This window comes from Rhizobium sp. A37_96 (assembly GCF_053521765.1).
Genome location: NZ_JBNWDS010000008.1, coordinates 1 through 49,567, shown reverse-complemented (window position 1 = coordinate 49,567; position 49,567 = coordinate 1). Strand labels below are relative to the sequence as shown.

The following is a 49,567-nucleotide window of genomic DNA, read 5'->3' as shown; positions in this document are numbered from 1 at the left end:
CGTAGCAAGCTCCTTTTCGAGTTGGTCGTGCTTGGCCTTTGCCTCTTTGAGAGCGGTGTCTCGCTCGGTGGCCGCTTTTGTCAATTCGGTGATACGAACTTCCAACGTGGGAAGGCGACGTGCGTTGAAATCAGCCACGAATGCCAGTTGTGGCCAATCTGCATCCGCGTCGTTGCGGTCCACAAGCTGAAAAAAACGCTCATTCAACCAATCGGTGATTTGGAGTTCGTTAGCGGCATTTTCAAAGAATATTTCTGTACCGCAACGAAGGTAAATTGTATTGATACGATCCAGTAGCCCTGTCTCTTCCAAATATTTAAGAAACAATATTTCCGCGCCGGGAGCTTCCAAGACGAGAGAGAATAGTTCTTTTTGCCGACCTAGGATGGATGACAAGGTTTCCGTGGAAATATGCTCTGCTGGCAAAGTTCTCTTGACGCGAAGCCCGGGAAAGAGTGTTCGCAATGATGAAGTCGGCCGTTGAAGGCTAAAAAGACCGGGATGTGTATAGGAAAGGATCTCCGATCCGCCGTTTCGCTTCGAGGGAATGGCTGCGATGTGGGTTATACTGATATCATTCGGAGACAGCGAAGAACGGGCGACATCTTCGTTCCCGACCGGATCAAGTAGGAGGAGTGTCCGAGGGCGGACCCTGAAATTCCTTTCGAACCCCCACTTCAACGTATCGTATCCCCCCCACACGATGGCAAGTACGGCATTCTCGAACGCTTTATCGCTGGGCCTACTATTCATGAGACACTCCTAACATTCGATCGGCGTCCGGCTTATAGATCTGCCCCGGTGGCGCCACCGAAGGATCTTGACTTATAGAATTAATCATGCGGGAGCCAAATTCTAATGTGAGTGGCGACGACATCCCGTACGGTATTGCCAATGAGGATGATACTTTCTGATCGACCGTTTCTAACGAAACGCCGCGAGGCACAACCCTGAAGGCACTTAAATCCTCTATAAAAGCAAGGGATAAAGTTAAAATACGTTTACTCAGCCACTTCGTTTCCCTGCCTCATAGACGCTGTTTGCAGGCGTTCGATGGCGCCAGCCAGATTAAAAAAGGGCGCATGAATTCCCGTATCCGGTGCACATAAAGCATCGGTTAGCTGATCCACTGCGCGCAGATAAGCATGGAATTTGTCGGCCGCCTCGGTAGAGATCGGTATAGCGCCAAGGGCGGCAATGATTCCGCTCATCTTGCCCACTATGTCGAGCGTACGCTTCCCGGCATGCAGATCGAGGAACGCCGGGCCGTTTTCTTCGGTTCGTTGCTGCCAAACCGCTAGGTCGTGCAAATCGGCAATCAGCTCTGCCTCGGAATGGCTGATGGGGTAGACCCCCATGGGATCGAAAGTAAATTTGTCCACTTTTTCATTGTGGACGTTAAAATAGAAAACCGGCTTGTTGTAGGCGATGGCTTCGAGTACGCCGCTTGCAAACCGCTGAACTGATCCGCAGCAAGTTTGCAGCGTTTCATAAAAACTGTCGGTCGAGATCAGTTCGGGAAACAGGTGGCCCTTATCGGCGGGATGCCGGCTGATAACTGGTTCGTAACCTGCTGTTCGCACGGCTCTGACGGCTGCTGTTAGCCAGTCGTCGCGATGCTGAGTTAGCACTCCATAAGAAAAGTTCGAATTTATCAGCACCCGACTTCGCATCGCTGGAGAAAGGAGCTGCGCGCGTTGAGCTCGCATGATCTGGATACGTGGAACACCGGCCACGAACACGCGTTGATGAGAGCATGTAGCAAAATATTTATAATCGAAAACTCCGGGCAGGATTACATTTTCAACCAGCCGATAAGCCTTCCGTTCCGCGGCAGTATCAACATCGTCATAGTCTTGGATACCCTCCACGATGCCGAGCGTTGGTAGACCAGCAGCTCGAGCAGCAAGTATCAGGGGTCGGGAAATATAGTCCCAGTCGTTGAAGGTCACCATAAGTCGGGGAGTAAAACGCCCGAGCACGAATTCGCCTAACCCCAATAGTTCTACATCGTGGTTGTCTGCGCCGACGTGCACGCCGGCCTCTCCCCATTGAGGGGTCAGGTCAAGCGTCAGGAAGTCGATGCCCAATGCCCGCAATCGTGGCGCAAGCAAGCCTATGGTCCACAGATGGTAGTCTTTGTGGGGGACGAACAATACAGGTAAGTCCTTCCGCGAATCGCATCGGTAGCGATCGAACCTGAGATGCGAAAATGCTGTGTCAGAGAAGGGCGAGCGAATTGATGTGGGGCCTATGGAGACACCCGGTTGTCTATCCGATGACGCCAGAACGTCAGGACGTAAGGCAGTTCGATAGCATGCTAGAGTGTAGCCTGCATCCAATAGCCGTTGGAAAAATTGTGTCTCGCCGTCAAAGTCGTCTGTCTCAATGAATCCTCCGACAGCGCGCGCCGCACTAAGCCGCAAAATTGCACGGCCGAGTCGCAATCCTGCGAGATCACTGGAAGTATAAAACTCCGAATGCTCATGCCTGGCATGTTTACTGGCGTGAAGGCCTGCATATTGGGAGATATCAAGTTTGGAAAGCTGCCGTTGCAAATCAGCCGGAATATACTGATCCTGAACGAGAGTGACATAGCGTCCACGGGCGAGCCGGAGACCGGTATTGCGTGCCGCGCCTATCGATCCAGGCCCTTGGAAGCGAACCAGACGAAAGCGAGGGTCGCCATCGGTCGCGCTGGTTACAGCTTCTGCTGAAATGCCGGACCCGAAGTAGGCTATAACGATGCACTCGAAGTCACGAAACGCTTGAGCCCGTAGAGATGCGATAGCGCACTCCGTCTCTTCTCGAGGGCCCGGTTCGCACAGTATGAATGAGATTTCGGGAGACCAAGAGGCTGCTAATGCCGGCGGTGTACAGCGAGTTTCTTCTGTAGCTATCATGCAAGTGCGAAGCCTATGATAGCATTTCCGCAGCCAAGTGGCATAGCTTCGCTGCAAAATGCGGTACAAACGAACCGATAGAGCTGCGGTTCAGCTCAGGCGAATGCCACTACTCCTAAGAGCGTGTCATCCGATATGCATCGGTATTCTGGCAAGGCTACTTAACTTTAAAATTTGCTGCAAGCGGTGAGCACGGCTGGCATCGGTCGTGTCGGCGCGCTCTATCATAAACGATGACGATCTGCTGGAGTGCTCCTAGGCTGACTGGCTGAGAAGCTGGGAGAATGCCAGAGTCCATGTTGGGATTGACGCTGCGGGTTGGATCGTTTAGCCATCTTTTGCACATATCAAGTCGTACGATTTCAGGTTGAAATTGTGTGAAAATGACATAACGTAGTATCCTTGCAAATTGAAGAATAGCAGGGTTGCTATATTGCCGAATTCGTAAAATTTTGACGAATTTCAGGTATTGCTCATCACAGCTGAACTGTTACAGCGCTGGGTGTGGGTTATGAGTGACGTGACGCTTCAAAAGTTGGGGATGATTTACTGTGATAACTAAATATGACGCGGTTATCGATAAACTTATTGTGATCCTCAAAGATAGCGGTATTCAAGTCATTTCTACGGTTTCAGCCACAAGAGATCGGGAAGGCATGCTCTCTTGGCCGACCAAAGGGGCAACGCCGTTTCTAGTCCTTTATGAAACGGCAGAGGATGCTGTCGCGCGTGGCATATGGGAAGGGGAGCTACCCAGCCACATATTGGCAAAATGGATATTGAGCGCTGAAGTTCTACTATCAAAGCATCGCGAGCGTCGGCGACAGTTTACTCTGGTATCGATAGGTGCAGTTCTCACGGAGCCGGAGAACTTTCTGGTCGAGCTTTCTCGCCGTTTTGATAGGCGCGATTTTCCGTGTGATCAGTTGGTGCCAATAGGGCCGGCGTGGTCCGGCTGGCAAGGACTATTGGCGCGTCAGATCGTTTCCGGCGAGCCCATCGCAATGCGTTTGAGCGACGAACTTGAGGCTGCAGCGTTGCCTCTTTCTGCGCGTTATTACGATCCCGATGCTGCTGTTTCTGAGCTTAATGCCATTAAGTTGGATCGCGAACAGCTTTCGGCAAGGATTGAGAAGCTTCGAAGGCAAGCCACTGTTGACCAAACCGAAAACGAGAGGGTGGAGTCCGAGCTTTTGCGCGCTGCGAAAGCTGAAGCGGAGGCTCGTCAATCCGATCTCGAAATAGAACATAAGCTACTGCGCGACCAGATCATGCATCTGCAGCGCGCAGTTCAAGATGGTGTGAGTGAGTTGACCGATCAGCAGCGTGAGTTTTCGGCAACGAGGCTGACGCTTGTTGCAGCTCAGGACCGTGTGGACGGTTTGGAGGCGACGTTGAAAGGATTAACCACTCAAGCTGCCAGATACAGGGCTGAGCTTGATGAGTTGGCTGGAAGGAAGCAACGGCTTGTTACGGAATTCAGCAAGCTCATGGACAGAATACTTAACGGCAAGCAATTAACGAGGTGGCCGCGGAGGTGGCGTAGGGCGCAGCAGATCGGTATTGTCCGCGATTGTGGTATTGTCGATCCAAAGTGGTATTTGCATCATCATCAGGATGTCGCTCAAGCGGGAGCGGAGCCTTTCAGGCATTATATTGACTATGGTGCCAAGGAGGGTAGGCCGCCAAATGAAGGATTTATATAAATTTGCCTCATCACAGGCTGAAGAGAAGGGCATTACTCTGTAATGCTTGTCCGGCGAGCTTTCGTAGTTCGAGCTAATCGCTGCCATAGTATTTCTACTAATGCCTGCGTTGTTTCTTGTGATGGCTGAGATGATGTGCGAAATTATTTCTGGTGTGTTCAATGCTTTTGTGGCGAATATACTTGAGTATTTTCGAATTTAGTGCGAAAAATACATAAAATGCGGAGTTGTTTTATTTTTCTCTGTATGTTTTTGTATTTTTTACTTTGAAACTACTATTTGGTTGGTTGCTTCGATATTGCACATGCGCGCTAGTATCATTATTAGGACGTTGAATGAGTCACGTTATCTCGGTGATTTGCTCGCGATGGTTTCTCGGCAGCGCGCAGAAGGGCTGGACGTCGAAGCCGTATTGATCGATTCCGGCTCCACTGACGGAACGGTAGAAATAGCCGCAGGTTTTGGCGCTCGAATTACCACGATTGCTAAATCTGAGTTTTCATTCGGGCGCTCCCTCAATCGTGCATGCGAGTTTGCTACCGGTGATATTCTTGTTTTTGTTTCGGGGCATTGTGTTCCAGTAGATGAATTCTGGCTACAAACACTATGCCAGCCACTCATCGACGGCAAAGTTGTGTACAGCTATGGTCGCCAAATTGGCGATGACAACAGCAATTACAGCGAACGTAGAATTTTCGCCAAGTATTTTATCGGGGAATCCTGTATTCCGCAGAAAGGCTTCTTCTGTAACAATGCGAATTCCGCGATCTTAGGCTCCATGTGGAAAAAATACCGTTTCGACGAGGAACTGACCGGCCTCGAAGATATGGAGTTGGCCAAACGACTGGTAGCGGCAGGGCACTCCATCGGTTACGTCGCGGAAGCTCCGGTATTTCATCACCATCAGGAAAGTTGGGCGCAGGTTCGACGACGCTTTGAACGCGAGGCCATCGCGCTCAGGGCTATCATGCCGGAGGTTCATCTTTCTCGGCTCGACGTGCTGCGCTTTGTTGCCGCCAGCGCCATAGGCGACTGGCGTTCAGCTCGTAGGAACGGAATTCGTTCCACGTCGGTCCTGAATATGTTGCGTTATCGTTGGAACCAATATTGTGGCTCCTACAAGGGTAATCATGAGCATAAACTCCTTTCGCGTGAGGCGAAGGAGCAATTTTTCTATCCCGAAGTTTCACGAAAGGCAGATCAAGATGAGTGGCTCAGGCCGTTGCGTCGCCCTTCTCCCCATGAAAGCCAACAGCCAGAGGGTTAAGGGTAAGAATTTTCGCCTACTTCATGGCAAGCCTCTATTTGCTTGGATTCTCGATAGCTTGCTTGCACTCGAAGAAATCGAGGAAGTTGTGATCAACACCGATGCTCGCTCTATCTTGGCCGATAATGGGCTTGTCGATGGCGGTAGGGTGCGCATTCGCGACCGAAAACCCGAGCTTTGTGGTGATACGGTTTCGATGAACCTTATTTTGGCGGATGATATAGAGGCCGTGGCGGCCGACACATATCTCATGACTCATACGACAAACCCTTTGCTAAGTTCGGCGACGATCCGTGCCGCCTTCGATCGCTACAAGGATGGCCTTGCTACAGGGACGGCGGATTCGCTCTTTACGGTTAATAAGATTCAAACGCGCTTTTATCGGGAGGATGGCAGTGCGGTTAATCACGATCCGCAGAAGCTCATCCAAACCCAGGATCTGGAACCATGGTTCGAGGAAAATTCCAACCTTTACATTTTTTCCGGTGAAAGTTTTGCGGCGACCAACGCACGTATCGGCCAAAGGCCGCTGCTGCAGATAATGGATAAATTGGAAGCCATTGACATAGATACGCCAGAAGATTGGGCGTTGGCCGAAGCTGTGGCCTCCTTGCGTCGTCTGATAACCGAATAGGAAATGAAAATGAAGGATGTGCTTGTGACTTGCCCGCCAATGCTTGGGCAGATCGATTTGTTCATGGATTACGCCGCCGAGCGCGGCCTGAAACTGCACCCGGCCAAGGTTACACAGATTTTAAGCGAAGACGAACTCAAGGCCGTGCTTCCTGCTTATGACGGCTGGATCATCGGCGATGACCCGGCCACTCGATCAGTTTTCGAGACTGCGAAGGCAGGTAGGCTCCGGGCTGCAGTCAAATGGGGAATTGGAGTCGACAACGTCGATTTCCTCGCATGCAAGGATCTAGATATACCAATCGTCAACACGCCACAAATGTTCGGGACCGAGGTGGCAGACTTGGCTACCGCTTTCGTAATCGGTTTGGCTCGGCAACTCTTTCTAATAGATCGCGGCGTACGCGCCGGAGAATGGCTGAAGCCAGCAGGAATCAGCATTGCCGGGCGGCGAGTGGGCGTAGTTGGCCTGGGCGACATCGGTCGCAATACAGTCACACGACTTCAGGCGCTGGGGTTAACAGCCGTAGTCTATGATCCGGGCGTTGAGGGCGACGCGGGCATTGCTGGGCTTGAGCGCGCAGTTTGGCCCGAAGGAGTTGAGAATCTCGACTTCCTTGTGTTCACTTGCGCACTTAACAAGCACAACTTCCATATGCTGGATGCGGGCATTCTAGCGCGTTGCAAGCCCGGTATCCGTATCGTTAATGTGGCACGGGGGCCGCTGATTGACGAGGCCGCGCTGATCGCTGCGCTGCAGTCAGGCCATGTTCATTCGGCCGCTCTTGACGTATTCGAAATTGAACCTTTGCCCACTAACAGTCCTCTGCGCGAGATGGAGCGCGTCATTCTAGGCACCCACAACGGTTCGAATACCATTGATGGTGTGATCCGGGCCAGCCATACAGCGATTAATCGATTGGCCGACTTTTTGCAGCGGCTTTCTTGATACGAGAATTATTAGTCGCTGATATAGACTATTTTCCCAGTGATATCGGGCCTTGATCTTGCGGCGTTTGAACACAAGGCTCGATCGGTCCTTAACGATGCCGATCAGGGTTCGATGTACTTACCCTGATCGTGCTGTTTTCGGGATGACGGTTCCCTACCGCGAAGGGGTTCTGAGAATCAAATGTTGCCGATAAAGCGAACGTAGAAAGCTTGAATTGCTGTCAAGCTAAGAAGTATTGGCTAGAAGATGGTGTCGTGAATGTTCTGGTCGATCTCGGCATTTCCAGTTTCTATGGCCGTATTGTTGCAAGAAGCACTTCATGGCGTAACGGAGCGCCTAACCGACCTCCAAACACCTCGCATTTGAGCGCGGCAGCAATGGAGGAGAAGCGGATAGCATGGTGCGGCATCATTCCTTCGGCAATGGCGAGAGCGAAGCCGCCGTGGAAAATGTCGCCGGCCGCGAGGGTATCGGCGGCTTTGATGGCCAAGGTTGGGCAATGCGTAACCTGGTTGTTTTGCTCATCAAACCAGTAGCTGCCGGCCGCACCTGCGGTCACGCAGACGAAGGCTTGGGCGAACTTTTGCTTAAGATCGCGGACCATTTCTGAAGGTCGATGGATGCCGGTCAGGCGTTGTGCGGCCGGTTCGGAGAAGACAATATGGGTGGCCTCCGGGGCTAGCAGTTCGACAATGCCGTCCGAGGCCACGTCGCCGTCGAGGATGGCCGGCTTGCCCAATGCTTTTGCTGTTCGAAGAACCTGCAGCGCCAGCGCCGGCCAGCGGACATCGACGAGCACGGCGTCGAAAGCCGCGATATCGTCTGCTGCAAATTTCTTTACTCTGTGGTGTAGCTTCGGGTCGTAAAAAGGAACGATCAGCCTTTCTCCGTCGTCGTCCACCAGGATCGTCGAGACGGCGGAGCGGGCGCCTTCCACGCGCAGCATGCCGTCTATATTGATACCGGTTTCGCCAAGCTCGCGAACGATCCGCTGACCCGTCTCATCGTCTCCGACGGCGCCCCATAGGCTCGCGTTGCCGCCGAGCCGAACAATGGCGTAAGCTGCGCTGGAGGCCATGCCTTCGGCGATCTGCAGCATGTCATAGGGCAGAACCTTTCCTTGGCCTTGGGGAAGCGTGCGGACGCGAAAAATCGTGTCCATGACGGCGGCGCCGACACACAGTACGTGCTTGGGCGGGCCGGGCGGCGGATCGAAGGTGGACGATGAACTCAAAGCCGCTTTCCACTCGCTTTGTCGAAAAGGTGGATGCATGACGGATCGATGGCGACTTCGATCTTGTCGCCAAAGCGGATGTTCAACCGCTCGCGGAACAGGCAGGAAATTTCCTCGCCGCCGCAATCGAGTCTTGCGTAGATTTCCGCGCCTGTGCCTTCGACGATGCCGACGCGTGCCGGCAGGCCGCCGGCTGCCGCCCGAATATGTTCGGGCCGGATGCCGTAGACGAGCGGGCGGCCGCCATGCCGCGCGATCGGAAAGCCTTCCGGCAAGGGCAGGATGAGACCTTTGTCGCTGCGGAAGACGCCTTCCTCGATCCTGCCTTCGATGAAGTTCATCGAAGGAGAACCGATGAAACCGGCCACGAACAGGTTGGCAGGGCGGTCGTAGAGGTCGAGTGGTGCGCCGACCTGCTCGACGAGACCGCCGTGCAGCACGACGATCTTGTCTGCCATGGTCATTGCCTCGACCTGGTCATGTGTCACGTAGATGGTCGTCGTGCCGATGCGCTGATGCAGGGACTTGATCTCGCCGCGCATCTGCACGCGTAGTTTTGCGTCGAGATTGGACAGAGGCTCGTCGAACAGGAAGACCTGCGGGTCGCGGACAAGCGCACGGCCCATGGCGACACGCTGGCGCTGGCCACCGGAAAGCTGGCGCGGCAGGCGGTCGAGCAGGCTCTCCAGGCCGAGGATTGCAGCCGCCTTCTGCACCTTGGCGGCGATGTCCGATGGATTTGCCTTTTTCAGCTTCAGCGCAAAGCCCATGTTCTCCGCTACGGTCATGTGCGGATAGAGCGCGTAGTTCTGGAAAACCATGGCAATATCGCGATCGCGTGCCGGCAGGTTGCTGACTTCGCGCCGGCCGATGCGGATCTCGCCATCGCTGACTTCTTCCAGCCCGGCGATCATGCGCAACAGCGTGGACTTGCCGCAGCCGGAGGGGCCGACGAGAACCACGAACTCGCCGTCTGCGATATCGACGCTGATATCGTGAATGACCTTCACCTGACCATAGCGCTTCTGAATATTCTGTATGTTGACGGGTGCCATGAATGTATTCCTGTCAGAAAGGGAAGGGCGCCATCGTCAACCGCCCTTGACGGCGCCGGCGGTCAGGCCCGCGATGATCTGGCGTTGTGCGAACATCGTCAGCACGAGGACCGGCAGGGTGACGATCAGGGCAGCGGCCGCAAGCGGCCCCCAGCTCACCTGCTCGAAAGAGAGCATGTTGTAGACGGCGACGGGCAGAGTCCGGGTCTCGCGGCTGGCAAGCACGATGCCGAAGACGAAGTTGTTCCAGGAGAAGATGACCGAGAGGATGAAGGCAACGACGATGCCGGGCCGCGCCATCGGCAGGGCGACCAGACGGAAGACCTGCCATGGCGTCGCGCCGTCGATACTGGCGGCCTCCTCCAGTTCCATCGGGGTCGTCTCGAAATAGCCGATCATGATCCAGACAACGATCGGGACGGTCACGACGAGATGGATGATGATCTGGGGCCAGAGCGTTCCGAGCAGATTGAGCCACTGGAACAGCAGAAACAGCGGGATGAGGAAGGACAGGCCCGGCGTCATGCGGGCGATCATGATGACGATCGCCGACTTCTCGGCCTTGAGCCGCGCGATACCGTAGCCAGCCGGCACGCCGATGATGAGCGCCAGCAGGGTAGCCGCTCCCGTTACGAGAATGGAGTTCCAGAAGTAGAGGAAGAAATTGTTTTCCTGGAAAACATTGACGTAGTTCGTCCAGGCGATGCGATCCGGAATGAAGATCGGCGGATAGGCGCCGTTGTCGATCTCATATTTCAGCGACAGGGAAATCATCCAGAGGAAGAAGAGGACGACCGGCGAGACGATGACCAGGGCCACGAATAAAAGGCCGATGCGGTTGAGCGTCGAACGCTTCATGTCATTGGCCCTCCTGGTCGGTCCATCGCGTACGCTGCCGCATCATCAGCAAAATGAAGGAAAGCGCGACGATGAGGATGAAGAACACCACCGCCATGGCCGAGCCATAGCCGATGTCGTAATAGGAGAACGCGGTGTTGTAGAGATAGATGTTGATGGTTTCGGACGCCGTTCCCGGACCGCCCTGCGTCATTGCATAGATGATATCGAAGCTCTTGATCGCGTCGATGCCGCGAATGATGACGGCGATCATCAGGAAGGGGGCGATCATCGGCAGGGTCAGGTAGCGGAACTTCTGCCAGGCATTGGCGCCATCGATTTCGGCGCTCTCATAGGGCTCGCGCGGCACGGAGGCGAGGCCACCGAGCACGATCAGCATGACCAACGGTGTCCATTGCCAGACCTCGACCAGAACGAGCGAAGGTATGACGCTGGACTGGTTGTAGATCCATTCTTGCGGTCCGATCCCGACGAGCGACAAGAGGTAGTTGAGCACGCCGAGCTGTGGATGGAACATCATCGTCCAGACGAGCGCCACGGCGACCGGCGTTGCCATCATCGGCATGACGAAGATGCCGCGCAGGAAGCCACGCAGTGGAAAGTTTGCATCGAAGATCAGTGCGGCCAGCGTCCCGAAGATCAACGGGCCGACCACGGACAGCACGGTATAGAGGACCGTGTGCCAGAGCGATTCCCAGAAACGCACATCGGTCGCCAGGCGGACGTAGTTGTCCCAACCGACGAAGCTCTGAGACTGGCCGAGCGTCCATTGGTTCACGCTCATCCATAGGGTAAACACCCAGGGAAAGACGATGACGGCAGCGATTACGATCAATGCCGGAACGACGAAAGGCCAGTAGTTGGGAGCAAGCCTTTGTGGCTTGCTCCTTGTTTTCGCCGTCCCTGCGGTCTCTTCGATGCTCACGGAAGCCATTATCCCTCGCTTCGCGCCAGTACCGGCTCGAACTGGGCAGTTGCCGTTTTCAGCTCGGCAGCCGGATCGGCGCCGCCGATCATGTTCGTCAAGGCGACGCCATAGATGTCGCGGAACTCCGTGACCGGGATGATAACGGGCAGCGCGAGCTGGGAGACCTTGGCCGAGCCGGCGACAGCATCCAGCCAGGCACCGGGCATCTTGACGCCTTCGCGCACCTTCTGATCCTCCAGAATGGACTGGCGGAAGGGAACACCGGCGCCGGCCTGCAGCAAGCGCGCGCCCATGTCGTGCGAGATTGCCCATTGGCAGAAGAGGTAGGCGGCTTCCTTATTCTGGCTTGCGGCGGTGACGCCGATGCCATCACCGGTGGTCGCAGCTGCTTGCGCATTCGGCCCTTTGGGCATGATACCGTAGCCGACCTGTCCGACGACACGGGATTTTTCGGGATTTTCGATCGGCGGCGCGAAGCCGACGCCATCGAGCCACATGCCGATCTTGCCCTGCAGGAAGGCTGATTGCGCTTCCGCCCAATTGAAGCCCGAAACGCCGGGAGGTGCCGATTTCGTCATCAGGCGCTGATAGAGCTTTGCAGCGTCCACGGCGCCCTGCGATTCCGTCTGCAACTTGCCATCGGACGAAAGCGGCGTTGCGCCATGGCCAAGCATGAAGGTCGTCCAGACCGGTGTGTTGGCGTTCTTCAGGCCGCGGGCGACGAAACCGTAAGTGTTGGTTGATTTGTCGGTCAGCGCTTCGGCAGCGTTGGCCAACTCCTCGAACGTTTGGGGATAGGCCAGGCCCTTCTTTTCGAAGAGGGCCTTGTTCCAGTAGATGATCCAATAATCGACGGAGAAGGGCAGGGAGCGCATGACGCCATCGCCATCCTTGGCGAACTTCAGACCGGCCTCGGCGAAGTCGCTCTCCGTCAGCGACGAGTCTGTCAGCGACGGGTCCTTCAGGAAGCCGCTGATATCGGCGAGCCAGCCGCCCTTTTCGAACTGGCGCTTCTGAACGTGATAGCTCAGATGCACGACGTCGAAGCTCGGCTTGCCGGAACTGAGCTCGATCGTCGTCTTCTGACGCTGCTGCTGCTCGGGCGTTGCCTCGGCATTGACCTTGATGCCCGTCAACGCTTCGAACTCGCTCAGATATTTGAGGATCGTTTCGCTGCGCGGGCTCTTGATCAGGTTGACTTCGAGCGTCGTTCCGGAAAAGCGCTTCCAGTCGACGGCCGCCGACGCCGTGCGGACACCCAGAAGGCTTGCCGCTCCGAGTGCCGCCGTGCCGGCCATGAAACCGCGGCGCGTCGGGTTGAAAAATGACGATGACATGCTGTTCCTCCTCCTTTGGCCGAAAATCTCCTCATTCGCGGCCTTGTTATTCAACGCTATTCAAATCTTCAGTGCGCGGTCCCTTGCTCCATTGATGTGGGATACGAGAGCGGCAACGGCCTCATCGGCGGATCGTCGCCGGATGGCCTCCAGCACTTTCAAATGCTCTTCCATCACGGGCCCGACATGGCCGTTGATGCGAAACCTGTCCTGGCTGATCAGCCGCATCTTGATCGAATTGACCCGGTAGGCATTCGAGATGATGGTATTGCCGAGCGCGTCGATGAAGGCATCGTGCATGCCCCAATCCACCGATTGCGCGTGAAGCTCCAGTTCCTGCGAACCGTCGCCGGCGCGGATGGCATCGGCGATATCACGATGATCTTTCAGAAGTTTGGCAATCGTCTCGTCGGATGCCGAATAGGTAAACAGCGCGACGGCTTCCTTCTCCAGGAAGAGACGAAGCTGGAAAGCCTCGCGGATGAGGTCGAGATCGATATGGGCGATCTGCAGTCCGCGCTGCGGAACCGTCTTGATCAGCCCTTCGGCTTCCAGGCGTGGGATCAGTTCCCGGATTGCGCCGAGCGTCAGTCCCGTCAGTTCGACCAGCCGACGTTGCGAGATGAATTGCCCTGGCCGAACGTCACGCGCCAGCAGATGGCGCGTAAAGCTTTCATAGGCCTTTTCTCGCAACGTCGGCTGTTCGCCAAGTCCGTCCATCGGCAGCTCCGCGCTATTCGGTCAGGCCGCCTTGGCGCGGAACAACGCGCTGAAAGCAGCAAAGATCGTATCAGAATCTTGCCTGTTCATTGGCACGAGAGGCGGCCGCACTGCAAGCCAGCTGTCGTTCTCGGTCAGGTTGGCGAGAATGGCCTTGATCGAGGGGATGACGGGATAGGTCACCAACTGCTCGACGAAGCGCTCGACATCGGCATTGTCGACGCCTTTCTCCGCCATTGCCTGGACTTCGCGGGGAAGGAGGTTGGCCATGCCGGAGATGGCGCCCTGGCCACCGAGGCGCACTCCCCGCGCCAGATGTCGCTCGTCGCCGATCAGGATGATGAGATCACCATGCGTCTTCAGCAACTCCTCCGTATAAGGCCAGTCGCCCGAGGAATCCTTGACCCCGACGACCACCTCCGGAAACGCCGCGCGCAGGCGGCCGATCAGGGAGATGCTAAGCGGCACCATGGTGACCGAGGGAATATTGTAGAGGATCACGTCGCGGGCATGCGTGCCCAGCATGGTGAAAACAGCGGCAAACCATTTGAAGAGCCCATCGTCGCTGACGTTCTTGAAGTAGGACGGCGGGGCAAGAAGGATGTTGCGCGCGCCTTGGGCGAGCGCATGTCCGGCCTGCGCTGTAGCGTCTTCGGCGGCATCGACGAGTACGCCCATGACGATCTGCGCGGGGGTAATGTCTGCGTTCAACACGGCGGCGAAAACCTGCCGGCGTTCCTGCATGCCGATCGAAGCGCCTTCGCCCGTTGTGCCGAAGAGCGTGATGCTTTTGCAGCCACTGGAAAGGCAATGTTTCGCCTGTTCGATCACGCCCGGGATCGCAATCTCACCATCGGCGTCAAAAGGCGTTGCCAGGGCGGCCGACAGGCCGAAACTCTCTTTCATGCGATCCTCCCGATCTTATGAGATCAGTGTGTATCATGCTAACATGTTAGTTGTAAAGTCGAGTTTATTTCACTCGCATGTACGTGATTGACCGACAAGAAAGAGGGCGCAACGAGGGAAATGCTTGCTGCGACGACCAGCGGATCTATCTGCTTTCGCACTGAGTTTTACCGAGGACGCATGTTTGGCATCTGCGACGCAGCGAGAGCGCGGTTAAGCTACCGGAGAGCAGTTCCGATTGTCAGGTCGTCGGCGCGTCAGCTTTGAATAGGCACGTAGTCGAGCCCACCATCTATCTGCGACGGTCTGCCGTCGAGGAAGAGCTCCCCGATGCGCGGCGCGGAGCGGGCGATCACCTTACCGCGTTTGACGATGGCAAGACGATTTGGCTTGAGACGAAGCGCCTCCAGCGTGTCGATGGCCTGCAGCACCACGAAATCGGCATTGCAGCCTTTCTCCAGGCCATAGCCCTCAAGGCCCAGTGTCCGGGCGGAGTTGATCGTGAGCGCGTCGAATATCTTTTTCTTGTCTTCGACGCCCGCCATCTGCGCGACGTGGATGGCCATGTGGCCGACTTCGAGCATATCGCCCGAGCCCATCGAGTACCAGGGATCCATCACGCAATCATGGCCGAAGGAGACGTTGAGCCCGGCGTCCATCAGCTCGCGCACGCGTGTCATGCCGCGCCGCTTGGGATAGGTATCGTGTCGGCCCTGCAGCATGATGTTGATCAGCGGGTTGGGAATGACGTTGATCCGGGCTTCCGCCATCAGGGGGATGAGCTTGGAGACATAATAGTTGTCCATCGAATGCATAGAGGTCAGGTGCGAGCCGGCAACGCGGCCCTGCAGCCCGAAACGGATGGTTTCGGCCGCCAGCGTCTCGATATGGCGTGACAGCGGATCATCGGTCTCGTCGCAATGCATGTCGACGGGAAGGCCGCGATCGGCCGCGATCCTGCAAAGCGCTTCGACCGAAGCTCTGCCTTCATCCATAGTGCGTTCGAAATGCGGGATGCCGCCGACGATATCGACGCCCATATCGAGGGCGCGTGTGAGGGAGGCGACGCCGTCCCTGGCACGGTAATAGCCGTCCTGCGGGAAAGCGACGAGTTGCAGGTCGATATAGGGCTTGACCCTTTCCTTCACCTCCAGAAGCGCTTCTGCCGTCACCAGCCTGGGGTCGGAGGTGTCGACATGGCTGCGGATGAACAGCAGCCCTTGCGTCACCGCAAGATCGCAGTAGCGCAGCGCCCGCTCGACGAGTTCCTCCTTCGTCACGATCGGGCGCAGCTCTCCCCAAAGCGCGATGCCTTCCAGCAGCGTGCCGGAAACATTCATGCGCGGCAGGCCGAGGGAAAGCGTGGCATCCATATGGAAATGCGGATCGACGAAGGGCGGACTTACCAATCTGTTGGTTGCGTCGATCTCTTCCTTTGTCTCCGCCGTGATCGAGGCCTCGATTGCTGCGATCTTGCCATCCTTGACCGCGATATCGATGCCTTTGCGGCCATCGGGCAGATTGGCATTGCGAATGATCAGGTCGAACACGGGAGCTCCTCGGGTTATCTCGATGCACGGCATTTAATTTGCAATGCGCTCGATCATATGCGCAATGACAGTTTTATAGCGTGGCGTATTCTCACCGGCATCGATTGCGGGGGCGGCGCTGAACGATCGGTAAGGCATTGAGCAGCTATCGATAAAATCCGACGATACAACTCTACCTTTCTTTAACTAGGTCACTTCACCCATCTTTTGGTTTTCTATGCGAAAAACCGGGTAAAGGTGAGGTGACCCATGCAAGAGTTTCAGGTTTCGTCGAAAATCATCAAATCCGTCTTCTTTCGTCCGGAGGACGGACAGTTGTATATCCGCTTCCGGAATGGCGAAGAGCGCCAGTTTACCGGCGTTCCGCGGAAAGCTGCGCTGGCCATGGTGAAGGCTCCTTCGCCCGGCCAACACTATATCGAGCATATCCGTACCCAATTCGAACGGGTCGCCTGAGGCGCACATCGCCAGGATATCGTTTCGATGGTGAGGCGGTCGGCGCTTTTGCCTTCACCTGAGAATTCGTTGGCGGCGTCGGGCCTTGCCGACCGGCACATTGATAAACGCTGAGTTGCGCTATCTATATCAATCGACATCATCTTTCTGGGAGGAAGAGACGTGGTTGATGAAAAGCAGCTTATCTCCAAGATTACCTGGCGGCTCATGCCCTTCCTGGGGATTCTCTATCTGATCGCTTACATCGATCGCCAGAATGTCAGTTTTGCAAAGCTGGAAATGGTCGGCGATCTCGGCATGAGCGAATATGCCTATGGTCTCGGCGCCTCGCTGTTCTTTGTCGGCTATTTCATCTTCGAAGTGCCGAGCAACCTGCTTCTGGACAGGTTCGGAGCCAGCAAATGGTTCGCCCGTATTCTGATATCATGGGGCATGGTCACGGTCGCACTGGCCTATACGCAGAATGCGACCATGTTCTATATCCTCCGCTTCCTGCTCGGTGCCTGCGAGGCAGGCTTCTTTCCCGGCGTGCTCTATCTGCTGACCCTGTGGTATCCGTCCGCCTATCGCGCGACGATGGTTGGCCTCTTCATGATATTCAGCGCCTTTGCCAACGCGATCGGCGCGCCCCTCGGCGGCGTGCTGCTGGATCTCAACGGGCTCTATGGTCTCGCCGGCTGGCAATGGGTCTTCCTCGTGACCGGCATCCCGGCCATCATTGCCGGCTTTATTACGCTGCTTTATCTGCCCGATCTGCCGGCGAAAGCGACGTTCCTCAATGATACGGAGAAGAACTGGCTGAAAGATCGACTTGCGGTGGAAAATTCGGACATGGAGAAGAATGCCGCCGACGGTTTCAAGGCGCTGATCAATCCGCGCGTGCTGCTGATGGCGCTCTGCTATATCGGCTTTCCGCTGGCAGCTTACGGGCTCAGCTACTGGCTACCGACGATCGTGAAGAATTTCGGTGTCAGCAATACGACGAACGGCTTTCTGAACATCATACCGTGGCTACTGGTGGCCGTTGCCCTTTATGCCGTGCCTGCGGCGGCGGACAAGGCAGAGTCCAAGACGCCCTATATCGTTATTCCCGCACTGGTCGGCGCGGTCAGCCTGGTCCTGTCGGCTGTCATTCCCGATCACACGCTCCAATTTGCCTTCCTGTGCATTGCTGCTGCCGGTATCTTTGCGGGTCAGCCGGTGTTCTGGAGCCTGCCCTCGCGCTTTCTTCAGGGGGCAGGCGCCGCCGCAGGCCTTGCCGCGATCAATTCTGTCGGCAATCTCGGCGGCTTCATTGCCCAAAACGTCGTTCCCTGGATCAAGGACTCGACCGGAAGCACGATCGCGCCGATGTTCTTCCTTGCCGCCTGCCTGCTCGTCGCCGGGCTCCTGGTTCTCGTGATCGGGCGTATGGTGCCCCGCGCGCCGCAGCGGAGCGGTCTCGCGAACGCCGATGCCGCCCACCTGAAATGATTGCGATTGCTGTCGCAAGATAGCTCATTTGAACGAAAAGGGCGGCCAACTCGCCGCCCGGCTTTGAGAGTGACGACCGCAACTGCGACACGGCGACGGCTTGCGATACACGGCGAGTTCGAATTCCTCATCGCATCGAATGCAGATTAACAAACTTCCCTAGGGACTGCTCCCATAATAACAGATATTTACAGATATTTACAGCCTCGAGAGGCTATGCCATACTCGAAATGAGTTTGCCCGTCGCCGGTCGACATCCAAAAGGATGATGATGAACCTCCCAGCCACCAACGATTCTGCCGTGGGCACGATACGCCTCGGCGACATCATCTATGAGCGGATCGTCGCCATGATTGCGGATGGAACGTTTCCGGCGAACGAACGGCTGCCCGCCGAACCAAGGCTCGCAGAAATGTTCGGCGCGTCACGGCCTGTGGTGCGCGATGCACTGGAGCGCTTGCGTGCCGACGGCCTGATCGTCTCACGCAAGGGGTCGGGTTCCTATGTCCGGCAAAGGCCGGATTCCTCGGTCCTGAAGATGGTGCCGGTGGGGTCGCTCGCCGATGTCCAGCGCTTCTTCGAATTTCGCGCCGGGCTTGAGGCCGAAGCCGCGGAGCTTGCGGCGCGCAACTGGCTGCCGGCCGACAAGGAGCGGATCATGACGGCGCTGCAGAAGATTGAACAATGTCTTCGCGAGGGCCGTCTTGGCGCCGAAGAGGACCAGGAATTGCACGATGCGATTGCGATCGCCACCGGCAATCAGTTTCATATCACGGCTCGCGAACTATTCCGGCCGCACTTCGCTATCGGTCATTCCGTGACCCGCAGCCTCAGCCTCAAGCGTACAGCCGAGCAGATTCGCAATGTTCAGGATGAACACGCGATCATCGTGGAGGCGATCTTTGCGCGACGGGAGTCTGAAGCGCATGACGCCATGAAGCGACACATATTGAATGCACGCGCCCGGATGTTCGAGGGCGTCTAAGACATTGGATGGGCGGGTGAGGCGATCGGCTTCCTGAAGCCATACGGCTCGCATCCCGTAGGAATGATGGGAGTGGAGTTGATGAACATTGAAACCATGCGGCAGGCCCTGACGGGCGTCTCCGGCGTTCCGGTCACGGCCTATGATGAAAACGGCGAGGTGGAGCCGCGGGTGACCGCTCAGGTCTACCATCGCGTGGCCGCAGCCGGCATTCACAACATCGTTGCGGCGGGCAACACCGGCGAGTTCTATGCGCTCACGCCCGACGAAATCCGTCGCGTCCATGAAGCTGCGATCATTGGTGTCGATGGTAAAGCGCCGGTGACGGCGGCAATCGGCCGGTCGTTGCGCGAGGCGATCCGCATGGCGAATGATGCCGCCTCGATCGGCGCCTCTGCGGTCATGTCACATCAGCCGGTGGATCCCTTCGCAGCACCCGCATCGCAGATCGATTATTTCCGCGATCTGGCCGAGGCCTCGCCCTTGCCGCTTGTTGCCTATGTCCGCGCCGACGGCTTCAGCGTCGATGACATGGTTCGCCTGGCTGGCCATGGCAATATCGCGGGTATCAAGTTTGCCACAACGGATCTCATGCTGCTTTCGCGAGCGATCGCGGCGTCCGATCCGCATGGTGCATTGTTCGTCTGTGGCCTTGCGGAAAGCTGGGCTCCGACGTTTACGGCGGCTGGTGCGCGGGGCTTCACCTCCGGTCTTGTCAACGTGGCGCCAAGGCTTTCGCTTGCCGTTCACGCGGCTCTGGCAAAGGGAGACTTTGCCTCTGCCCGCGCCATCGTCAACAAGCTCGAACCGTTCGAGCGCATGCGCACCAAGTTCCGCAATGGCGCGAACGTCACCGTGGTCAAGGAGGCGGTTACCTATTCCGGTCTGAATGTGGGTCCTGTTCGTGTTCCGGGGCTGCCGCGCCTTGATGAAAACGACCGCGATGAGCTGTTCGCATTGCTGCGGAAGTGGCAGGAGACGGAGGAGGCTTTCACGGATTGCACCGTCGGGATTGCCGTCTGACCTTCGTACGCCTCTTGTTGTCCTGACCACAGCCATGCGATGCTATCGGCGAAGACATTCGTCTCTGCGGCAAAATACGGGATGACATGAGCGTATCACGATTGGAGAGCAATGGTCCGCGCAAGACCAGCCTCTATGAAGAGCTTTATGATCGGCTGCAGGCTGAAATCCGCGGGCGAGCCCTGCCGGAAGGGCTCGTGCTGACCGAGGCCGCTCTTGCCGATCTGGTCGGCTGCAGCCGGGCACCCGTGCGCCAGGCGTTGCAATTGCTCCTTGAGGACGGGCTGATTGCCCGGTTCGACGGTCGCGGTTTTGTTGTCGGCGCAACGGGAACACCGCCGAAACGAGCCAAGCTCGGCGATTACCTTGAAAAGCGACTGGGTGAAGAGGGCAGCAGGCCGATGTTCGCTTGGCAGGCGCTCTACGAAGATGTCGAGCGCATTGTCGTTCATCGCTCCTTTTTCGGCCGCTATCGCATCAATGAAAACGAGCTGGCACGCCATTTCGGTGTCGGGCGAGGGGTGGCGCGCGACGTGCTTCTGCGGCTCGAGACGCTCGGTATTGCGGAAAAGGATGACAATTTCCGCTGGTCGATCGTGCCGCTCGACAGCCAGCGCATCCGTGACCTCTATGAGGTGCGCGAGCAGATCGAACCTATAGCTCTTTCAAGCGCCCTGGGTGGCCTGTCGGAGGAGCACGTCGGCGCAATGCTCGCGCGCTTGTCGCAGGCGGCCGCGGATTATCCCGATGTCTCGGCCTCGACCATGTACGAGCTGGAACTCGACCTGCATCTGCGCAGTCTCCAGGCCTGCCCGAACAAGGAATTCCTGAGCATTCTCAAGCGAACGCAGTGCATTCTGACACTCAGCAAGCACGTTGTCGGCAGTCGTATCAAGATGCCGGAATACGAGCCGTTTCTCGCCGAGCATATTGCCGTATTCAAGATGGTGCAGAAGCGCGACGAGGAAGGATTGCGCAAAGCCATGCGCGATCACATCTGCAATTCGCAGCCCAATGTTCAGGCGCGTGCGTCTTACATCCGCGAACGCTATCAGCCGGACGAATACAGCTTCATCGTCTGATGAAGAACAAGGTCAGGTTATGGCGCCGACCTGCCAGGGAACGAATTCGTTGTCGCCGTAGTCGAAGGTCTCGCTCAATGTTTTCTTGCCGGAGGCAACCGTAATGATTTCCTCGAAGATTCGCTCGCCGGCTGCTTCGATCGTATCATCGCCGCTGACGATATCGCCGCAGTTGATGTCCATATCCTCGCGCATATGGTTATACATCTCGGTGTTGGTGGCGATCTTGACGCAGGGTGCCGGCTTGAAGCCCGAGACGGAACCGCGCCCTGTCGTGAAGCAAATCACGTTGCAGCCGCCGGCGACCTGGCCGGTTACGGCGACAGGATCGTAGCCGGGCGTGTCCATGAAAACGAAGCCGGGTTCGTCGACGATTTCCGAATATTCGTAGACGGCCTTCAGCGGCATGGACCCGCCCTTGGCGACCGCACCCAGGGACTTTTCGAGGATGGTCGTCAATCCGCCGAGCTTGTTGCCGTAGGATGGATTGTTGTTGAGTTCTGCTCCGTTGCGGCGGGTATAATCGCGCCACCAGTCGATCCTGGAGAGAAGCTTCTCGGCAACCGCCGGAGTGACCGCGCGGCGTGTCAGCAGATGTTCCGCGCCGTAGATCTCCGGGGTCTCCGCCAGAACCGAGGTGCCTCCATTGCGCACGAGGAGATCGGAGGCATAGCCGAGCGCCGGATTAGCCGAAATGCCGGAATAGCCATCGGAGCCGCCACATTCCAAAGCCAGCTTGATCCCCGAGAGCGGCTGGACCGTGCGTTTGGCGGAATTCACGCCCGGCAGCATGTCTTTGATCATTTCGGATGCCGCGGCGATCGTCTTGCGTGTGCCGCCAAGGTCCTGAATGGTCATGGTGCGCAGCCGGTTTCCCTCTTCGAGCTTGTAGTGCTCGAGAATGGGCGCGATCTGATTGGTTTCACAGCCAAGACCGATCATCAGGATGCCGCCGAAATTCGGATGGCGGGCATAGCCCTGAAGAGTACGGGCCAGATAGCGATAGCCCTCCGACTGGGTGTTGATGGCGCAACCGCCGCCATGGGTAAGGGCTACCACGCCATCGACATTGTCGAAGCCCTCGAGACCGCCGGTGCGATTGAAATGTTCGGCGATGTATTTCGACACCGTCGCCGAACAATTGACGGTGGTGATGATGCCGATGAAATTGCGCGTGCCAACGCCGCCGGCGCCGCGGTCGAAGCCCATGAAGGTCCGACAGTCCTCGGGCAGCAACATGCCTGCTTCTTCGATCTCGACGCTGAACTGATAGGGATGGTCGGATTCGATGACCGCCAGATTCTGCAGATGGACATGCCCGCCCGCCGGAATGAATTGCGTCGCAACGCCAATCGGCTGGCCGAACTTTCGGATCTCCTGGCCGGCCTGAATGTCGCGCACTGCGACCTTGTGTCCGCGCGGGATCTGGTCGGCGGCGATCAAACCGTCGATGCCGGTCGCATTGCCGGCGCGGATCATCGCCCGGGCGACCGCGACGTCGTCGATGGGGTTGAGCAGGATGACGGGGGAAACGGCGGACATGGAGATTTCCGTATGGTTGAATGATTGTCTATTGCTAGCAATAGACAATCATTCAACAGATAAGGCGTCAAGCATGATCGGCGCCGCCCGCGAAGTTACCCGTCGCATTGTTTCATGCTTCTTACGGTCGTCCGCTCGCTCAGTTGGATTAGCTTCTGTACCGCTAATATGCGAATTTACCCAGGCGGAGGCCCGCGGCATTCTGATCTCGGGACAACAATCAAGAGGAGGATGTCACCGTGCCTGTCCATGGGGAGCTTTTCGATACGCCGGGCGGGGAGCCTCTGGTTTCCCTGGGGTTGATTTCCATACACCATCCGTCCGTCGACGCGACAAGGCACAAATCCGAAGTCATGCTGCGGATGAAGGCCGACGGAAGATCAATCGACGATATAGCGAGGGAGGTCGGCGTCAGCCGATCCACGGTCATCAGACTCTTGCGTTATGTTGAAAGGGCGGCCGCCAGTTAGTCGAAGGCTGGCTTCGGGGCAACGACCTTTCCTGATTCAACGCTTGGCTGATACGGCTCGACGATGGCTTTGTATGCCGAAGGGTGCGATTTCAAACCCTGATATTGTTCGGGGCGTTGCAGCCCGATCGGCATAATTGCTGGTCGGGTTTCGTTCTAATTATGCAGGCGTTCCAAAACAGACGGAGATCGAACGACCGGATTTAGCGCCGCCCCGAGAATTGTGGAGCAGTGGGGGCATTGCAAAGTGACAGCCTTGATGATGCCCTGCGTTCCATAGGGGGTTGCAGCATCAATGGGCTCATAATGCAACTGTTGGACATGTTGGTTGCAGTTCGGGCATTTGGCTTTTGAATTCATTGCATTTCCCTCATGAAGGTGCCGATACGCGGTCATTCGGCCTGATATCGGATAAGTGCCATCCGGCGCGAATGAAGCTCATTCTGTGCCATTGTGATCTCGTATATCTGTTTTTCGTCATGTATCGTTAGTTCGCTGAGGTAATTACTCAGTATCGCCGAGACCTTGAGCTGGAGAATAGCATACGTTGTTCCAAGTTTTGCAAATTCCTCTATATCGTCTTTACTCACTTTTCCAATTTTCACTGATTGCGCCAATATTAATCCCCATAAACTAGAAAAATACATGATATGAGAGCATAATGATACGTGCTGCGCAAGATAATACTATCGGGGATTCGGATGGCGCAGCTGCCCTGAAAGCGATCAAGGGAACTCGGTGCGCGTGAACCGAAATGCCAAAGGCGCGGCAGAATTCCGGCCTCGGGACTGCGAAGAGGCGCGAGGTGCCAGGCGTTAGATGTGCGTTCTGCTTCTCTTTGAATCGCGCAAACGCTCCATCCTTTTGTTTTCACGCGATTCCGGATGGAAAACCGCTATCCACTTTTGTTGGAATTGCGCCAGCCGTGCTTGACAGGCGGGAAAGCCTCGCGGGCGCGGCTCCTGCCGGTCAAGCAATTCTCAAGGATCGTGAGCGTCGACAAGGGGAGCGCAAAGCTGTCTGCGCCCACCGTCATTTCTTCAGCAGCGGTCATGCCGTCGGCGTTTCAAAAGCGAGCTGGCTGAAACCGCGGTCAATCCCGCATGCATCGCCGCCAGACGCTTCTACTAGATGGTTTCCAGTGCGCGGCGAGCGAGGAAGACTGCGCCTTCAACGGGCGGGATGGTCAGTTTATGGATCCGCAGATTCGGATGCCGTGCTGATACGTGGCGCCTGAAGGCATCGAGAAGCGGCGGCTGGTTGACGATGACGCTGCCGGCGACAACGATGTCGGTTGCGACCGCGCCGCGCGTCAACAACTGATCGACCAGTGCGGCCAGATATTGTGCGCCTTCATCGATCACTTGCGCTGCGAGTGCCGATCCTGCGGCAGCGGCAGCGAAAACCGCCGGGCAATGGGGTGCCCAGTTGTCCGCGGTGGGCTCGTCGTTGACCTTGCGTGTCAGCCGTTCGGCGTCGGCCACGCCGAAATCGCGGATCAGGGCCTTGAGCAGCCCGTCGTCCGGCTTGCCTCCGTCGAGGGCGCGCAATGCTGCGCGCGTCGCCTCGCGCACGAGGGCCGCCGCGCCGCCTTCGTCGCCGATGACGGAACCCCAGCCGCCGGTGGCCAGATGGGCGCCGGCGGCATCGGTTCCGACCCCGATTGCGCCGGTTCCGGCAATGATGCCGATCCCGTCGGGAAAGCCGCCGGCCAATGCGATCAGTGCCGCATCGTTGACGATGATCGGGCTGAGGTCGTGGGCGGCAAGCGCTGCCTCTAGCTCATGCGCCGTTTCCGGCCGGTTGATGCCCTGGGCGCCGAAGGCCATGGCGGCAACGCGCGCGCCGTCAGGGATATGCGGCCTGATGCGCTCCACGATCCATTGCGCGGCGAGATCGGCGGGCTCGGCATCCCATTCGCGGCTGCGCAGGACCGTGTCCAGCAGGCGCTGTCCCTGTCTGTCTTCGATGACGAGATGCGTCTTCGTGCCGCCGATATCCAGAGCAAGCAGGCAGTCCATCATAGCTTCATTCCCGTCAGGCGACTTTGGTATCGTTGTTTTCGAAGACGAAGGCATCGGGGTCGAGCCCGCGCGCGATTGCCGTTTCGACTGCTAAGGTCTGCATGACCAGTGCCTCGACAATAGGCCGCTGCGCCGGCGAGAGGGAAGGGACCGCGACATGGGCGAGATGGTTTTCCTCGCAAATGTCGAGCGGGCTTGCGAGAATGACGTCGTGACCTGCGCGAGCGAGTTTCTGGGCAAGCTGCACCTCGCGTTCCTCGCCGAAGATGATGTGCACCCCACGGCCAGCGGATTCCATCGCGCCATGCAGATATTGGCGGGTGGCCATGCCGGTTGACGGGATACGGGCGATCTCGCGCAGCAATAGCGCGCCGACCTCGGCGGAACCGGCGGACGCCGCAGATCCGACGCAATCGACGTAATGCGCATCCTGAAGCGGGGCGATCAGCGCGCCGATCCTGCTTGCGAGCGTCTTTTCCACCACGCGGAAGGCGTCGGACAATTGAAGCCATGTGCTGTCGATTTCGCCGGCGTCCCAAGCCTCAGCCAGCATGCCGAGCGCTGCGACCGTGGCTGTATAGCCGATGGTCGACGCATAGCTGTCCGGAATATTGCCAAGCGACAGATGGGCGGCAGATATTGTCTCGATCGGCGAGTTCTGGGCGTTGACGACCGAAAGACGCAAGCGCTGGTCGACGGTTTGCAGGGCTGCCAGGGTCTCCGAGCTTTTTCCGCTCTGCGACACGCCGACAAGCGGATGCGGTGTCACCGGAAAGGGGAGCGGATGCTCGCCGGCATTGAGGCGCCAGCTGTGAATGCCGCGGCTCCTCAGCGTCCAGACGGCTGAAGCACTGGCAGCGAAGCTCGCGCCTATGCCGAGGAAGATCGGACCTGGCCCTTGAAGGAAGTTGCGGCCTTGCAGGACGCGAATGTCCTCTGCGAGCGCCGCCACAGCATGGGAAAGGGCGTCGGCCTGCGTTGCGCGGGCGTCTGCGAGGGGGATATATCCTTTGGGCAACTGGTTTCTCCTTGCTTGCGGATAAACGGGGGCTCGCGCGGGCGCGCAGGCGCCAGCGGCAATCCATCGTCGATTGTCGTAGGGGCAGGGCTTGCCTGCCGTGGTTTGTTCTTGCTTGTCCGGGCCTCAGACGCCCGCTTTGGAAAGGCGGCTGAAGGAGGTTCTCAGGCGATACCGATCACCGGCATATCGTATGGTCGACGATATCAGGGGTCTGCCCGCAATATCCTCGATGAGTTGATACATGGTGAGGATCGGCATCCCGGCCTCTATTCCCAGGTGTTTTGCAGTTGTCGTATCGGCTCCCTGCGCCTCGATGGTGGATTCCGCCCGACTGAGCTCGATCCCGGCATCGCTCATGATCCGAAAGAGCGAGGCCGTGGTGAAATCGGCCGTGGACAGCTTCAGCTCGCTCAGGGCAGGAAAATAGGAGCTGTCTATGGCGACGGGCACGCCGTCGAGCTTGCGGATGCGCACCAGGTGAAAGAGTTTCGAACCGGGTGCGATCGAAAGTTCTTCCGCCTGGTCGAGCGTTGCCGATGCTTCTTCGGCTCTCAGAACATCCGAGGATGCCTTCAGGCCGAGACGGGCCGCGGTTTCGCTGAAGGACTCCAGCGTTTGCGGAAACTCCTGATGTGCCTCCATCGCCACATACCAGCCCCGACCATGGGAGGACACCAGAACGCCGCTGCTGACCAGGCTCTGCAATGCGCGCCGCAGCGTCACGCGACTGATCGCCAAACGGTCGATCAGGTCGCGTTCCGGCGGCAGGCGGCTGCCGGGCGCCAGCTTTCCTGCCGAGATTTCGCGGGAAATGGCTTTGGCAGCCTGCAGCCACAGCGGCTCGGGAGAATCCGATTGAAGCGGGGCGACCGCGCCGTCCATCTTGACCATCAGCTTATCGTCACCTTTTCCCATACCTTGGTCCGCATCGAACGGTAGCAGGCATCCAGGATACGGTTTACCACCACGCCGTCCTCGAAGGTTTCCAGTGGCCGAGTTCCGGCGGCAAAGCAATCGACAAAATGGCGCATCTGCTGCGAAAACCCGTAGGCGCGCGTCTCTTCCGGCACCGGATAGACCCAACCGGTATCGGCATTCGCCTTTTCCACAAGATAGCCGACCGGCTTCTCGATGAAACCCCATACGGGCCCGACGGAGCTGTCGGTCACGATGCGGCCGGCCGAGCCGACCAGTTCATGGCGCAGTTGCATGCCGCCCTTCTCGATCCAGGAGGATTCGATGGTGGCGAGCTGGCCGCCGGCGAATTTCAAGAGCGCGATCGCGGTATCTTCTCCGGTCGTCTTGTCGGCGTGAGCAAGGGTAGCCCCCCAGGCCATCACTTCGACGACGGGATTGTCCTTGCCGAAGAAATGCCGGGCCGATTCGACCGTATGGCAGCCCATGTCGAGCAACGCGCCGCCGCCGGCCGTTTCCGCATCCCAGAAATGCGGGGCATGCGGCCCGGAATGCGCCTCGCGGGCCCGCATGGTCAGGAGGTCGCCAATGCCGCCGGCCTGCACCATCTGATAGGCCTTGGCGATATTGGGCGAGAAGACCGAGCTTTCGGCATAGCCGTGCCAGACGCCGGCATCGAGCACGACCTTCAGCATCTCCGCGGCTTCCTTTTCGGTGCGCGCAAGCGGCTTGGTGCAGACCACGCCCTTGCCGTGACGCGCAACGGTTCTGACGGCTTCAAGATGAATTTCATTCGGCAGGGCGATGACGACGAGCTGCACGGCAGGGTCGGCACACAGGGCATCCATGTCCTGGTAAGCCGTAACGCCAGGTCCCCATTTCCTCGCAAATTCATCCGCGCGTTCGCCGCTGCGCGAATAGCAGGCGACCAGTTCGCCGTTGCGCACGTCGAGCAATGAATCCGCATAACAATCGCCGATGAAGCCGGACCCCAGCAGGCCAACACCAATCATCAAATCATCCCCCCCAGCATCCGCAGTTCATGAAATACCATATGAGATGATTGAATACCACGTATGACAAAAATTGAAAGAGAAAAAACATCTTGTCACATATTGTATTGAGATGTATCTTCCATCCGTTCGTTGCGGACCGGACAAGGTCGCGCAATCCAAGCTTAAAAAGAGGGGAGAATTTCAGATGCGTTCGAAGCATGCGTGTATCCAGGGCGTGGTGACGTCGCTGGCCGTTGCGCTCATGGCGGGCAGTGCGCTTGCCGCTGATGCGGTGACGATCAAGCTGGGAAGCTGGCGTACGGAAGACATCGCCGTCTGGCAGGACAAGCTGCTGCCGGCGTTCGAAAAGGAACATCCGGAGATCAAGGTCGAATTCGCCCCGATCAATACCAATGAATACAATGCGGCCATCCAGTCGCAGATCGACGCCGGCGCCGGTCCGGATCTGATGACCTGCCGCCCCTTCGACGTCAACCGGGAATGGATCCGCCGCGGCTATTTCGAGCCGCTCAAGGACTTCGCTCCGATCAAGGATTTCAGCGATACGTCGAAGGCCGCCTGGGCCGACGGCAAGGGCGAGCCCTTCTGCCTGCCGATTGCAGCCGTGCTTGCCGGCTTCTACTACAATGTCGATATCTTCAAGGAACTGGGCCTCGAGCCGCCGAAGACGGCGGACGAATTCATCGCAGTTCTTCAGAAGATCAAGGACAATGGCAAGTACACGCCGCTTGCCTACGGCTCGGCCGAATCCTGGCAGCTGGCCTATAACGGCCTTTACAATATCGGTCCTTCCTATTGGAAGGGCGAGGAGGGCCGCCAGGGTCTGATCAACGGCACGAAAAAGCTGACGGATCCGGATTTTGTCGCCGCCTTCAAGGCCTTCGCCGCCTGGCGGCCGTTCATGCCGGACGGTCAGGCCAGCCTTCAATACGCCGACATGACGCAGCTGTTCACGATCGGCCGCGCGGCTATCCTGCCCGACGGGTCATGGAACATCAATCAGGTGACGGCGACCGGCCTCAATGTCGGCGTCTTCGGTCCGCCGACAGCGACAGCCGATGGCAAGCGCTATCTGCAGGAAATGCCCGACATGGCGATCGGCATCAATGCCGCCGGCAAGCACAAGGATGCCGCCAAGGTATTCCTGACCTGGCTTGCCAGCCCCGAATTCCAGGAGCTCTATGTCAACGAAGCTCCCGGCTTCTTCGCCATGGGCTCGAAGCCGGTCACCTACAAGAATGAGTTGGCGCAAAAATTTGCCGACCTGAAGAAGGGAGCCGAGCTTACGCCGCGTCTTGCTCTCGATCGCCTGAGTGCCGGCAACCCGCCGCTCGACGATGAGATCTGGCGCGTGCTGCAGGTTATGATGACCAGCGACAAGCTGACGCCCGATACCGCCACCAGCGAGCTGCAGAAGGGTCTCGACTCCTGGTACAAGCCGCAGAACTAAGTCTCTTGGGCCCGCGTGTCGTCCTTCGCGGGACGGCGTGCGGGCCCTTTTCGTATCTAAGACGTTCATACAGGAATGGGAGGCCTTCCGAGTGATACGCCCAATTACCGCGCGCATCAGCTTGGCGCTGTTCGTTTTGCCGGCGCTGGCGATCTATGTCGCCTTTGCCGTGTTGCCGCTGGCTCTTTCCATCCTGATGAGCTTTTTCGATACCAAAAGCTCAACTGGGCGTGTTTTTGTCGGATTGCAGAATTACTACTATCTGTTCACGCACCCTGTCACGAGCGCCCGGTTCTGGAATGCGCTCCTGAACAATATCGAATATTTCGCCATCCATCTGGTCGTCGAGGTGCCGATCGGCCTGCTGATGGCGGCACTCCTGACATCGGGCCTTTTGCGCCGTTCGGAAGGCGTCTATCGCACGCTCCTCTTCATTCCGGCCACGCTGTCCGTCGTCATTGTCGGCTTCATCTGGCGGCTGATCATCAATCCGCTCTGGGGGCTCGTGCACTTTCCGCTGCTCGGCAATGAAATGACGGCATTGCCGACGATCTCGCTGATGTCGGTCTGGCAATATGTCGGCATTCCGATGATCTTTCTCTACAGTGCCCTGCTTGCCGTCCCCGAGGATATCGTCGAGGCAGCCCGCATCGACGGTGCCAGTAACTGGCGCATCTTCTGGGGCATCAAGTTTCCGCTGATCGCGCCGCAGTTCGGGCTGATCGTCATCCTGACCTACATCTGGACCTTCAACGGCTTCGACCTCGTCTTCGCACTGAACGGCGCAGCACCCGGCCCGAACTACAGCACCGATATTCTCGGAACCCTGTTTTATCGCACCTTCTTCGGATCGAGCGGGCAGGTCGCCGATATCGACCTCGGTGCAACGGTAGCGACGGTCATCTTCCTGATCATTCTCGTCGTGACGGCTGTCTATTTCTGGCTCGTCCAGCGCCGCCTGAAGCCGCATCAGATCTGAGGAGGATCAGGCATGACCATAACATTATCCGATGAGAACGCCGCCCGCACCGCACGCAAAAGCAAGGATGCGCGCGCATGGACCGCAGACCGGATCGTCGTGCACGCGCTGCTGATTTTCTTTGTCCTGCTTGCCATCGGCCCGATCCTGCTCGTCATCATGAACTCGTTCAAGACGACGCCGGCGATCTTCGTCGGCCCCTTCGATCCGCCGACGATCAAGACCTTCGGCATCGATGGATATCTGCGCGTTTTCACGCGGGGCAACTTCCTGCTGAACTATCAGAACAGCCTGATCGTCACCGTCGTCACCATCGCGCTGACAATCGTCACCGCAACGCTGGCCGCCTATGGCCTTGTCGAATACAAGGTGCGGCTAGCACCCGTGCTCGGCGGGTTGTTCATCGTCGGCATCATGCTGCCGATAAGGCTCGGCACCGTGCCGATCCTCGAAATCATGATCTCCTGGAACCTCATCGATACATTGGCGGCATTGATCCTCGTCTATACCGCGATGAGCATCCCGATCGCCGTTACGCTGATGGTCGCCTATTTCCGCACGGTCCCGACCGAGCTGAAGGAAGCAGCGCGCATCGACGGCGCCGGTGAATTCCGCACCTTTCTGATAGCCCTTCCCGTCGTCAAGCCGGGCCTTGCCGCCGTTGCGACGCTGACGATGCTGCCGGTCTGGAACGACCTGTGGTTTCCGCTCGTCCTCGCGCCGAGCAAGAACAATCAAACGGTCACGCTCGGCGTGCAGCAATTCGTCGGCCAGTTTCTGAGCGACTATCCGGCACTGCTGGCGGCGCTGACGCTGGGCGCCGTGCCTTTGATTGTCCTGTACGTGATCTTTTCCCGGCAGTTCATCAAGGGCCTGAGCCAGGGTGTCGGCAAGTAGCATCCCGTATCGTCATCCTCACAAAATTCCGGAATGGAGCACCCCATGGCCGACGTCAAAATCAGCAGTCTCTACAAGCGCTATGGCGCAGTCGAAGTCCTGAAGAACATCAATCTCGAGATCAAATCGGGCGAATTCGTCGCCTTCGTCGGCCCCTCAGGCTGCGGCAAGTCGACCTTGCTGCGCTGCATCTCCGGCCTGGAGCCGATTAGCGACGGAACCCTGGAGATCGGCGGTCGCGTGGTCAACGATATCGGCCCTTCGCAGCGCGGCATCGCCATGGTCTTCCAGTCCTATGCGCTCTATCCGCACAAGACGGTCTACGACAACATGGCCTATTCGCTGCAACTGCAAAAACTGCCGAAGGACCAGATCGACAGGATGGTCATGGCGGCTGCGGAGAAGCTGCAGCTCGTACCCTATCTGAAGCGGTTGCCCAAAGCTCTTTCGGGCGGTCAGCGCCAGCGCGTTGCCATCGGCCGGGCCATCGTGCGCAATCCGAAGGTCTTCCTGTTCGACGAACCTTTGTCCAATCTCGATGCTTCGCTGCGCGTGCAGATGCGCATCGAGATCGCCCAGCTCAACAAGAACCTCTCCGATACGGCCATGATCTACGTCACCCACGATCAGGTCGAGGCCATGACCATGGCGGACAAGATCGTCGTGTTGCGGGATGGCGTGGTGCAGCAGGTCGGCTCGCCGCTGGAGCTTTACGAGAACCCGCAGAACCTCTTCGTCGCCAAGTTCATCGGCTCGCCCGAAATGAACTTCATGACCGGCGAGGATGCCAGGGGCTACCGGGCCGAGACCGTCGGCGTGCGCCCGGAGCATCTCACCATCGATAGCTCGGGAGGCGCGTGGTCGGGTACCGTCATGCATTCGGAAAACCTCGGGTCCGACTCCTACATCTATATCGACATGGGTGGCACAAAGCCGATCATCATCCGTCAGGAGGGCAAGTCGGACTATCGAGCCGGGGAGCGCCTTTCCTTTTCGCCGAAGGCGGATCGATATCACCTCTTCGATGCCGGCGGTCGCCCGCTGACGCATTGAGCGGCCCCGATTTTCCCGCCGCGGGCTGTATGCGGTCCAGCGTGAGAGCTTTTCCGAGTTTTCGCGGCGGCGGCATTCCCATTCTGCACCGGCCTTGATCGGATTCACCCCGTATGGCTGGACACTCCCGGCGAGCAATATTGAAACGCTCTTTGATAATTGGCGCGAATCGAATCGCTCACTGCCAGGCGGAATCAAAGCCAAGGGCGGCGAGTGCGGGATTGGCCGCCATCGGCGTATCGGTCGTGGTCGCCCGCCATGAGGCGCTGGAGGAGCCGGGCAGCATGGCAACTGCGATCGGCAATGCCGCCGCGCCGAGTGCCGGCATTTCGGCGGCATGCTCGGCGGGCATCAGGCGTGGCAGGCTGCTCGCGTGCCGATGGGTCATGGAGGGGAGCAGCGGCGTTGCGGCGGCGATGAGCCCTTCCAGGAGTTCGCCGGGCAGGCCGCCGCCGATGACGATGGTATCGGGGTCGAACATGGCTTCGACGTTGCGGATGGCGATGCGCAGATATTGGCCCGCTTCCTGCTGCCAGGCGAGCAGCCGCGCGTCGCCGGAGCGGTGGCAGGCGACCAGTTCTTCCGCCGGGACCTCGTCCGGCGTGCGGGTTGGCCCGCAAATGGTCTCCGCGGCAGCGTAAAACGACACATATTGCTCCAGGCAGCCGCGGCTGCCGCAGGGGCAAAGTCGTCCGCCGGGCTTGACGATCATGTGGCCGATTTCGCCGGCGCCGCCGAACGCGCCGCGATACGGGTGGCCATCCATGATCAGGCCGCTGCCGATCCCGAGGTTGAAATGCAGGTAGAAGAAGCTGCGCGCGATGCGGCCGATGCCATAAAGGCTCTCGCCAATGGCCGCAACGGTCGCATCGTTTTCGACAAAGGTTTTAACACCGGTCAGCTCTTCCAGCTTTGCCACCAGTGGGAACTTGGTCCATTCGTCCGCTTCCTGCACCTTGTCGTACCAGAAGGTGCCGTTTTCCACCGTCCCCGGCACGCTGCAGCCGATGCCCCAGATTTTATCTCGCCCGACGCCCGAGGTTTTCAGCAACTGATTCGCCAATGAGCCCAGGGCCTCGGCGATCAAATGCGGCTCGCGTTCGACAAGATCGCAATCCTCGCCGGCGACGACCTCACCGGTCAGATCGACCAGCATGCCGGAGAGCCGCCGATAGGCAAGGGACAGGCCGATCGTGTAGCCGCCGGTCGGATCGAGGGATAGTTCGACGGCTGGCTGCCCGCGTTGCCCCACACGCTTGCCCTGTTGCCGGATCAGGCCGGCGACTTCGAGCTCCGAGGCTATGTTGGAAATGGCTTGAACGGTCAGGCCGATCGTTTGCGCCAGCTCCATGCGGGTGATGGGACCGCTGCGGCGTATGGCGTCGAAAACCGCGCGACGGTTCAGCGCCCGGGTCTGTGTGAGATTGGTGCCGGGCATTGCGCCGTCACGGTCCATTGAATTGAGCATGCATGGTCTTTCGTCAAAGCTTTTGTTGCAAGATATTCAAAAAGCGTTTAATTAAAAAGTGTTGTGTTAATGCGTATGCGGATGCCTGCAAGAGGAGCGTCTGGCGGCATCCGGCGATGCTCGAAATGATGTGCGGGTATTCCTGTGCATGATGGCGGGCAGGCGGCGGCGCACGGCGATTGTGAGCGAACGACCGGTGCTCGCCGCCGCCGGGCACAGAAAACAAGCAACAGCGAATCCTGGACGAAGTGGATCTATCCTGACGGCTTCAATGTCTTCGAAAATTAAGTAACGAAATAGTTATATAAAGATCGCGGCACCTGCATTCACCGTCGCTTGACGGCGAGCTGCGATCGTCGTTGAAACGCTATTGCCATGAACTCCCGCAGCCTCCCAAGAGATGCTGCAGCTGGAGGCGTTGCCCTGTTTTCCTTATAAAAATTTCGCGCTAAATCAATAATTTATATCCATATCTTCGCTCGCGCGACAGCTTGCGGCTGGGCCGGGAGCCGCTGAAGCACAGGCTGAAAAATCCAGTGATCTATTTTTGAAAGCAGGAGGCCATACGCCGCTTGACAGACGAATTTTGTCGCTGTTAGCTATTCACCAAATAGTTATTTATAAAAAATATGAGGGGCATGAAGCATGCGGTCTATGATCGACATCGAGGATGTATCAAAGTCCTTCTCGACAAGGGCCGTCGGTCTCGTGACCGCGTTGAACACGATCAACCTTTCGATCCGCGACAATGAGTTTTTCACGCTGCTCGGCCCATCCGGCTGCGGGAAGACGACGTTGCTGCGCCTTATCGGGGGATTTGAAGCGCCGACCACGGGAAAGATCCGGATCGACGACATCGATGCCGCCTCGCTGCCTCCGCAAAAGCGGCCGGTCAACACGGTGTTTCAGAGCTACGCTCTCTTCCCGCATATGACGATTGCCGAGAACGTGGCCTTCGGTCTGGAAATGCGCCGGGTGCCGAAGGCGGAGATCGATCAGCGGGTGCGCGAAGCGCTGAGCATGGTCCGGCTCAACAATTATGCCTCGCGCAGCCCGCGCCAGCTTTCCGGCGGCCAACAGCAGCGTGTCGCGCTGGCAAGGGCGCTTGCTCCGCGCCCCAAGGTGCTGCTGCTCGACGAGCCGCTCTCCGCTCTGGACCTGAAGCTGCGCAAGGAAATGCAATCGGAATTGAAGCGCCTGCAGCGGGAGACCGGCATTACCTTCGTTCTTGTCACGCATGATCAGGAAGAGGCTCTGGCAATGTCCGATCGCATCGCCGTCATGTCGGCGGGCAACGTTTTGCAGGTCGGGGAGCCGAGGGGCATATATGACAATCCGCAAAGCCGTTTCGTGGCGGACTTCATCGGCGAGTCCAATGTCATCCCCGGCGCTGTTCTCGGCCGGGATCCGGCCATCATGGTTGCCGTGCGCCCGGAGCGGATTGTCGTTTCGCCCGCCGCCGGTGCAGGCAAGGGGCGCGCCCGGGGAACCGTAGCCTCGGTCACCTTCCTCGGCCTCGATACGCTCTATGAGGTTGCGCTGGACGGAGGCAGCAAAGTGCGTAGCCGCTGCCGCGATATCGAGCCGCCCCTGACCGCGGGCCAATCCGTCGTTGTCGATTGGCCGAGTGGCGTCGAACGCCACCTGGTTGACTGAGGGAGCGGGCGCATGAACGAAAACCGCAGTTTGGCTCTGATCGCCCCGGCCTTCCTGGTCATCGGCACCTTCATGGTGCTGCCGCTCTGTATCGCCGTCGTCTATTCCTTCATGACCGCCAATCCCTATGGCGGCGTCAGCATGCCGCTGACCTTCGACGCCTATGTGCAATTCCTCTTCCGGCGTGACTTCGACGACAGTCTGATGTTCTCGTGGAGCTATGTGATCATCATCATCCGCTCGATCTACCTGGCGGCGGCAACGACCATCCTCTGCCTGGTGTTTGGCTTGCCTGTTGCCTGGTTTATCGTCTGCCAGTCGCCGGAGCGGCGGCGAATCCTGCTCTTCCTCGTGACGTTGCCTTTCTGGATCAACACGCTGATCCGCACCTATTGCTGGGTGCTGATCCTGCGCGACGAAGGGCTCGCCAACAATTTCCTGAAATCCCTTGGCGTCATTAAGGATCCGCTGCCGCTGCTCTACAACGACGGCTCCATCCTTCTGGGCCTGGTCTATACCTTCCTGCCCTTCATGATCTTGCCCGTCTATTCGACACTGGAGCGCATCGACCCCCGGCTCATCGAGGTCGCCTATGATCTCTACGCCAACCGATATGCGGTCTTCCGTCGGGTGATCTGGCCGCTGGCCAAGCCCGGTGCGCTGGTCGGCGCAAGTATCGTCTTCGCGCCGGCCCTCGGTTCGTTCCTCGCGCCCGATCTGCTCGGGGGCGGCAAGAAGCTGCTGATCGGCAGCCTCGTGCAGATGCAGTTCACCACGTCGCGCAACTGGCCCTTCGGAGCGGCGCTGTCGATCGTCGTGACGGCCGGTGTCCTGCTGATTTTCCTCGCCCGCTCACGCAAGGTACCGGAGGAAGGCCGCTCATGAGAACCGCAAGACCTTTCGACTGGCGTTATACGCCCGGGCTGTCCGCCTTCACGGCGATCGTCATGCTGTTCTTTTATGCGCCATTGCTGATCCTGGTGGTTTACTCCTTCAATGCCAACCAGTTGGTGACGGTCTGGAGTGGTTTCAGCGTCCATTGGTTCGTCGATGTCTCCGCCAATGCCGATATTCGCCGCGCCGCGGTCAACAGTATCGTGATTGCCATTGCCGCGACCATCGCCTCGACCCTGATTGCGACGGCTGGGGCGCTGGCGCTCGAACGCGGCAAGCTGAGGCATGGCCGGGCGACGGTAACGGCGATGATCGCGCTGCCCTTGATCGTGCCGGAGATCATCGTGGCGATCATGACTTTGATCTTCTTCTCGATGCTCGGCATGCATAACGGTCTCGTCAACCTCATCATCGCCCATACGGTTTTCTGCATTCCGTTTGCGCTGCTTCCCGTGCAGGCGCGCCTGCGCGACATGGGAGCCACGCTCGAGGAGGCGGCGCGCGACCTCTATGCCAGCGAATGGCAGCTGTTCCGGCGTGTGACACTGCCCTTGCTGATGCCGGCGATCTCGGCAGGCGCCTTGATGGCGTTCGTCGTGTCGCTGGACGATTTCCTGATCAGCCTGATGGTGTCCGGAGCCGGCTCCACGACGCTGCCCGTCTATGTCTACGGCATGATGCGGCTCGGCGTGACGCCGGAGGTCAATGCCATCTCCACCATTCTGCTTGTCGTCTCGCTGGTTTTCGTAACGGCGTCGCTGCTGCTCGGGCGACGAAGCCAGACGGCAGAACAATAATCTCCATAAAACAACAGAGAGGGAACCATGACCAAATTGAAGAAAATGCTCTTGAGCACCGGGCTGCTGGCAAGTCTCGCCTGCGCCATGCCGCATGCGGCCTTCGCCGATGCGGGCGTGCTGCATATCTACAATTGGACGGATTACACGTCCGACGAGATGATCAAGAAATTCGAGGCCGAAACCGGCATCAAGGTCACGATCGACACCTATGATTCCAACGAGACCGCGCTTGCGAAGATCAGTTCCGGGGCTTCCGGCTACGACGTGATGATCATCAGCAACGATTTCGTGCCGATTTTCGTCAATCAGGGACTGTTGCAGGATGTCGGCGTGGCCTCCATGCCGAACTTCAAGAATCTGGCGCCCAAGTGGCAGAAGCGCCCATGGGATGTCGATGCCAAATATTCGGTCCCGTGGGTGTGGGGAACGACATCCTATTCTGTGGACACGGCCATCTACAAAGGGCCGACCGACAGCCTGAAGGCACTCTTCGAGCCTTCCGACGATCTGAAGGGCAAGATCGGCATGTTCGGCTCGCCGAGCGAGGTCATGTCGCTGGCGCTGCTCTACATGGGCAAGGAGCAATGCAACACCAATCCGGCCGACTTGAAGCAGCTGGATGCGTTGCTGCAGGCACAGAAGCCCTTCGTCAAGGTCTATAACTCGGACGGGACCACCGAACGCCAGGTCTCCGGCGAAACGGTCATGCATGAGCAATGGTCCGGCAAGGCGCTGGCCGCGCGCCAGCAGAAATCGACCATCAAATATGTCTTCCCCAAAGAAGGGGCGATCGGCTGGATGGACAACGTCGCTGTTCCCAAGGGAGCACCCGATCTGGAAAACGCCAAGAAGTTTCTGAACTTCCTGATGGATCCGGAAAACATCGCGCTGCAGCAGAAGTCGACCGGCTACCAGAGCGCGGTTACCGGATCGAATAAATTTCTGCCACCGGACGTCGGCAACTCGCCGGAATTCAACCCTCCCGCTGATCTCAAGATCGTCTTTGCACCGTCCTGCCCGGAAAAGGCGACACGCGCCTACGACCGGATCTGGACGGACTTGCGTCAGTAATTACAGCCCATCGACAGGCCGCAAGACGCGGCCTGTCGATGAACACGAACCGCGACGGATGGCCGTTCAGCCGGGCGCCGCCGCACAATAACAGGGAACAGAGTACCATGAACCAGACCGTTCACCCCGCCACGGCGAAAGCCGGCGTTGCTGCACCGCCGCCGCCAACCTACCTCCAGGCTCTTTCGCCGCTGACAGCGGATGAAATCCGTGTGGTTGCCGGTGTGATCAAGGCAGATCCGGAACTCGGTCCGGACGCGCTTTTCGAGAATATCGATCTTCGCGAGCCGACGCCGGCGGAATATCGCGCCCATGTCGAGGGCAAAACCCTGCCGCGCCAGGCGCGCGTCAACGTCAATCATCTGGATCGGCCCGGTGTCTGGCAGCTGATCGTCTCGCTCGCCGATAAGGCGATCGTCAGCCGCAAGCATTTCCCGACGGCGCGCGCCGGCTTCATGGTCGAGCAGATGCTGAGCGTCGAAGTCAACGTCAAGAACGATCCGCGCTTCATCGAAGCCTGCCGCAAGCGCGGGATCGACGACATGACCGGTGTCATCGTCGATTCCTGGTCCGGCGGCAATTTCGGTCACAAGGACGAGGAAGGGCGGCTGATCTCGCATACCTTTTCCTGGCTGCGCGTTCACGAATTCGGAAACTACTATGCGCATCCGATCGAGGGCCTGAATGCCGTCATCGATGTCAAGACCGGCGAGGTTTTGCGCGTTGACGATTATCCCGATCATCCGCCGATCCCGATGACCCGCTATGACTACGATCCAGAATTCTTGCCCGCTCCGGCAGCCCCGCTGAAGACGCTCAATGTCGTGCAGCCGGAGGGTGTGAGCTTCACCATGGACGGTCATGCCATTTCCTGGGACAAATGGACGCTTGCCATCGGCTTCACGCCCCGCGAAGGGCTGGTGCTGCACGATATCCGCTATGATGGCCGCTCGGTCGTCCGCCGGGCGGCGATCACCGAACTCGTCGTGCCCTATGGTTCGCCGCTTTACGGGCATGCGCGCCAGAACATTTTCGATGTCGGCGAATATGGTTTCGGCAAGCTCACCAATTCGCTGAAGCTCGGCTGCGACTGCCTCGGCACCATTCACTATCTCGACGCCGAGGTGAACGGCATCAAGGGAGAGGCCGTCACCATCGAAAAGGCCGTGTGCATCCATGAAGAGGATGCGGGCATTCTCTGGAAACACTGGGATTTCCGTACCGGCCGCACCGTGCTCAAGCGCGGCCGTAAGCTGGTGATTTCCTCGATCTGCACCGTCGGCAACTACGAATATGCGCAATATTGGTATCTGGATTTGGCCGGCGAGATCGAATTCGAGATGAAGGCGACCGGCATCGTCAACACCAATGCCTGCCATCCCGGTCAGCCCGACAAATATTCGACGGAGATCCAGCCGGGGCTCGGCGCGCCGATCCACCAGCATATCTTCTGCGCTCGCCTCGACATGGCCGTCGACGGCTCGGGCAACAGCGTCGTCGAGACCAATTCGTTCATGGAGCCGACAAGTGATACGAACCCTTACGGCAATGCCTTTCATGCCGAGGATACCGTGCTGAAGACCGAGCTTGGCGCTGCCCGCAGGGCGGACCTTTCCACCCATCGCGGTTGGAAGGTGGTCAATCCCAACAAGCTCAACCATGTCGGCAAGCCGGTGGGATACAAGCTGCACGCGCCCAATTGCGTCACTCCGATGATCCAGGAGGACGGCGCTTCCGGCGTACGCTCGAATTTCATCCGCAATCACATCTGGGTCACGCCCTTCGACGAGAACGAGCGGTATCCGGCCGGCGAGTTCGTCGCGAATTCGGATGGTTCGGGTGGTCTCGCCGAGATCGTCAAGCAGGATCGTCCGGTCGAGAACACCGATATCGTGCTCTGGCATTCGTTCGGCCTGCATCATGTCGTCCGGCCGGAGGATTTTCCGGTGCAGCCTTGCATATCCTGCGGCTTCTCGCTGGCGCCTGTGGGCTTTTTCGACATGAACCCGTCGAACAATCTGCCCGATACTGTCAACAATGCGAGCGTCCTTGCCGCGGACGGCTCGAAAGGATGCTGCTGCTGATCTCCTCAAATAAGGCAGCAGCTCACATGGCGGCTTCGCGCGTCGAAGCCGCCATGTGCCTGACATCAAGTTGCGGGCGATGCTTGTGATGCACACGACGACCATGTTTCGCGATGCGCGGATGCAGGCGATCCTCCTCGGGATCGCTCTTGCAAGTACGCTTTGCTGGGGGCTGCTTGCGACGACGATGCCGATGGAAGGCACTCTCATCTGCGACAGCAATGGCATCGCGTCGACCATACCCGCCTGGAGTGCCGGCCGGGCATCCGGCTTGCTCGCCATGTGGGGCATCATGACGCCGGCCATGATGCTTCCCGGCGCGGCCTTCGCAATCATGCAGGCGGCCTGGGAGCATCGCGGCGACCGAAAGGTCTATGCGACTGCCACATGCTTCGCAGCCGGCTATCTCCTGATCGTGCTCACCGGCGGCCTTCTCGCCGCGCTGGCGCAATGGGCGCTCGAGTCCACCGGTACGGTGATCGGCTGGACGACGATGGCCGACCCGCTGCCGAGCGGCCTTCTGCTCGTGGCTGCCGGACTTCATCAATTGTCTCCCCTCAGACGCACGTCGAAGCCGCTTTGCGGGATTTTGGCGGGCGGGGACGATGGTGATCCGGTTGCGATCGTCAAAGGCTTGCGACACGGCCGCTCTCGCTTCGGCTGCTGCGCCGGCATGATCTGCCTGCAATTTGCCGGTGGCGCGATGAACCTCGGCTGGATGGCGTTCCTGACCGTGTGGATGTCGGCCGAAGCAGTGTTGCCGTGGAAAAAGCACGTCGCGGTACTGGCGGGGACAACCTTGCTCGTGGCGGGTGGGCTCTGTTTGGGAGCCGCGTCCTGATCCGTGTCATATTCGTGCAACGCATCTCCTTTTGGCTTTCCGATTGCCTGGGTGGCAGCGCGAAAACCGCTTCGCATTTTCTTGAGGTCGTGCTCATGTCGTCGCAGCTTTGGAGATCATCATGCAAAATGAAGCAACGCTTGCGGCCGACAATATAGATCAGGAGCCGACCCCTGCCTTTGTCACCCTGGTGGCGATTGCCACAGGCGCCCTTGTCGCAAACCTCTATTATGCGCAACCCCTGGTCGCTTCCATCGGTGCGGAGCTTGGCATCAGCGACCGTCTCGCAGGTTCGATCACCGGCATCACGCAGATAGGTTACGGCGCGGGCCTTTTCCTGCTCGTTTCGCTCGCCGACATCGTGGAAAACAGGCGGCTGGTGCTGACGACGCTGTCGCTCACCATCGTGGCGCTGGTCGCTGCGGCGGTTTCCACGGTCGCTGTTCCCTTCCTCATCGCATCCTTCGTCGTCGGGGTCTGTTCCACCGGCGCGCAGGTGCTGATCCCCTTCGTGTCGCATCTGGTTCCGGCGGAGCGGCGTGGCCGCACCGTCGGCAATATCATGGCCGGGCTTCTGACCGGCATCATGCTGGCGCGGCCCGCCTCGCTCTTCATCGCCGCAAGCTTCGGATGGCGTGCCGTCTTCTGGTGCTCGGCCGTGCTCATGGTGCTGATTCTCGTCGCGCTCGTGCGGGTGATGCCGAAGCATCCGGCGAAAGGCAGCATGCATTACGGCAAGATCCTCAGCTCGATGGCGGGACTTTGGATGACGATACCGGCTTTGCGTTGGCGCGCTGCCTTCCAATTTCTGATGTTTGCCGCCTTCAATATGTTCTGGACCGCAGCGCCGCTGATGCTTGGCGAGCAGCTCGGCCTCAGCCAGCGTGCCATCGGATTTTTCGCGCTTGCAGGGGCAGGCGGCGCGCTTTCGGCGCCGCTGGCCGGACGCCTTGCCGATCGGGGGCATTCCAGAATGGTAACGCTCGGCTCGATGCTGCTGGTCGGTGTCGGCTTTCTGGCGACCGGCTGGGCCGCCGCGATCCCGACCGTGGTCGGCCTGGCAATCCTCGCATTCCTCATCGATGCCGGCGTGCAGGGCAATCAGGTCGTCAGCCAGCGCATCATCTTCTCAGCGGCCGGGCAGGAAAACCGCGGACGCATCAACGCGCTCTACATGACCGTGACCTTCATCGGTGGGGCGCTCGGTTCCCTTCTCGGGACCGTGACCTATCAATGGGGCGGATGGACCGCCTCGGCCGTGGCGGGCGGCGCGCTCGGCCTGGCGCTGGTCATTCTCTTCGCTCTGCAGCAGGCAACGGAAAGCCGCCATCCGGCGTAACGGCCGGGTGGCGAAGGCATCTGCTCCGGCCAGGGATTATACCGTGCTCATGCAGAAGGAGAGGATGCACGCGCCTGCGTTACGGCCGCCTGGCGAGCGGCCTTGATGTCGTCGGCGATCTTCTCGGCCATCATGATGACGGGCGTATTCGTGTTGGCGCGCGGGATCGTCGGCATCAATGACGCATCGCAGATGCGCAAGCCGGCGATACCATAGACTTCGCCGCTACCGCTCGTTACGGCAAGCGGATCCCCCTCCGCACCCATCTTGCAGGTTCCAGAAGCATGCCAGACGCCGCCGACGGCGCCGCTCACGAAGGCCGTCAGCGCCTTGTCGTCGGCAAGCAGGTCCTTCATCTTGATGCCAAGCGTCACCACCGAATGGATGAGCCAGGGACGCAGCGCGTAGGAATGATCGAGCATGGCGCCGAACAGCCCGCGCTGGATCTGGTTGGCCATGCCCGGACCGGCAAGCTTTGCCACGCGCGGCGAATAGCTGGTTGGAAATACCGTGCCACGATGGCCGTCCATATGGCTGTCGAGCAGCGTTTCGGCGCCAAGGCGGAAGGCCGATTTCAGCCGTTCGAGATCGCGTTCGTCGGACAGCATGCGAAAGTCGACCAGCGGCTCCTCGCGGGCATCGGTGCTTTTCAATTGCACATGCCCGCGCGAATAGGCCTTGTTGACCCAGATGAACAGCGTCCCGACGCGCTGGCCGACGCTATGCCAGCCGGAGCGGGCGATGATGGCGGCGTGCATATCTCCTTCCGGCGTGCCCTTCAGGCCCGAAGAGAAGCGAAGGATGGCGTGATCATGGTGCTCATCGAGATCCCGCAGCCGCGATTGCGGCGGCAGGTATGTCGAAACGGCGGTCGAGGGGTGTTCCATGAGATTGCTGCCGATGCCCGCCTTTTCGACGGCGACGGCGATACCGAGCTTGGTCAACTGTTCGCCCGGTCCGATGCCGCTGCGCATCAGCAATGCAGGCGTATGGATGGCGCCGCAGCTGACGATGGTTTCGTTGGCAAGAAAGATCTCGGTCTTCGAGCGGTCCCTTGCATCGGAAATGACGGCGCCGGTCACACGCTTTCCGTCCAGCAGGAGTTTGTCGGCGAACCGGTCGGTTAGGATGCGCAGATTGGGACGCTTCCTGACCTCGGGAGAGAGGTAGGCGACGGAGGTCGGCACGCGTTCGCCCTTGTCGCTGACGGCGATTGCGCCGACATAGATCCCGTCCTTCCACTCGCCATTCTGATCGGGCCGGCGTTGATGACCGCGAGCGGCCATGGTGTCGATGACGCTCTTGACGAAGGGCGACATCTTGGCTGGCGTGATGCGGCGGATCGGGATCGGGCCGTCCTGGCCGTGATAGTCGTCACTGAAATCGAAATCGTGCTCCAGCTTGCGGAAATAGGGCAGGGCCGTTTCCCAGGACCATCCCTTGGCGCCTTCTGCTCCCCACTCGTCGTAGTCGCCCGGTGCGCCGCGGTTGGCAACCATGGCGTTGACGGCGGAACCGCCGCCAAGCACGCGGCCCTGTTCATAGCGGCGGGGGCTCCGGCCGGCAGTCTCACCCTTGGGAGCGCCGATATAGGCCTTCAAGTCCGCCCATATATTGCCTTCGTCGATATAGGCGCGTCCGGGATAGCGGCTGCGGATATTGTCGGGAAGGTTGCCGGCCGCAATATTGCGACCGGCTTCGACGAGAACGACCTGCACGCCGGGATTTTCGGAAAGGCGGGCGGCCAGAACGCAGCCTGCGCTGCCGCCACCGAGAATGAGATAATCGATCATGAAATGCGTCCTATGATTATCGGCATGAATGGTCGTTTGGGTATTTCAACAGTCAGCGCTTGCCGCCGAAGCGTTCCGGATAACCCGGCAGGTCTTCGCAGCCGCAAAGCGCGTAATGCAGCGGCGGCATTTTCAGGTTCACGTACTGGTCGAGGTTCTCATTGGTGATGACAGGTTGCGGCAGCACCCATTTCGGTCCGGGAACCTGCTTGCCGTCCAGGATCTTCACCGCCGCCTGCAGCGCCGTGCGCCACTGATAGGCCGGGTAGGTCGGAGCGACGCCCTTGAAGCCCGTGTTCTTCCATTTCTGCAGATAGTCTTCCTGGTCTTCGCCGGTTATGATCGGGTAGGGCTGCCCCGCATCCTCAAAGGCTTCCGCAACGGCGACGGACATGGCGCCGAGATCGACCCATACCGCATCGATCTGCCCGAAGCGGCTCAGATAATCGGAAACGACCGCCTTGGTCTTGGCATTGTCGCCGCCGGTAAATTCGCTGCCAACCGGCGTGATGCCTGCCTCCTTGAAGATGCGCATGGCGGCATCGGAGCGGGTTTCGAACAGATCGACGCCGGGTGCCGTGCGCAGCATGAGCACCTTGCCGCCCTTCGGCAGGTTTTCGGCGATATAGCGCGCGCCGGCGATGCCCCAGGCATTGCCGCCAATGCTGCTGATCGACGTAACCGGGCAGGTCGTATTGACGCTGCGGTCGAAGACCACCACCGGCATGCTCTTGCAGGCTTCTTCGACGACAGGCGTCAGCGCATCCGATGTGGTGGGCGAAACGATCAACGCGTCGCACTGACCGCCATTGATGAAGGCCTTGATGTCGGAGATCTGCTTGTCGTCGCTGTCCTTGGCGTCCGAATATTGCAGGGAGGCGATGGAGCTCTTTTCGGCATCTGCCTCCGCCTGCATGACCTTCCAGCCGACGACGCGCCACGGGTTGCTGACGCTTGCGTTGGAGAAGCACAGCTTATGCGGGCCGGCCTTCTTGTACTTGGACGTATCGACGAGACCGCCGCCGATATATTGCTCCCATGGCTTGTCGGCGGGTCCGGTCGGCGTCACCTTCAACAGCGCCTGTTCGGCGGTAAAGGCGTCGTCTGCCATCGCCGGCGGCGCGAAAAGAGCGACCGATGCCGAAAGAAGGCAAAGGCTGACGGCTATGGATAAAGGCTGCCTTGCGTGAATTGCTTTCATGTTTCCCTCCCAATGTTGGACCGGCATGGGCCGGTACGGCGTCCTCTCCCAAGGAGCGCAATTTTCAATTCGTCATTTGTCTGCGTGATGTTATCGCGGCGGCAACGATCAGAATGATGCCTTGCACCGCTACTCGCATCGGCTCGGGAAAGCCGATGAGATTGAGGAATGTAAACAGGGCGTAAAGCGACAGGGCGCCGCAGGCCGCCCCGAAGATGCTGCCGCGCCCGCCGAGCAGAACAATGCCGCCGATAACCGCTGCCGACGTCCCTTGCAGCTCGAGGCCGGTGCCGACGTCGACGGAAACGCCCGAGAAACCGCCAAGCAGGATACCGGCCACGACGGCCGCCAGCGACGAGATCACGAAAGCGGCGAAACGGATCATGCGCACCGGCGCGCCGGACAGTTCGGCGGCGCGCGGGTTGTCGCCGATCATCGTCAGCAATTTGCCGTATTGCGTCGAATGCAACAGGAATGCGAGCAGGGCGACGACGGCAAGCAGGACAATGACCGCGACAGGAAGGCCGCCGATGATGGGCACCGGGCGAATGACCATGCGCCCGAACATGCGCAGATTGTCCGGCAGATACCCCTGCGGCGCGCCACCGGACCACATCATCGCCGCGCCTTTGACGGAGAGCAGCGCTCCGAGCGTCGCGATGATGGACGGAACCTTAAGGTAGGATACGACAAAGCCGTTGACCGCTCCGACAAGAAGGCCGAGAGCGAAGGCAATCCCGATGGCCTCAGTCGTCAGCGCAGCATCACCACCGGTAATCAGCGCGCAGGCAATGACGACGAGCGTCACGAGGGAGCCCTGTGCGAGGTCGAAGCCGCCGGATATCAGCACGAAAGCCTGGCCGCAGGTGAGAATGACAAGCGGCGCGGCGCGCTGCAGCAGGCTCATCATGCCTGCCGGAGTGCGGTAGAGCGGACTGAGGATCGCGATGCCCACGAGCAGCACCAGAAGCATGATCAGGGCGGGATTGACCCGCCGTATGGAGGCCAGCATGGGATATCGTCCCTGTGGAATGTTGAGCCTGGCAGAGAGGGACGACATCATGCGATATGCCCCTTCTGGCGGACGCTGTGATAGGCGACGGCGAGGACGACGACGGCGCCGCGCAGCACCTGCCCGAGGAACGGATCGATCTGCAGCATGTTGAAGACGGCATCGATGGTGGCAAAAAGAAAAACGCCGGCAAGCGTTCCGCTGATGCCGCCCTTGCCGCCGGCAAGCAGCGTGCCGCCGATAACGACGACTGCGATGGAATCGAGACCGTAGCCGCCATTGGCGCCGACCCATGGCGTGGCTGTTCCAAGGCGGCTCGCGAGATATAGGCCGGTGGCGGCGGCACACGCTCCCGATACGATATGCGCGGCCAGAACCACCCGGTCGGTGCGAATGCCTGCGAGACGCGCGCTGATGGGGTTGCCGCCGACGCTATAGATGCGGGCACCGGCGACCGTGCGGCGAAGGATGAAGGCGGCGATGATGCCGATGGCCGCCAGCAACAGCAGTGCGTAGGGCACGCCGCCGATCGAGTCGTAGGCCAGCGCCCGGTATCCCGTCGGCGCCGTCGCCTGCATCGTTCCGTAGCTTGTCGTCAGAATGCCCTGAAGGATAAGGCCCGTGCCGAGCGTTGCAATCAGCGGATTGACCTTCAAAAGTGTCACAAGCAGGCCGTTTACGCAGCCGACAACGACGCCGACCAGAATAGCGGCAAGGATGCCGAGCCAGATCAGCGACGGATCCCCTTGCATGACGAAGGCGGCGACGATGGCGCCGAGACTGATCAGATGCGCCAGCGAAAGATCGATGGAGCCGACGATGATGACGAAGGTCTGGCCTATCGACACGACGCCGAGCGCGACCATGCGCTGAAGCAGCCCCATGATCCCGTCCCAGCTCAATTGCGCGATCTGGCCGGTCATGGACGCGACGATGCCATAGGCAAGGGCTGAACCGATGACGAGAACGAAGGGCAGGGCCGAGCCTGGCGTGGTGGGCCTTCTCGCCCTGGTGCTTTCGATGGGAATATCCGTCATGCCGTCTCTCTCGATCGGCCCGGCACTGACCGGTGCGACAGGACCGCGTGTTTCATGATGTCTTCCTCACTGGCTCCGGCGGGGCATTCCGCGGCGATGCGGCCTTCGCTCATCACCACGATGCGGTCGCTGAGGCCGATCACCTCGGCAAGATCGGAGCTGACGACCAGAACGCTGCCGCCGGCGTCTGCAAAGACCCGCAGGATTGAGTAGATGGTCGATCTGGCGCCGACATCGACCCCTCGCGTGGGCTCGCACAAAACCCAGAGCCGAGGGTTGACGGCAAGCCATCGTGCGACGACGACCTTCTGCTGATTTCCGCCCGAGAGGCTGCCCACGGGCATCGCGTGGTTGGCGGCCCGAACGTCAAGCTGGCGCAACAGCGCGTCGAGCGCGGGCGCGGCGCAGCCACCGTTCGACGCAAGCGATAGAGCCGGTGACAAAGCCCGCCTGGTCAAGGCTGCGTTCTCACGCAGCGATTGACGAAGGCCTAGCCCTTCCGTTTTCCGGTCGTCCGGGACGTAAGCGATTTTTCGGCGCGTACCCTCGCGCGGGCTCGCGACCGCGCCCCCGCCATCCCAGTAGCGAACGGTCCCGGCATCGAAGGGCTCGTCGCCGACGATCGCGCGTGCGAGTGCCATCTTGCCCGATCCTTCAAGTCCGGCGACGCCGACGATTTCTCCCGCTTTCAAGGTCAGCGTTATGTCATGAAGATAGCGGTTCCTTCCGCCGGCGACGGTGAAAATCTCGTCATCGAAAGCTCGATCCGAACGCGGAGGAAAGAGGGTCCCGATCTCGCGACCGACCATCAGGCGGACGATCGCATCGGAGTCGGTTTCGCCTCGCGATAGATCGCCGACGAGCCGCCCGTCCTTGACGACGCAAATGCGATCGGCCAGCGCGAAGACTTCCGCCATCCTGTGCGAAATATAGAGGATGGCGGTGCCTTCGCGCCGCAGCTCCTCGATCAATTGGAATAGTTTCGCCGCCTCGGCAGTGTCGAGAGCCGCCGTCGGCTCGTCGAAAACCAGGATGCTGGCGTTCAGCGTCAACGCCTTGGCGATTTCCACGATCTGCTGGTCGGCGATAGGCAACGTGCCGGCGTGGACATCGGGGTCTATGGTCGACTGGAGGCGCGCGAGCACGCGCGCCGCCGCCCCGCGCATCTGCTTGTGATCGACAATGCCAAACCGCGTCGGTTCGCGCCCCAGAAATATGTTCTGCGCCACGGTGCGATGAGGCAGGAGGCTCAATTCTTGGTGAATGATGGCAACGCCTTCGCGCTGGCTGTCGAGCGGACGCTTGAAATGCACGGGACGTCCGTCGATGCGGATATCCCCTCCATCCGGTCGATAGAAGCCTGCGAGAACTTTCATGAGCGTGGACTTGCCTGCGCCGTTCTCTCCGCAGATCGCCAGAACTTCGCCCGCACGGCAGGTCATCGAGATGCCGTCAAGGACCGTGACGGCGCCAAAACGCTTTGAAATCTCTCGCATATCCAGGCGCAACGGAAAGCCTGTCTCTCCTTGCGCGCCTGTATTGGCAGTCCTCTCCATCCCGCGCTTCCTCCAAAGCACAAATCATCACTTGCAGCTTCCTCCGAAACTGCATCACCAAAACCCGCAAATCTTGTAACCGATCGGTTACTAGAATGCATAGGGCTCGGCGAGCTGTCAAGTAGTGTGACAGCCGCTCTGCTCGCGACGAAGCCGGATGGCGCGACAGTGCCTATGCAGCCGAGAGTAGTGGTGGTAAGGAAAACTGGGGTGAGGTGCGGCTATATGAGAAAGATCTCAAAAACGTTGATCGGGATTCAGCATGCAGGGTGTCGTCCTGCTCGTTGACAGCGTTGCTCAGCCATGTCAGTTATGTAACTATATAGTTATTTACGGGAGGAAGAACTCATGGCGACAAGGCCGATCGGCATCATCATGCAC

Annotated in this window: 43 protein-coding genes and 1 pseudogene; 21 read left to right on the top strand and 23 right to left on the bottom strand. The window is 59.0% G+C overall.

The window, feature by feature from the left end:
* The 3 genes and pseudogenes from ACQZ6J_RS20285 to ACQZ6J_RS20275 all read right to left on the bottom strand — a co-directional run.
* A partial coding sequence (locus ACQZ6J_RS20285; RefSeq protein ID WP_449085364.1) for a hypothetical protein occupies positions 1–753 on the bottom strand: 753 nt, incomplete at its 3' end.
* A 248-nt stretch (positions 754–1,001) separates the two neighbouring features.
* The gene (locus tag ACQZ6J_RS20280; protein WP_449085499.1) at positions 1,002–2,090 is read right to left on the bottom strand and encodes a hypothetical protein; all 1,089 of its coding nucleotides are present in this window, start codon (positions 2,088–2,090) and stop codon (positions 1,002–1,004) included.
* Positions 2,091–2,471: 381 nt separating this feature from the next.
* Positions 2,472–2,903 (bottom strand): annotated as a pseudogene (locus tag ACQZ6J_RS20275) (glycosyltransferase family 2 protein); the annotation flags it as partial.
* A gap of 551 nt (positions 2,904–3,454) precedes the next feature.
* Here ACQZ6J_RS20275 and ACQZ6J_RS20270 point away from each other — a divergent pair.
* The 4 genes from ACQZ6J_RS20270 to ACQZ6J_RS20255 all read left to right on the top strand — a co-directional run bounded on the left by ACQZ6J_RS20270 (position 3,455) and on the right by ACQZ6J_RS20255 (position 7,458).
* Positions 3,455–4,609 (top strand): hypothetical protein, encoded by a 1,155-nt coding sequence (locus tag ACQZ6J_RS20270; RefSeq protein ID WP_449085363.1) that lies wholly within the window; start codon positions 3,455–3,457, stop codon positions 4,607–4,609.
* A gap of 304 nt (positions 4,610–4,913) precedes the next feature.
* Positions 4,914–5,876, top strand: coding sequence for a glycosyltransferase family 2 protein (locus tag ACQZ6J_RS20265; protein WP_449085362.1), 963 nt, complete (start codon positions 4,914–4,916; stop codon positions 5,874–5,876).
* Entirely contained in the window at positions 5,815–6,510 is a 696-nt protein-coding gene (locus ACQZ6J_RS20260; RefSeq protein ID WP_449085361.1) for an acylneuraminate cytidylyltransferase family protein, read from the top strand. The genes ACQZ6J_RS20265 and ACQZ6J_RS20260 overlap by 62 nt, the downstream gene beginning before the upstream one ends.
* Before the next feature lie 9 nt (positions 6,511–6,519).
* On the top strand, positions 6,520–7,458 hold the full coding sequence (locus ACQZ6J_RS20255) for an NAD(P)-dependent oxidoreductase (protein WP_449085360.1): 939 nt from the start codon (positions 6,520–6,522) through the stop codon (positions 7,456–7,458).
* Between the two features lie 292 nt (positions 7,459–7,750).
* Here the strand turns inward: ACQZ6J_RS20255 and ACQZ6J_RS20250 are convergent, their stop codons facing one another.
* From ACQZ6J_RS20250 to ACQZ6J_RS20215, 8 genes are all read right to left on the bottom strand, one after another.
* Positions 7,751–8,695 carry a sugar kinase gene (locus ACQZ6J_RS20250; protein WP_449085359.1) on the bottom strand — a complete coding sequence of 315 codons (945 nt, stop codon included), beginning with the start codon at positions 8,693–8,695 and terminating at the stop codon, positions 7,751–7,753.
* The gene (locus ACQZ6J_RS20245) at positions 8,692–9,750 is read right to left on the bottom strand and encodes an ABC transporter ATP-binding protein (protein WP_449085358.1); all 1,059 of its coding nucleotides are present in this window, start codon (positions 9,748–9,750) and stop codon (positions 8,692–8,694) included. Before ACQZ6J_RS20245 ends, ACQZ6J_RS20250 begins: the two co-directional genes overlap by 4 nt.
* 36 nt (positions 9,751–9,786) lie before the next feature.
* Positions 9,787–10,608 (bottom strand): carbohydrate ABC transporter permease, encoded by an 822-nt coding sequence (locus ACQZ6J_RS20240; protein WP_163988809.1) that lies wholly within the window; start codon positions 10,606–10,608, stop codon positions 9,787–9,789.
* A 1-nt stretch (position 10,609) separates the two neighbouring features.
* A complete protein-coding gene (locus ACQZ6J_RS20235; RefSeq protein ID WP_449085357.1) occupies positions 10,610–11,542 on the bottom strand; it encodes a carbohydrate ABC transporter permease in 933 nt (310 codons plus the stop codon).
* A complete protein-coding gene (locus tag ACQZ6J_RS20230; RefSeq protein ID WP_163988813.1) occupies positions 11,542–12,873 on the bottom strand; it encodes an ABC transporter substrate-binding protein in 1,332 nt (443 codons plus the stop codon). Before ACQZ6J_RS20230 ends, ACQZ6J_RS20235 begins: the two co-directional genes overlap by 1 nt.
* A 60-nt stretch (positions 12,874–12,933) precedes the next feature.
* Positions 12,934–13,593 (bottom strand): GntR family transcriptional regulator, encoded by a 660-nt coding sequence (locus ACQZ6J_RS20225; protein WP_449085356.1) that lies wholly within the window; start codon positions 13,591–13,593, stop codon positions 12,934–12,936.
* 21 nt (positions 13,594–13,614) lie between these two features.
* Positions 13,615–14,499 carry a dihydrodipicolinate synthase family protein gene (locus ACQZ6J_RS20220; protein WP_449085355.1) on the bottom strand — a complete coding sequence of 295 codons (885 nt, stop codon included), beginning with the start codon at positions 14,497–14,499 and terminating at the stop codon, positions 13,615–13,617.
* Between the two features lie 257 nt (positions 14,500–14,756).
* The gene (locus ACQZ6J_RS20215) at positions 14,757–16,049 is read right to left on the bottom strand and encodes an amidohydrolase family protein (protein ID WP_449085354.1); all 1,293 of its coding nucleotides are present in this window, start codon (positions 16,047–16,049) and stop codon (positions 14,757–14,759) included.
* A gap of 249 nt (positions 16,050–16,298) precedes the next feature.
* Here ACQZ6J_RS20215 and ACQZ6J_RS20210 point away from each other — a divergent pair, with 249 nt between their 5' ends.
* The 5 genes from ACQZ6J_RS20210 to ACQZ6J_RS20190 all read left to right on the top strand — a co-directional run bounded on the left by ACQZ6J_RS20210 (position 16,299) and on the right by ACQZ6J_RS20190 (position 21,068).
* Positions 16,299–16,505, top strand: a complete 207-nt coding sequence (locus ACQZ6J_RS20210) for a KTSC domain-containing protein (RefSeq protein WP_163988820.1) — start codon at positions 16,299–16,301, stop codon at positions 16,503–16,505.
* A 162-nt stretch (positions 16,506–16,667) separates the two neighbouring features.
* Positions 16,668–17,978, top strand: coding sequence for an MFS transporter (locus ACQZ6J_RS20205; protein WP_449085353.1), 1,311 nt, complete (start codon positions 16,668–16,670; stop codon positions 17,976–17,978).
* A gap of 271 nt (positions 17,979–18,249) precedes the next feature.
* The gene (locus ACQZ6J_RS20200) at positions 18,250–18,963 is read left to right on the top strand and encodes a FadR/GntR family transcriptional regulator (protein ID WP_449085352.1); all 714 of its coding nucleotides are present in this window, start codon (positions 18,250–18,252) and stop codon (positions 18,961–18,963) included.
* 81 nt (positions 18,964–19,044) lie between these two features.
* Complete coding sequence (locus ACQZ6J_RS20195; RefSeq protein WP_449085351.1) at positions 19,045–19,986, top strand: dihydrodipicolinate synthase family protein; 942 nt, start codon at positions 19,045–19,047, stop codon at positions 19,984–19,986.
* Between the two features lie 86 nt (positions 19,987–20,072).
* Positions 20,073–21,068, top strand: a complete 996-nt coding sequence (locus ACQZ6J_RS20190) for a GntR family transcriptional regulator (protein WP_449085350.1) — start codon at positions 20,073–20,075, stop codon at positions 21,066–21,068.
* Between the two features lie 12 nt (positions 21,069–21,080).
* Here ACQZ6J_RS20190 and ACQZ6J_RS20185 read toward each other — a convergent pair whose 3' ends face one another.
* Positions 21,081–22,610 (bottom strand): UxaA family hydrolase, encoded by a 1,530-nt coding sequence (locus tag ACQZ6J_RS20185; RefSeq protein WP_449085349.1) that lies wholly within the window; start codon positions 22,608–22,610, stop codon positions 21,081–21,083.
* 239 nt (positions 22,611–22,849) lie between these two features.
* On the opposite strand from ACQZ6J_RS20185, the gene ACQZ6J_RS20180 reads away from it, so the two are divergent.
* A complete protein-coding gene (locus ACQZ6J_RS20180) occupies positions 22,850–23,080 on the top strand; it encodes a helix-turn-helix domain-containing protein (RefSeq protein WP_163988831.1) in 231 nt (76 codons plus the stop codon).
* A gap of 1,126 nt (positions 23,081–24,206) precedes the next feature.
* Here the strand turns inward: ACQZ6J_RS20180 and ACQZ6J_RS20175 are convergent.
* From ACQZ6J_RS20175 to ACQZ6J_RS20160, 4 genes are all read right to left on the bottom strand, one after another.
* Positions 24,207–25,103, bottom strand: a complete 897-nt coding sequence (locus ACQZ6J_RS20175; RefSeq protein ID WP_449085348.1) for an N-acetylglucosamine kinase — start codon at positions 25,101–25,103, stop codon at positions 24,207–24,209.
* Between the two features lie 13 nt (positions 25,104–25,116).
* The gene (locus tag ACQZ6J_RS20170; protein ID WP_449085347.1) at positions 25,117–26,121 is read right to left on the bottom strand and encodes an SIS domain-containing protein; all 1,005 of its coding nucleotides are present in this window, start codon (positions 26,119–26,121) and stop codon (positions 25,117–25,119) included.
* Positions 26,122–26,247: 126 nt separating this feature from the next.
* Positions 26,248–27,015: a GntR family transcriptional regulator gene (locus ACQZ6J_RS20165; RefSeq protein WP_163988837.1), complete on the bottom strand. Its 768-nt coding sequence runs from the start codon at positions 27,013–27,015 to the stop codon at positions 26,248–26,250.
* A complete protein-coding gene (locus ACQZ6J_RS20160) occupies positions 27,015–28,052 on the bottom strand; it encodes a Gfo/Idh/MocA family protein (RefSeq protein WP_449085346.1) in 1,038 nt (345 codons plus the stop codon). Before ACQZ6J_RS20160 ends, ACQZ6J_RS20165 begins: the two co-directional genes overlap by 1 nt.
* Before the next feature lie 187 nt (positions 28,053–28,239).
* Here ACQZ6J_RS20160 and ACQZ6J_RS20155 point away from each other — a divergent pair, with 187 nt between their 5' ends.
* The 4 genes from ACQZ6J_RS20155 (at position 28,240) to ACQZ6J_RS20140 (ending at position 32,434) form a co-directional block, all read left to right on the top strand.
* Complete coding sequence (locus ACQZ6J_RS20155; RefSeq protein WP_163988841.1) at positions 28,240–29,505, top strand: ABC transporter substrate-binding protein; 1,266 nt, start codon at positions 28,240–28,242, stop codon at positions 29,503–29,505.
* 91 nt (positions 29,506–29,596) lie between these two features.
* A complete protein-coding gene (locus ACQZ6J_RS20150) occupies positions 29,597–30,484 on the top strand; it encodes an ABC transporter permease subunit (RefSeq protein WP_163988843.1) in 888 nt (295 codons plus the stop codon).
* Positions 30,485–30,496: 12 nt separating this feature from the next.
* Positions 30,497–31,381, top strand: coding sequence for a carbohydrate ABC transporter permease (locus ACQZ6J_RS20145; RefSeq protein ID WP_449085345.1), 885 nt, complete (start codon positions 30,497–30,499; stop codon positions 31,379–31,381).
* A 45-nt stretch (positions 31,382–31,426) separates the two neighbouring features.
* Entirely contained in the window at positions 31,427–32,434 is a 1,008-nt protein-coding gene (locus tag ACQZ6J_RS20140) for an ABC transporter ATP-binding protein (RefSeq protein WP_449085344.1), read from the top strand.
* Between the two features lie 178 nt (positions 32,435–32,612).
* On the opposite strand, the gene ACQZ6J_RS20135 is transcribed toward ACQZ6J_RS20140, so the two are convergent.
* Both ACQZ6J_RS20135 and ACQZ6J_RS20130 read right to left on the bottom strand, forming a co-directional pair.
* Positions 32,613–33,902 carry an ROK family transcriptional regulator gene (locus ACQZ6J_RS20135; protein WP_449085343.1) on the bottom strand — a complete coding sequence of 430 codons (1,290 nt, stop codon included), beginning with the start codon at positions 33,900–33,902 and terminating at the stop codon, positions 32,613–32,615.
* A gap of 13 nt (positions 33,903–33,915) precedes the next feature.
* A complete protein-coding gene (locus tag ACQZ6J_RS20130; RefSeq protein WP_449085342.1) occupies positions 33,916–34,128 on the bottom strand; it encodes a hypothetical protein in 213 nt (70 codons plus the stop codon).
* A 419-nt stretch (positions 34,129–34,547) separates the two neighbouring features.
* Here ACQZ6J_RS20130 and ACQZ6J_RS20125 point away from each other — a divergent pair, with 419 nt between their 5' ends.
* From ACQZ6J_RS20125 to ACQZ6J_RS20095, 7 genes are all read left to right on the top strand, one after another.
* Positions 34,548–35,558, top strand: coding sequence for an ABC transporter ATP-binding protein (locus ACQZ6J_RS20125; RefSeq protein WP_449085341.1), 1,011 nt, complete (start codon positions 34,548–34,550; stop codon positions 35,556–35,558).
* Positions 35,559–35,570: 12 nt separating this feature from the next.
* Positions 35,571–36,443, top strand: a complete 873-nt coding sequence (locus ACQZ6J_RS20120) for an ABC transporter permease (RefSeq protein ID WP_449085340.1) — start codon at positions 35,571–35,573, stop codon at positions 36,441–36,443.
* A complete protein-coding gene (locus tag ACQZ6J_RS20115) occupies positions 36,440–37,249 on the top strand; it encodes an ABC transporter permease (protein WP_449085339.1) in 810 nt (269 codons plus the stop codon). Before ACQZ6J_RS20120 ends, ACQZ6J_RS20115 begins: the two co-directional genes overlap by 4 nt.
* Positions 37,250–37,276: 27 nt before the next feature.
* The gene (locus tag ACQZ6J_RS20110; protein WP_449085338.1) at positions 37,277–38,323 is read left to right on the top strand and encodes an extracellular solute-binding protein; all 1,047 of its coding nucleotides are present in this window, start codon (positions 37,277–37,279) and stop codon (positions 38,321–38,323) included.
* Between the two features lie 107 nt (positions 38,324–38,430).
* Positions 38,431–40,407 (top strand): primary-amine oxidase, encoded by a 1,977-nt coding sequence (locus ACQZ6J_RS20105; RefSeq protein ID WP_163988861.1) that lies wholly within the window; start codon positions 38,431–38,433, stop codon positions 40,405–40,407.
* 55 nt (positions 40,408–40,462) lie between these two features.
* Positions 40,463–41,248, top strand: a complete 786-nt coding sequence (locus tag ACQZ6J_RS20100; protein WP_449085337.1) for a copper chaperone — start codon at positions 40,463–40,465, stop codon at positions 41,246–41,248.
* A 121-nt stretch (positions 41,249–41,369) separates the two neighbouring features.
* Entirely contained in the window at positions 41,370–42,587 is a 1,218-nt protein-coding gene (locus ACQZ6J_RS20095) for an MFS transporter (RefSeq protein ID WP_449085336.1), read from the top strand.
* 47 nt (positions 42,588–42,634) lie between these two features.
* Here the strand turns inward: ACQZ6J_RS20095 and ACQZ6J_RS20090 are convergent, their stop codons facing one another.
* From ACQZ6J_RS20090 to ACQZ6J_RS20070, 5 genes are all read right to left on the bottom strand, one after another.
* The gene (locus ACQZ6J_RS20090) at positions 42,635–44,380 is read right to left on the bottom strand and encodes a GMC family oxidoreductase (protein WP_449085335.1); all 1,746 of its coding nucleotides are present in this window, start codon (positions 44,378–44,380) and stop codon (positions 42,635–42,637) included.
* Between the two features lie 52 nt (positions 44,381–44,432).
* A complete protein-coding gene (locus ACQZ6J_RS20085; RefSeq protein ID WP_449085334.1) occupies positions 44,433–45,581 on the bottom strand; it encodes a substrate-binding domain-containing protein in 1,149 nt (382 codons plus the stop codon).
* Positions 45,582–45,645: 64 nt separating this feature from the next.
* A complete protein-coding gene (locus tag ACQZ6J_RS20080) occupies positions 45,646–46,644 on the bottom strand; it encodes an ABC transporter permease (RefSeq protein WP_449085333.1) in 999 nt (332 codons plus the stop codon).
* Positions 46,641–47,630: an ABC transporter permease gene (locus ACQZ6J_RS20075; protein WP_449085332.1), complete on the bottom strand. Its 990-nt coding sequence runs from the start codon at positions 47,628–47,630 to the stop codon at positions 46,641–46,643. The genes ACQZ6J_RS20080 and ACQZ6J_RS20075 overlap by 4 nt, the downstream gene beginning before the upstream one ends.
* Positions 47,627–49,186 carry a sugar ABC transporter ATP-binding protein gene (locus ACQZ6J_RS20070; protein WP_449085331.1) on the bottom strand — a complete coding sequence of 520 codons (1,560 nt, stop codon included), beginning with the start codon at positions 49,184–49,186 and terminating at the stop codon, positions 47,627–47,629. Before ACQZ6J_RS20070 ends, ACQZ6J_RS20075 begins: the two co-directional genes overlap by 4 nt.
* Between the last annotated feature and the right edge of the window lie 381 nt (positions 49,187–49,567).

Excerpts from the sequence above, each read along its gene's own strand:
- ACQZ6J_RS20230 (WP_163988813.1), bottom strand. The coding sequence starts at position 12,873 with ATGTCATCGTCATTTTTCAACCCGACGCGCCGCGGTTTCATGGCCGGC.
- ACQZ6J_RS20135 (WP_449085343.1), bottom strand. The coding sequence starts at position 33,902 with ATGCTCAATTCAATGGACCGTGACGGCGCAATGCCCGGCACCAATCTC.
- ACQZ6J_RS20105 (WP_163988861.1), top strand. The coding sequence starts at position 38,431 with ATGAACCAGACCGTTCACCCCGCCACGGCGAAAGCCGGCGTTGCTGCA.
- ACQZ6J_RS20115 (WP_449085339.1), top strand. The coding sequence starts at position 36,440 with ATGAGAACCGCAAGACCTTTCGACTGGCGTTATACGCCCGGGCTGTCC.
- ACQZ6J_RS20140 (WP_449085344.1), top strand. The coding sequence starts at position 31,427 with ATGGCCGACGTCAAAATCAGCAGTCTCTACAAGCGCTATGGCGCAGTC.
- ACQZ6J_RS20165 (WP_163988837.1), bottom strand. The coding sequence starts at position 27,015 with ATGGTCAAGATGGACGGCGCGGTCGCCCCGCTTCAATCGGATTCTCCC.
- ACQZ6J_RS20155 (WP_163988841.1), top strand. The coding sequence starts at position 28,240 with ATGCGTTCGAAGCATGCGTGTATCCAGGGCGTGGTGACGTCGCTGGCC.
- ACQZ6J_RS20110 (WP_449085338.1), top strand. The coding sequence starts at position 37,277 with ATGACCAAATTGAAGAAAATGCTCTTGAGCACCGGGCTGCTGGCAAGT.
- ACQZ6J_RS20090 (WP_449085335.1), bottom strand. The coding sequence starts at position 44,380 with ATGATCGATTATCTCATTCTCGGTGGCGGCAGCGCAGGCTGCGTTCTG.
- ACQZ6J_RS20190 (WP_449085350.1), top strand. The coding sequence starts at position 20,073 with ATGAGCGTATCACGATTGGAGAGCAATGGTCCGCGCAAGACCAGCCTC.
- ACQZ6J_RS20125 (WP_449085341.1), top strand. The coding sequence starts at position 34,548 with ATGCGGTCTATGATCGACATCGAGGATGTATCAAAGTCCTTCTCGACA.
- ACQZ6J_RS20085 (WP_449085334.1), bottom strand. The coding sequence starts at position 45,581 with ATGAAAGCAATTCACGCAAGGCAGCCTTTATCCATAGCCGTCAGCCTT.
- ACQZ6J_RS20120 (WP_449085340.1), top strand. The coding sequence starts at position 35,571 with ATGAACGAAAACCGCAGTTTGGCTCTGATCGCCCCGGCCTTCCTGGTC.
- ACQZ6J_RS20160 (WP_449085346.1), bottom strand. The coding sequence starts at position 28,052 with ATGATTGGTGTTGGCCTGCTGGGGTCCGGCTTCATCGGCGATTGTTAT.
- ACQZ6J_RS20220 (WP_449085355.1), bottom strand. The coding sequence starts at position 14,499 with ATGAAAGAGAGTTTCGGCCTGTCGGCCGCCCTGGCAACGCCTTTTGAC.
- ACQZ6J_RS20185 (WP_449085349.1), bottom strand. The coding sequence starts at position 22,610 with ATGTCCGCCGTTTCCCCCGTCATCCTGCTCAACCCCATCGACGACGTC.
- ACQZ6J_RS20145 (WP_449085345.1), top strand. The coding sequence starts at position 30,497 with ATGACCATAACATTATCCGATGAGAACGCCGCCCGCACCGCACGCAAA.
- ACQZ6J_RS20260 (WP_449085361.1), top strand. The coding sequence starts at position 5,815 with ATGAGTGGCTCAGGCCGTTGCGTCGCCCTTCTCCCCATGAAAGCCAAC.
- ACQZ6J_RS20210 (WP_163988820.1), top strand. The coding sequence starts at position 16,299 with ATGCAAGAGTTTCAGGTTTCGTCGAAAATCATCAAATCCGTCTTCTTT.
- ACQZ6J_RS20245 (WP_449085358.1), bottom strand. The coding sequence starts at position 9,750 with ATGGCACCCGTCAACATACAGAATATTCAGAAGCGCTATGGTCAGGTG.
- ACQZ6J_RS20070 (WP_449085331.1), bottom strand. The coding sequence starts at position 49,186 with ATGGAGAGGACTGCCAATACAGGCGCGCAAGGAGAGACAGGCTTTCCG.
- ACQZ6J_RS20175 (WP_449085348.1), bottom strand. The coding sequence starts at position 25,103 with ATGATGGACTGCCTGCTTGCTCTGGATATCGGCGGCACGAAGACGCAT.
- ACQZ6J_RS20225 (WP_449085356.1), bottom strand. The coding sequence starts at position 13,593 with ATGGACGGACTTGGCGAACAGCCGACGTTGCGAGAAAAGGCCTATGAA.
- ACQZ6J_RS20080 (WP_449085333.1), bottom strand. The coding sequence starts at position 46,644 with ATGATGTCGTCCCTCTCTGCCAGGCTCAACATTCCACAGGGACGATAT.
- ACQZ6J_RS20240 (WP_163988809.1), bottom strand. The coding sequence starts at position 10,608 with ATGAAGCGTTCGACGCTCAACCGCATCGGCCTTTTATTCGTGGCCCTG.
- ACQZ6J_RS20095 (WP_449085336.1), top strand. The coding sequence starts at position 41,370 with ATGCAAAATGAAGCAACGCTTGCGGCCGACAATATAGATCAGGAGCCG.
- ACQZ6J_RS20200 (WP_449085352.1), top strand. The coding sequence starts at position 18,250 with ATGAACCTCCCAGCCACCAACGATTCTGCCGTGGGCACGATACGCCTC.
- ACQZ6J_RS20255 (WP_449085360.1), top strand. The coding sequence starts at position 6,520 with ATGAAGGATGTGCTTGTGACTTGCCCGCCAATGCTTGGGCAGATCGAT.
- ACQZ6J_RS20265 (WP_449085362.1), top strand. The coding sequence starts at position 4,914 with ATGCGCGCTAGTATCATTATTAGGACGTTGAATGAGTCACGTTATCTC.
- ACQZ6J_RS20195 (WP_449085351.1), top strand. The coding sequence starts at position 19,045 with ATGAACATTGAAACCATGCGGCAGGCCCTGACGGGCGTCTCCGGCGTT.
- ACQZ6J_RS20235 (WP_449085357.1), bottom strand. The coding sequence starts at position 11,542 with ATGGCTTCCGTGAGCATCGAAGAGACCGCAGGGACGGCGAAAACAAGG.
- ACQZ6J_RS20075 (WP_449085332.1), bottom strand. The coding sequence starts at position 47,630 with ATGACGGATATTCCCATCGAAAGCACCAGGGCGAGAAGGCCCACCACG.